At 49.9% G+C, this 57,671-nt stretch carries 51 protein-coding genes (1 of these 51 running past the window's edge); 24 read left to right on the top strand and 27 right to left on the bottom strand.

The features are described from left to right. The 4 genes from KFF03_RS00255 to KFF03_RS00240 form a co-directional block, all read right to left on the bottom strand. A protein-coding gene (locus KFF03_RS00255) for an HDOD domain-containing protein (RefSeq protein ID WP_255858288.1) crosses the window boundary here: on the bottom strand, positions 1–317 show its beginning. The gene continues 532 nt to the left of window position 1, outside the view; only the first 317 of its 849 coding nucleotides appear in the window; the start codon lies at positions 315–317; its stop codon lies beyond the left edge, outside the window. 124 nt (positions 318–441) lie between these two features. Further along, a complete protein-coding gene (gene egtD, locus KFF03_RS00250) occupies positions 442–1,437 on the bottom strand; it encodes an L-histidine N(alpha)-methyltransferase (RefSeq protein WP_255858287.1) in 996 nt (331 codons plus the stop codon). 43 nt (positions 1,438–1,480) lie between these two features. Then, entirely contained in the window at positions 1,481–2,755 is a 1,275-nt protein-coding gene (egtB, locus tag KFF03_RS00245) for an ergothioneine biosynthesis protein EgtB (RefSeq protein WP_255858286.1), read from the bottom strand. Between the two features lie 78 nt (positions 2,756–2,833). After that, positions 2,834–3,580: a zinc ABC transporter substrate-binding protein gene (locus tag KFF03_RS00240; RefSeq protein WP_255858285.1), complete on the bottom strand. Its 747-nt coding sequence runs from the start codon at positions 3,578–3,580 to the stop codon at positions 2,834–2,836. 203 nt (positions 3,581–3,783) lie between these two features. Here KFF03_RS00240 and KFF03_RS00235 point away from each other — a divergent pair, with 203 nt between their 5' ends. The 3 genes from KFF03_RS00235 to KFF03_RS00225 are packed head-to-tail and all read left to right on the top strand — an operon-like array spanning position 3,784 to position 5,867. After that, complete coding sequence (locus tag KFF03_RS00235; RefSeq protein WP_255858284.1) at positions 3,784–4,284, top strand: Fur family transcriptional regulator; 501 nt, start codon at positions 3,784–3,786, stop codon at positions 4,282–4,284. 4 nt (positions 4,285–4,288) lie between these two features. Further along, on the top strand, positions 4,289–5,068 hold the full coding sequence (gene znuC / locus KFF03_RS00230; RefSeq protein WP_255858283.1) for a zinc ABC transporter ATP-binding protein ZnuC: 780 nt from the start codon (positions 4,289–4,291) through the stop codon (positions 5,066–5,068). Beyond that, positions 5,061–5,867 carry an iron chelate uptake ABC transporter family permease subunit gene (locus KFF03_RS00225; protein WP_255858282.1) on the top strand — a complete coding sequence of 269 codons (807 nt, stop codon included), beginning with the start codon at positions 5,061–5,063 and terminating at the stop codon, positions 5,865–5,867. The genes znuC and KFF03_RS00225 overlap by 8 nt, the downstream gene beginning before the upstream one ends. Here KFF03_RS00225 and KFF03_RS00220 read toward each other — a convergent pair. After that, positions 5,864–6,481 carry an SCO family protein gene (locus tag KFF03_RS00220; RefSeq protein ID WP_255858281.1) on the bottom strand — a complete coding sequence of 206 codons (618 nt, stop codon included), beginning with the start codon at positions 6,479–6,481 and terminating at the stop codon, positions 5,864–5,866. The genes KFF03_RS00225 and KFF03_RS00220 overlap by 4 nt on opposite strands. Before the next feature lie 55 nt (positions 6,482–6,536). Between KFF03_RS00220 and KFF03_RS00215 the strand changes: the two genes are divergently transcribed. Both KFF03_RS00215 and KFF03_RS00210 read left to right on the top strand, forming a co-directional pair. Continuing rightward, positions 6,537–7,910: an MATE family efflux transporter gene (locus KFF03_RS00215; RefSeq protein WP_255858280.1), complete on the top strand. Its 1,374-nt coding sequence runs from the start codon at positions 6,537–6,539 to the stop codon at positions 7,908–7,910. Between the two features lie 271 nt (positions 7,911–8,181). Beyond that, entirely contained in the window at positions 8,182–8,808 is a 627-nt protein-coding gene (locus KFF03_RS00210) for a hypothetical protein (protein ID WP_255858279.1), read from the top strand. 41 nt (positions 8,809–8,849) lie between these two features. Here the strand turns inward: KFF03_RS00210 and KFF03_RS00205 are convergent, their stop codons facing one another. After that, positions 8,850–9,743, bottom strand: a complete 894-nt coding sequence (locus KFF03_RS00205) for a LysR family transcriptional regulator (RefSeq protein ID WP_255858278.1) — start codon at positions 9,741–9,743, stop codon at positions 8,850–8,852. 154 nt (positions 9,744–9,897) lie between these two features. On the opposite strand from KFF03_RS00205, the gene KFF03_RS00200 reads away from it, so the two are divergent. The 3 genes from KFF03_RS00200 (at position 9,898) to KFF03_RS00190 (ending at position 12,298) form a co-directional block, all read left to right on the top strand. Continuing rightward, positions 9,898–10,443: a cytochrome b gene (locus tag KFF03_RS00200; protein ID WP_255858277.1), complete on the top strand. Its 546-nt coding sequence runs from the start codon at positions 9,898–9,900 to the stop codon at positions 10,441–10,443. A 22-nt stretch (positions 10,444–10,465) separates the two neighbouring features. After that, complete coding sequence (locus KFF03_RS00195) at positions 10,466–11,041, top strand: YceI family protein (protein ID WP_255858276.1); 576 nt, start codon at positions 10,466–10,468, stop codon at positions 11,039–11,041. 90 nt (positions 11,042–11,131) lie between these two features. After that, positions 11,132–12,298 carry a dipeptidase gene (locus tag KFF03_RS00190; RefSeq protein ID WP_255858275.1) on the top strand — a complete coding sequence of 389 codons (1,167 nt, stop codon included), beginning with the start codon at positions 11,132–11,134 and terminating at the stop codon, positions 12,296–12,298. 21 nt (positions 12,299–12,319) lie between these two features. On the opposite strand, the gene KFF03_RS00185 is transcribed toward KFF03_RS00190, so the two are convergent. The 5 genes from KFF03_RS00185 to prlC form a co-directional block, all read right to left on the bottom strand. Further along, positions 12,320–13,369 carry an LPP20 family lipoprotein gene (locus KFF03_RS00185; protein ID WP_255858274.1) on the bottom strand — a complete coding sequence of 350 codons (1,050 nt, stop codon included), beginning with the start codon at positions 13,367–13,369 and terminating at the stop codon, positions 12,320–12,322. Between the two features lie 18 nt (positions 13,370–13,387). Next, positions 13,388–13,993 (bottom strand): penicillin-binding protein activator LpoB, encoded by a 606-nt coding sequence (locus tag KFF03_RS00180; RefSeq protein ID WP_255858273.1) that lies wholly within the window; start codon positions 13,991–13,993, stop codon positions 13,388–13,390. Between the two features lie 51 nt (positions 13,994–14,044). Then, positions 14,045–15,772 carry a hypothetical protein gene (locus KFF03_RS00175; protein WP_255858272.1) on the bottom strand — a complete coding sequence of 576 codons (1,728 nt, stop codon included), beginning with the start codon at positions 15,770–15,772 and terminating at the stop codon, positions 14,045–14,047. Positions 15,773–15,938: 166 nt separating this feature from the next. Further along, positions 15,939–16,232 carry a YheV family putative zinc ribbon protein gene (locus tag KFF03_RS00170; RefSeq protein WP_255858271.1) on the bottom strand — a complete coding sequence of 98 codons (294 nt, stop codon included), beginning with the start codon at positions 16,230–16,232 and terminating at the stop codon, positions 15,939–15,941. Next, positions 16,232–18,319, bottom strand: a complete 2,088-nt coding sequence (gene prlC / locus KFF03_RS00165; RefSeq protein ID WP_255858270.1) for an oligopeptidase A — start codon at positions 18,317–18,319, stop codon at positions 16,232–16,234. The genes KFF03_RS00170 and prlC overlap by 1 nt, the downstream gene beginning before the upstream one ends. A 108-nt stretch (positions 18,320–18,427) precedes the next feature. Between prlC and KFF03_RS00160 the strand changes: the two genes are divergently transcribed. The 6 genes from KFF03_RS00160 to KFF03_RS00135 all read left to right on the top strand — a co-directional run bounded on the left by KFF03_RS00160 (position 18,428) and on the right by KFF03_RS00135 (position 24,084). Further along, a complete protein-coding gene (locus KFF03_RS00160; RefSeq protein WP_255858269.1) occupies positions 18,428–18,991 on the top strand; it encodes a gamma carbonic anhydrase family protein in 564 nt (187 codons plus the stop codon). A gap of 49 nt (positions 18,992–19,040) precedes the next feature. After that, complete coding sequence (locus tag KFF03_RS00155) at positions 19,041–19,313, top strand: type II toxin-antitoxin system ParD family antitoxin (RefSeq protein ID WP_255858268.1); 273 nt, start codon at positions 19,041–19,043, stop codon at positions 19,311–19,313. After that, positions 19,288–19,596, top strand: coding sequence for a type II toxin-antitoxin system RelE/ParE family toxin (locus KFF03_RS00150; protein WP_255858267.1), 309 nt, complete (start codon positions 19,288–19,290; stop codon positions 19,594–19,596). Before KFF03_RS00155 ends, KFF03_RS00150 begins: the two co-directional genes overlap by 26 nt. A 93-nt stretch (positions 19,597–19,689) precedes the next feature. Beyond that, positions 19,690–20,412, top strand: a complete 723-nt coding sequence (locus KFF03_RS00145) for a YebC/PmpR family DNA-binding transcriptional regulator (protein ID WP_255858266.1) — start codon at positions 19,690–19,692, stop codon at positions 20,410–20,412. A gap of 239 nt (positions 20,413–20,651) precedes the next feature. Then, positions 20,652–22,433 (top strand): choice-of-anchor I family protein, encoded by a 1,782-nt coding sequence (locus tag KFF03_RS00140; protein WP_255858265.1) that lies wholly within the window; start codon positions 20,652–20,654, stop codon positions 22,431–22,433. Between the two features lie 286 nt (positions 22,434–22,719). Further along, entirely contained in the window at positions 22,720–24,084 is a 1,365-nt protein-coding gene (locus tag KFF03_RS00135) for a uracil-xanthine permease family protein (protein ID WP_255858264.1), read from the top strand. Between the two features lie 55 nt (positions 24,085–24,139). Here the strand turns inward: KFF03_RS00135 and KFF03_RS00130 are convergent, their stop codons facing one another. Next, a complete protein-coding gene (locus KFF03_RS00130) occupies positions 24,140–24,871 on the bottom strand; it encodes a LytTR family DNA-binding domain-containing protein (protein ID WP_255858263.1) in 732 nt (243 codons plus the stop codon). Beyond that, entirely contained in the window at positions 24,868–25,944 is a 1,077-nt protein-coding gene (locus tag KFF03_RS00125; protein WP_255858262.1) for a sensor histidine kinase, read from the bottom strand. Before KFF03_RS00125 ends, KFF03_RS00130 begins: the two co-directional genes overlap by 4 nt. Before the next feature lie 212 nt (positions 25,945–26,156). Here KFF03_RS00125 and argH point away from each other — a divergent pair, with 212 nt between their 5' ends. After that, positions 26,157–27,554: an argininosuccinate lyase gene (argH, locus tag KFF03_RS00120; RefSeq protein ID WP_255858261.1), complete on the top strand. Its 1,398-nt coding sequence runs from the start codon at positions 26,157–26,159 to the stop codon at positions 27,552–27,554. A 22-nt stretch (positions 27,555–27,576) separates the two neighbouring features. On the opposite strand, the gene KFF03_RS00115 is transcribed toward argH, so the two are convergent. The 3 genes from KFF03_RS00115 to KFF03_RS00105 form a co-directional block, all read right to left on the bottom strand. After that, the gene (locus KFF03_RS00115; RefSeq protein ID WP_255858260.1) at positions 27,577–29,847 is read right to left on the bottom strand and encodes a tetratricopeptide repeat protein; all 2,271 of its coding nucleotides are present in this window, start codon (positions 29,845–29,847) and stop codon (positions 27,577–27,579) included. A gap of 110 nt (positions 29,848–29,957) precedes the next feature. Then, a complete protein-coding gene (locus KFF03_RS00110; protein WP_255858259.1) occupies positions 29,958–32,369 on the bottom strand; it encodes a fibronectin type III domain-containing protein in 2,412 nt (803 codons plus the stop codon). Positions 32,370–32,545: 176 nt separating this feature from the next. Then, positions 32,546–32,839: a hypothetical protein gene (locus KFF03_RS00105; protein ID WP_255858258.1), complete on the bottom strand. Its 294-nt coding sequence runs from the start codon at positions 32,837–32,839 to the stop codon at positions 32,546–32,548. Positions 32,840–33,033: 194 nt separating this feature from the next. On the opposite strand from KFF03_RS00105, the gene KFF03_RS00100 reads away from it, so the two are divergent. Then, positions 33,034–33,963, top strand: coding sequence for a histone deacetylase (locus KFF03_RS00100; protein WP_255858257.1), 930 nt, complete (start codon positions 33,034–33,036; stop codon positions 33,961–33,963). 55 nt (positions 33,964–34,018) lie between these two features. Continuing rightward, the gene (locus tag KFF03_RS00095) at positions 34,019–35,149 is read left to right on the top strand and encodes a hypothetical protein (protein ID WP_255858256.1); all 1,131 of its coding nucleotides are present in this window, start codon (positions 34,019–34,021) and stop codon (positions 35,147–35,149) included. A gap of 35 nt (positions 35,150–35,184) precedes the next feature. Here KFF03_RS00095 and KFF03_RS00090 read toward each other — a convergent pair whose 3' ends face one another. Next, positions 35,185–36,105, bottom strand: a complete 921-nt coding sequence (locus KFF03_RS00090; protein ID WP_255858255.1) for a LysR family transcriptional regulator — start codon at positions 36,103–36,105, stop codon at positions 35,185–35,187. A gap of 126 nt (positions 36,106–36,231) precedes the next feature. Here KFF03_RS00090 and KFF03_RS00085 point away from each other — a divergent pair, with 126 nt between their 5' ends. The 3 genes from KFF03_RS00085 to KFF03_RS00075 all read left to right on the top strand — a co-directional run bounded on the left by KFF03_RS00085 (position 36,232) and on the right by KFF03_RS00075 (position 39,008). Next, positions 36,232–36,969, top strand: a complete 738-nt coding sequence (locus tag KFF03_RS00085) for a spondin domain-containing protein (protein ID WP_255858254.1) — start codon at positions 36,232–36,234, stop codon at positions 36,967–36,969. A 143-nt stretch (positions 36,970–37,112) separates the two neighbouring features. Continuing rightward, on the top strand, positions 37,113–37,967 hold the full coding sequence (locus KFF03_RS00080) for a crotonase/enoyl-CoA hydratase family protein (RefSeq protein WP_255858253.1): 855 nt from the start codon (positions 37,113–37,115) through the stop codon (positions 37,965–37,967). Between the two features lie 108 nt (positions 37,968–38,075). Next, positions 38,076–39,008, top strand: coding sequence for an exopolyphosphatase (locus KFF03_RS00075; protein WP_255858252.1), 933 nt, complete (start codon positions 38,076–38,078; stop codon positions 39,006–39,008). A gap of 76 nt (positions 39,009–39,084) precedes the next feature. On the opposite strand, the gene KFF03_RS00070 is transcribed toward KFF03_RS00075, so the two are convergent. Then, on the bottom strand, positions 39,085–41,427 hold the full coding sequence (locus KFF03_RS00070) for a choice-of-anchor Q domain-containing protein (protein ID WP_255858251.1): 2,343 nt from the start codon (positions 41,425–41,427) through the stop codon (positions 39,085–39,087). A 107-nt stretch (positions 41,428–41,534) separates the two neighbouring features. On the opposite strand from KFF03_RS00070, the gene KFF03_RS00065 reads away from it, so the two are divergent. The 4 genes from KFF03_RS00065 (at position 41,535) to KFF03_RS00050 (ending at position 45,062) form a co-directional block, all read left to right on the top strand. Continuing rightward, the gene (locus KFF03_RS00065) at positions 41,535–42,158 is read left to right on the top strand and encodes a TIGR02466 family protein (protein ID WP_255858250.1); all 624 of its coding nucleotides are present in this window, start codon (positions 41,535–41,537) and stop codon (positions 42,156–42,158) included. A gap of 40 nt (positions 42,159–42,198) precedes the next feature. Continuing rightward, on the top strand, positions 42,199–42,747 hold the full coding sequence (gene gmhB / locus KFF03_RS00060) for a D-glycero-beta-D-manno-heptose 1,7-bisphosphate 7-phosphatase (protein ID WP_255858249.1): 549 nt from the start codon (positions 42,199–42,201) through the stop codon (positions 42,745–42,747). Positions 42,748–42,875: 128 nt separating this feature from the next. Then, a complete protein-coding gene (locus KFF03_RS00055; protein ID WP_255858248.1) occupies positions 42,876–43,694 on the top strand; it encodes a 1-acyl-sn-glycerol-3-phosphate acyltransferase in 819 nt (272 codons plus the stop codon). A gap of 93 nt (positions 43,695–43,787) precedes the next feature. After that, positions 43,788–45,062, top strand: a complete 1,275-nt coding sequence (locus tag KFF03_RS00050) for a hypothetical protein (protein ID WP_255858247.1) — start codon at positions 43,788–43,790, stop codon at positions 45,060–45,062. Positions 45,063–45,065: 3 nt separating this feature from the next. On the opposite strand, the gene KFF03_RS00045 is transcribed toward KFF03_RS00050, so the two are convergent. From KFF03_RS00045 to dnaA, 9 genes are all read right to left on the bottom strand, one after another. Then, positions 45,066–46,115: a lipase secretion chaperone gene (locus tag KFF03_RS00045; protein ID WP_255858246.1), complete on the bottom strand. Its 1,050-nt coding sequence runs from the start codon at positions 46,113–46,115 to the stop codon at positions 45,066–45,068. Between the two features lie 7 nt (positions 46,116–46,122). Next, a complete protein-coding gene (locus KFF03_RS00040; RefSeq protein ID WP_255858245.1) occupies positions 46,123–47,094 on the bottom strand; it encodes a triacylglycerol lipase in 972 nt (323 codons plus the stop codon). A gap of 203 nt (positions 47,095–47,297) precedes the next feature. Continuing rightward, positions 47,298–48,617 carry a Na+/H+ antiporter family protein gene (locus KFF03_RS00035; RefSeq protein WP_255858244.1) on the bottom strand — a complete coding sequence of 440 codons (1,320 nt, stop codon included), beginning with the start codon at positions 48,615–48,617 and terminating at the stop codon, positions 47,298–47,300. Positions 48,618–48,753: 136 nt separating this feature from the next. Beyond that, positions 48,754–49,128, bottom strand: coding sequence for a DUF302 domain-containing protein (locus tag KFF03_RS00030; protein ID WP_255858243.1), 375 nt, complete (start codon positions 49,126–49,128; stop codon positions 48,754–48,756). Positions 49,129–49,372: 244 nt separating this feature from the next. Continuing rightward, a complete protein-coding gene (locus KFF03_RS00025; protein WP_255858242.1) occupies positions 49,373–50,950 on the bottom strand; it encodes a P-loop NTPase fold protein in 1,578 nt (525 codons plus the stop codon). 133 nt (positions 50,951–51,083) lie between these two features. After that, positions 51,084–53,510: a DNA topoisomerase (ATP-hydrolyzing) subunit B gene (gene gyrB / locus KFF03_RS00020; RefSeq protein WP_255858241.1), complete on the bottom strand. Its 2,427-nt coding sequence runs from the start codon at positions 53,508–53,510 to the stop codon at positions 51,084–51,086. Between the two features lie 299 nt (positions 53,511–53,809). Continuing rightward, complete coding sequence (gene recF / locus KFF03_RS00015) at positions 53,810–54,889, bottom strand: DNA replication/repair protein RecF (RefSeq protein WP_255858240.1); 1,080 nt, start codon at positions 54,887–54,889, stop codon at positions 53,810–53,812. A gap of 12 nt (positions 54,890–54,901) precedes the next feature. Continuing rightward, entirely contained in the window at positions 54,902–56,002 is a 1,101-nt protein-coding gene (gene dnaN, locus KFF03_RS00010; protein WP_255858239.1) for a DNA polymerase III subunit beta, read from the bottom strand. A 16-nt stretch (positions 56,003–56,018) separates the two neighbouring features. Beyond that, positions 56,019–57,653: a chromosomal replication initiator protein DnaA gene (gene dnaA, locus KFF03_RS00005; protein WP_255858238.1), complete on the bottom strand. Its 1,635-nt coding sequence runs from the start codon at positions 57,651–57,653 to the stop codon at positions 56,019–56,021. Positions 57,654–57,671 lie beyond the last annotated feature (18 nt).

Genomic DNA, 57,671 nt, shown 5'->3' with positions numbered 1-57,671 from the left:
CTGATGGCCGCTTCACCTTTGAAGCTTTGTTTAATCAAGATACCCGCCACCAAGGTTGATACGGCATTAAAGCCCAGCAACATCACGGCTTGCTGAATATCGCTGATCGCGCGATTCATGCCAAATGATGGCGAATTGATGGTTTTTAAAATCGCTGACGACAAGCCAATATCATGAGCAATAACATCGGAAAGCTCGCCCATATCCGGCTCATCCTGAGCACAGATTCGTTGTACGTCGGTCAGCAACTGAGGTTTGGAAGGCACATTAAAACCAGTTGATACGGCATCAATGACGTCCTGAGAGATCTGAATCATAAAACGGGTCACAAAAACAAAAAATGACTCCACTAGCCTAGCTCAAATCTGTTTTTGTGCTTTCCGATCAAGGTCTTAAATCTCTGCTTATTGACCCATCTCAGTCTTTATACTGACTCGCAATTTATTTTGCTTTCAACATCACCAAGGCAAAATATTTGTTCTCATCGGTCCAGTAGGTTTCCAGCTCAAAGCCCGCTTGTCGCGCCATCCATTGCAGCGACTCAAGCCGGTATTTGTAGGAGTTTTCGGTGTGCAGCGATTCTCCCTGGCGCAGCACAATGGTGGTTCCGGCAATATGTACCATCTGATCCACTGTACTCACCAGGTGCATCTCAACCCGAGACTGGCTTTTGTTTACCAGCGCCTGATGCTCAAACAGGGTTTCATCAAAGCTGGCACTCAGTACCCGGTTCAAATGACGTAATACGTTTTTGTTGAATTGTGCCGTCACGCCCTGAGCATCGTTATACGCTGCGTGCAGAATCGCCTCGTCTTTATCCAGATCCACACCCAGCAGAAAACGACCGTCATCACCAATCGTTGCGCGTACCCGGCGTAAAAATGACTGCGCTTCTTCCGGTGTAAAGTTCCCCATACTGGAACCCGGAAAAAACGCCAGTTTGTTACTCGCCTGCTCTAACGTCCGTGGCAATTCAACCGGTTGGGAATAATCCACACAACCGGCATAAATACTTAACCAGGGGTAGTCATCCAACAATCTCTGGGAAGACGCCAACAAAAAGTCCCGGCTAATATCCATCGGCACATAACAATCCGGGCGTAATGCTTCCAGCATCAGGCGAATTTTAGTGCTGGCACCGCTGCCATATTCCATCAGCACCGCACCCTGCCCCACACGATCAGCAATCTCTTCGCCGTATTGTTGTAGCAGCCCAATCTCGGTACGGGTGAGATAATATTCTGGCAGCCCGGTAATGGCTTCAAACAGCTGCGAGCCACGCTCATCGTAAAAATATTTGGCCGGCAGTGTTTTTTGTGGCTTTGCCAACCCCGCTAACACCTCGGTTTTAATATCAGCCGCAGGAGGGTGATCATCAAAAAACTGCAGGTTTTGTGAACCAGAAAAGTTCGGTTGTGGCAGTGGACTGTGCGTCATACGATTTCCTGTTTGTTATTTGTATCGCGAACACAACATGCGATCAGCGGGCTAAGCGAATGCCGGTAAATTGCCAGCGCTCATGGGGGTAAAAGAAATTGCGGTAAGTTGGCCTGACATGGCCTGCTGGTGTCACACACGAGCCACCGCGTAACACCATCTGATTACACATAAATTTGCCGTTATATTCACCCACGGCACCAGCCGCCGGAACATAACCGGGATATGGTTGATAAGGGCTGGCCGTCCATTCCCAACAATCACCAAATTGTTGCTGTAAACCATTATTTTGCGTCACCTCTGAACAACCAACCGGCCTTGGACTAAAACGTCCGGCATCGGCAAAGTGCCCTTGAGCCGCATCCGCTTGACGAGCGCTGATTTCCCATTCGGCTTCAGTTGCTAACCGGGCACCGGCCCAACGGGCATAAGCATCAGCTTCAAAGAAAGACACATGGGTGACCGGTGCATCAAGCTCAATAGCGCGTTGACCATTGAGGCTGAACTGCTGCCACTCTTGTTCAGGCTTTTGCTCCTCACTCCACCAATACAGCGGCGCAACAATGCCTTCACGCTGCACCCAGGCCCAGCCATCGGATAACCAAAACTCAGGCTGTTGATAACCACCGGCATTGATGAATTCCAGATATTCACGATTCGTTACCAGACGCTTGGCCAGCGAAAAGTCCTGCAATAACACATCGTGGCGCGGGCCTTCATTATCAAACGCAAAGCCGTTGCTGGCTTTATGGCCGATGCGATAAATACCGCCGTCAAACGACAGCCAGTCGTTAATAGGACTCTCAGTGTTAGCAACGGGAGATGGCAATGCCTGATAGACCGGCTGCATCGGGTTAACCGACCAGCAATACAATAGGTCAGTTAACAGCAGCTCCTGATGCTGCTGCTCATGATTCAGACCCAATTCAATTAACGGCTGTAATGATTCATCCGCCATCAGCAAAGACATCTGTTGATCAACGTGATGGCGATAATTTAAGACGTCATCCAATGACGGGCGAGAAAGCAGGCCTCGTTTTGCTCTGGGGTACGGCTGACCGATACCGTTGTAATAGCTGTTAAACAGGTGTCCGAATTGGGGGTGAAATTCCTGATAGCCCTTGAGGTTTGGCTTCAGCAGAAAGGTTTCAAAAAACCAGCTGGTGTGAGCTAAGTGCCATTTCGCCGGACTGGTAAATTCCGCCGCCTGTAACTCATAGTCTGCGGTTTGCAGAGGGCGACACAGATTCAGTGTTTGTTGACGTACACGATCGTATTGCTCGGATAACGGGACAACAGTAAGCGGACTTGGGTCCATATCGGCTCCGGGTCAGATAAGAGTCATCCTTACCCACTGTGCCGATGCCGAACCTGAATAACAAGACCGAGGAAAAGCTTAGTCTGAATCGGCCAGGCAATGGACAAAACGCTGGGTAAGGTCACGAATAAACTCAGCGTAGCCGTCTTTTGTCACAGAAATATGAACGCCCAATGGATCCAGTTCGCCCAGGCGTATATCCAGCCCACGGGTGACCGACGCCACCAGCGCCGGAGAAAACTGGGGCTCAGTGAACACACAGGTCACATCACCACGAGCCAGCTGACTACGCATTTGGTTCAGACTGCGTAACCCGGGCTTTTGTTCCGGAGATAATGTAAATGAACCCAGCTGATTCAGGTCGAAATATTCGACCCAGTGGTCATAAGCCTGATGAAACACAAAAAATCCACGCTCACTCAGTGGCGCCAGCTGTTGGTGACTGTGCCGGAGTTGCTCACGCACTTCATCCTCAAACGTACTGTTGGCACCCAGCGCCTGAGTCAGGCGTTGTTGTGCACGGATTGCCATCTCGGGGGAAAGCCACCAGTGACCATCGTGATTGTGATCCCCTCCCTCAGAGGCATGGCCTTCTGAAATATCAATCCAGACCTTATCCGGCCAGCGCTGTACAAAGCGCTCCAGATACGGCTCACTTTCAATCCCCGCCCAAAGAATAATATCGGCCGCTTGTAGCCGACGGATATCCGATGGCCGGAAAGCAAAGTCATGGGGCGTGATATTCAGCGGCACCAGAGTCTCCACATCGTCGGCCACAGACGCCGCAATCAGAGCCAAAGGATGCAAACTGGCCAGTACCGTCATGGGTTGGGCCTGAGCTTGGGATTGAAGTTGAGGTGGGGCCTGAAGTTGAGACTTGAGCTGAAGTGAAGGCTCAACCGCCTCTGCTTTTGAAACAGCCAAAAAAACAACAAGCAAAAAAGCAGACAGCCGGGAAGAATTGATCATTTGTTCGGGAGGTTTTGTGTCGTAGAATTGCAACATTATAACCTATTCCGGCGTAAACCATGACCACAAAATCCCCAGCTGAAACCGATCACCCGGCTAACGTTTATGCGCCACACGATCACCACGCCTGTGTTGATAGCGCGGTGCAAACGGCCAAACAGCTGTGTGCCAGTGAAGGGGCGCGACTCACTCCGATTCGCCAGCGGGTGTTGGAGCTGGTGTGGCAAAGCCACAAACCGGTAGGCGCCTACGATTTATTACCGACACTGGCGCAGGAAGGATTCAACTCAGCTCCACCGACGGTATACCGCGCGCTGGATTTTTTACTGGAGCTGGGGCTGGTGCATCGCATTAACTCACTCAATGCCTTTGTTGGCTGTTCTCACCCGGGCGAGTCACACCCAAGCTGCTTTTTTGTCTGTAATCAGTGTGGTGAAGCACAGGAATTACACGCCAGCCAGATTGATCAGGTCAGTGCTCAGGTGGAAGCCATGCTGGGCGTTAAAGTGCAGCAACAAACCACTGAGCTGATGGGCCTCTGCCCTCGCTGCCAGGCTTAGATTCATGCTGTTACACGCATCCGGTCTGACGCTGCAACGCAGCCATAAAACCGTACTCGACAACATCAATATCAAACTTGAGGCCGGACAGATCATCACGCTGATTGGCCCCAATGGCTGTGGCAAATCGACGCTCATCAAAGTGCTGCTGGGATTAGAAACAGCGGATTCAGGCAACATTCAGCGCCGACCTGGTTTGCGCGTTGGCTATATGCCACAAAAACTGAATCTGGATGAGCGGCTGCCGTTGACCGTGGATGGCTTTCTGAAGCTGGCTAAAGGCGCTGACAAACAGCAAATTAATCACTGGTTAAAGCGGCTGAATATCGAAGGCCTGCGGTCACTCTCCGTGCACGGTTTATCCGGTGGCGAATGGCAACGGGTGTTACTGGCCCGGGCGTTATTGTTGCAGCCACAGTTGTTGGTGCTGGATGAGCCAGTGCAAGGGGTCGACGTCCAGGGACAGATGGAACTGTATCAGCTGATTCCACAACTGCGCGATGAACTCGGTTGTGCGGTGCTCATGGTGTCGCACGATTTGCATCTGGTGATGGCCGCTACTGATGAAGTGATTTGCCTCAACGGCCACGTTTGTTGCTCCGGCCACCCGGATCAGGTGAGTGTCGACCCGGCGTATTTAAGCCTGTTTGGCGCCGCAACCGATCAGCAACCCACCATCGCTCATTACACCCACCATCACGACCATCATCATTGTCTGGATGGTCATTCGGAGCCTCTGACCGACACACCGGCGGCGGATAAGGAACACTCGACTCATGGCTGATATTTTGCTCGACCTGTGGTGGCTGACACCGCTGCTTACCGGTGTTTTGTTGGCCGCAATCACCGGTCCACTGGGCAGTTTTGTGGTCTGGCGGCGGATGGCTTTTTTTGGCGATACCCTGGCGCACGGCGCACTGCTGGGGATCACCTTTGGGGTACTCACCGACGTCAACCTGACACTAGCCTTGGCATTAAGCTGTGTGGTGCTGGCCTTATTGTTGTTGCCGCTGCAGAACCGCTCACAACTGTCTTCCGATACCCTGCTGGGCATTGTGTCACACAGCACACTGGCCATTGGTTTAGTGGCACTAAGCCTGGCTGACGGTATCCGGGTCGACCTGATGGGTTACTTATTTGGTGACTTATTAGCGGTAGAGATCAACGATCTGTTGTGGGTAGCGGCCAGCGTTGCCGTCTTATTCGGTTTTATGATCAGCAACTGGCAGGGCCTGCTGGCCAGCACTGTCAGCTCGGAGCTGGCTGAAATTGATGGCTACCCGGTAAAACGACTGAACATCTTGCTGGTGCTGATGCTGGCGTTAGTGGTGGCACTGGCAATGAAAATTGTCGGTATTTTGCTGGTCAGCGCCTTATTAGTCATTCCCGCGGCCACCGCCCGTAGTTACGCCCGCACGCCACAACAAATGGTAGTGATTGCGGCACTCAGCGGCAGCATTTCTGTGTTATTGGGCATGTGGGCATCGTTTCAATGGGATACCCCGGCAGGCCCAAGTGTGGTGGTCGCCGCTGCAGGGTTGTTTGTGTTGAGTTTGCTGAGCCCGAAAAAAGTCAGTGTTTAACGCTTAACCAAGCTTTCCAGTAGCGGAACCATTCGCTTCGCACCGTGCGGCGGAGCGATATAACCACGATACTGCCAATCCGGGCTGACCAGCGCGATATTGGCGGTATGATCCATCAGGTACGCCATGCCATTCTCACGCTCAACCTTGGCGTAAAACGCATGCAATTGTGGCGTGATGGCTTTGAGTGATGCTTCATTACCGGTGAAGGCTAAAAAGGCCGGATTAAAATATTCCATATAAGGTTTCATCGATTCAGGTGTGTCCCGTGCCGGGTCAACCGATACCAGAATCACTTGCAGTTTTTCCTGCACCTCAGGTGGCAGCCTTTTCCAGCTACGGCTCAGATCCGCTAAGGTCGTTGGGCAAATATCCGGGCAAAAGGTGTAACCAAAAAAGATCAGCTTCCAGCGATCGCGCAGTTCATTATGCGTGATGGTGTCGCCATGTTGAGTCAGAAACTTAAACTCACCAATCGGCAATGCCTGAGGAAATAACATCACACCCTCTTGCTGCCAGATCGCCGCATCAGCCATCTGCTGTTTCACGCTCAAACCCACACCCGAGAAAAGTGCGCCAAACAACAGCAGGAACAGTACAATTACGCCATTCATAACATCATCCCAACAAATAAAACCGTGTTAATCATGGTTGCGGAGTATAACAGCGATGGCATCTGCCGCCCCGGCTAATCAAACATCTGTTGCTGCGAACACAGTTTATATTAACCAAAGTCGCATCTGGGCGCTTGCCTGGCCGATTATGCTCAGCAATATCACCGTGCCTTTGTTGGGGCTGGTGGATACCGCCATTCTCGGCCATCTTGACGATGCCGTGCATTTAGGTGCCGTTGCCGTGGGCAGCCAGTTGTTTATTTTGCTGTTCTGGAGCTTCAGTTTTCTGCGCATGGGAACGACGGCATTAACAGCCAGAGCCAGCGGTGCCAAACAATTACAGCCAACCAACGATCAGCGTTTACGCCAGCTCCAGCTTGGCTTGTGGCTGCTATTGCCTTTGATTCCACTGGTGATGGCGCTCGGCTGGTTGCTCTGGCCCTTAGCGCTACCACTGATGACGGATAACCCAGCTATCCAGCACGGTGCACAACAATATTTATCCATTCGTTTATGGGCGACACCCGCGGTATTAGGGCAATACGTATTATTGGGTTGGTTTATTGGCTTAGGGAAAACCCGGATTCCACTGATTTTACTGACGGTCAGCAACGTTATTAATGCAGCCTTTAACTATCTGTTTGTGTTTCATTTTGATATGACCGCTGATGGCGTCGCCTTGGGTACCGTGATTGCCGAATACAGCGCGCTGATTCTGGGACTAAGCTTTGCCGCACAACAGGGGTTGCGCTCATTGGGCATGCGCCCGGATTGGCTGCAGTTAAAACCCATGCTCAGCATCAACCATCATCTGTTTGTACGCACTCTGGTGTTGTTATCCAGTTTTGCGTTTTTTACCGCTCAGGGAGCGCAGCAGGGAGAGCTGATTCTGGCAGCGAATGCCGTATTAATTACCTTACTGCTACTGATTGCCAATGCTCTGGACGGCTTCGCTCATGCTGCCGAGGTGTTGGTTGGCCAGAGCTTAGGGGCTCACCAGCCAACTGAAATACGCCGTGCCATACGCCTGACCGGCATCAACTCACTGCTGATGGCGCTGTTGCTGAGTGTGCTGTTCTGGCTCGCCGGCGAGCAGCTGTTCCGCTTATTAACCGATAACCCAAAACTCATCCCGGTACTGGAACAATATCGCTGGTTCTTATTCTTGTTGCCGTTAGCGGGTATGCCGAGTTATTGGCTGGACGGCATTTTTGTTGGCGCAGGCCAAAGCCAAACAATGCGTAACGCCATGATTGCCGCTGTGGTATTGGTGTTTTATCCACTGTGGTGGCTGTTCAACCACATCCTGACCTTAGCAGATCCGAATCTTGGCTTATGGCTGGCTTTCTACGGGCTGACTCTGGCCCGCGCAGCCTTTATGACAAACAAATTTTTGACGCTTTACAAAAAACCTGAAAATTTTATGTAACTTAGCTAGCGAGAGCGTCAATGTTTACTATACTTCCAACTGTCAGCACAAAATGACGATATAACTTACTGATTTTATTAGATATTTTTAAAAACAGTTTTTTAGATCAAAACCGTCTCAATGACGTCAACTTTGTCGCTTGTCAGGTCAAACTCAGCGTTTATGCTGTGACCGGAGCAACCACAAAGCAAAAACAGGCCGATTTTAAAGAAATTTTCACCCGTTTTTACGGCGGCCTTTTGACTCTCAGGCGGACAGCAAATAAGGCAGGATGATGGAAGCAATTCAACAACTGATCGACAACGCGATTACTGCAGAAGCCAGCCACCAGCATTTACATCAGGCTCTGTCTGGCAAATTAGAACACGTCGACCGTTTGGTACAGTTACCTGAAGACCAGGCAGCAGAAAAACTCCATGAGTTTGTGGTGCGTTACATTCAGAATGTCCCCACTCTGTTAGATAGCCTGCAATCCGCAGCCTTAGAAGTCGGCCTGGTGCAATACGTTCAGCCTGTGATTCGGGTTGCCAGCGAATTTTTCACCACGCCAGCACTGGCCAATCGTGCCGGTCTGGCGGCTCTGATGGGTCAAGCTTATCTGGCAATGCGTTTGTTTGAAGAAGTGAACGAAACCTACGTTTTTAAAGTTGGCCAGCCGTTGATCCCTGTCGATATGATGATGTCGAACCTGATTATCCATACGCTGATTGGTGAGCCATTTGCCAACGATCTGGATACTCTGGTGACAGAAGCGGTTGAGCAATTATTGTCCCCGGCGTATCAGAGTGACGACTTCAAAGCCTTTATGAGCCAAAAAGAAGCCGACAACCTGGTGCATATCTGCCGCCAGATTCCTTGCATGTCTGCCGAGATGGGGCTGGCCAGCCAGTTTGGTTGATACTCCTTAAACAGATACTCCGCCTTATGACGGAGTATCTTTCAGCTCCCGGCCAGCTCCGGAATCGCTCGCCCCATATACTCCTGAAACGCCTGAATCCGGGCACTGTTTTTCATATCCTTGTGGTACACCAGCCAGATAGGATCGGCTTCAAAGTTCAGTCCTAGCTCCACCCGGCGTACACCTTCTGATGTCAGCCGGGGCCGGTGCAGCGATTCAAACGGGCCAATACCCATGCCTTCCAACACGGCATAATACAGGTCATTAAAGCTGTTACTCTGAAACACAATCTGCTCATCATCCAGCCGCTCATAGAGGGTTTTAATCGCAGGAATCTGACGTTTATCACCGGAGGGCAACAACCATAAATGACGGCCGACATCCGCCAGTGATTGCGGTAAGCCATAACGCTCAACATAGCTGTCGGCGGCAAAAAAATTTAACCCGACACGAATCAATGGCCGGGCAATCAGATCGGGTTCGCTTGGTTGTGAACCAATCCGGATGGCCGCATGAATATCACCTCGACTGAGCGATAACACCTCGTCGGTGGCGATGGTTTCAATCCGGATTTGTGGATATTGCTGACGAAAGCCGGCGATTAAGGGGGCTAACGACTGAGAAAAATCCGACACCGTTGAGATACGCAAGGTGCCTGAAGGGGAATGCCCCAATACCGATAAATTATTTTGTAGCAGCTGCATATCGGCCATCAGCGACTTGCCTTTTTCCAGCAACACATGGCCAGATTCAGTCAGCCGGTAACCACGTTGATGACGAATAAATAACCGCTGTCCCAACTGCTGTTCCAGTTGATTCACGCGACGCAGTACCGTGGTGTGGTTCAGCCCTAATTGTTTACCTGCGGCACTCAGGCTACCCGTTTCCGCCACACTGTACGCGACGCGGATATCATCCCAATTTAATTGACTCATAAAACATCGGCCCTCCTCTCGCTGTGCATATTTGCACAATAGTTGTCACTAAACAGCTATTTTTTAAACACTTTGATCGGAGTAAGGTCATGTTATTGATGCAACCATTACAACAGCCATCAGTAACGAACAGCAGCAACAAAGAGGACAGCCAATGGCTCAGCTAAAAAATAGTGTGGATGGTTACGGCTGGATCAGCATTGTGTTGCACTGGCTGATGGCACTGACCATTTTTGGACTGTTTGGCCTGGGCCTGTATATGGTTGAACTGACTTACTACGACGCCTGGTACAAAGGCTCATTAGACTTGCACAAGTCGATAGGCATTATCCTGGCGCTGGTGTGGATTGCCCGGGTAATCTGGCGTTTCAGTAATACCACACCGCAGGATCTGGGAGATAAAAAGTGGGAGCATCAGGTTGCTCACTTAGTCCACCTGTTGCTTTATTTGTTGATGCTGGCGTTATTTGTCAGTGGTTATTTGATTTCAACCGCCGATGGTCGTGCCATTGAGGTCTTTGGCTGGTTTGAAATCCCGGCAAGTTTAATGATGGATAATCAGGAAGACATTGCTGGTGTTATTCATTGGGGTCTGGCCTGGAGCCTGATGGGTCTGGTGGCACTGCATGCACTGGCAGCGGTGAAGCACCATATTGTTGATAAAGACCGTACTCTGGTACGGATGCTGAAATCTCATTAATTGTTTTATTAAGGAAAGCACCATGAAAAAACTATTATTGGCTCTGGGCATGACTGCCGCGGCCACTCTGGCACCGCTGTCACAAGCAGCGACTTATGATATTGATACCAAGGGTGCTCATGCCTTTGTTCAGTTCAAGATCAAACACTTAGGTTACAGCTGGCTACTGGGCCGCTTTAACACCTTCGATGGTCAGTTTGAGTACGATGCCAGTGCGCCAGAAAAATCTTCCATTGCTGTAGAAATCGAAACGGCCAGTATCGACTCCAACCATGCAGAGCGTGATAAACACCTGAAAGGTTCGGATTTCCTGAATGTGTCCAAATTCCCAACCTCGTCTTTCAAGAGCACCGGCTTTAAATCCACCGGTGAAGGCGAAGGCATCATCAGCGGTGATTTCACTCTGCACGGTGTAACCAAAAATATCAGCTTCCCGGTAACGCTGGTGGGTGAAGGCAAAGACCCATGGGGCGGCTACCGCGCCGGTTTTGAAGGCAAAACCACGCTGAAGCTGTCTGACTATGGCATCACCTACAACCTGGGCCCGGCGTCTACCCATGTTGAAATCGAATTACACGTCGAAGGTATTCGTCAGTAATAGCGATTTGCAGGAGGGCTTAAGCCCTCCTGCTATTCATCCTCAGCTTTGTTCGCTACTCTCAGACAAACCGCCATCCGAGTCTGAGTTATGAAACACTTACTACTCTCTCTTGCCCTCGCCGCCAGCGTCCTGCTCAGCGGTTGTGATCGGATCAGCTCCGAAGTGGAGAAACAGCAAAACGGAGTTATTTCTCACCTGCCGTTTGTCATTGCACCGGAAGCACAACACCTTCACGATCGTTTGATCATTGGCGACTGGCATGCCGATACCACCTTATGGGAACGCGACATCAGCCAACGGGGTGAAACCGGCCATGGTGATCTGGTGCGCTACCTCGAAGGGAATGTCGCACTGCAGATGTTCACCACCGTCACCAAGTCTCCCTCGGGGCAAAACTATCAAAGCAACAGTAATGATAGTTTCGACAATATCACCGCCCTGGCGATTGCCCAGGGTTGGCCGGTTAACAGCTGGCAAAATCTGACGGAGCGTGCGTTATATCAGGCCTCGAAACTGCATCAACTGGCCGAAAAGCAGCCTGAACAATTTATGCTGGTGCGCAATCAGCAAGAACTGAAACGTCTACTCGATAAGCGTGAGCAAGGGCAAAAAATCCTTGGTGGGCTGATCGGCACCGAAGGCTCCCACGCGCTGGAGGGCGATCTGACCAATATCGAACGACTGTATCAGGCCGGTTTTCGCATGATGAGCCTGCAGCACTTTTTTGATAATCGGCTCGGCGGTTCGCTGCATGGAACATCTAACGCCGGGTTAAGTGAATTGGGCGCACAGGCCATCCGAGAGATGGAGCGCTTAGGCATTATGATCGACGTGTCCCATTCATCACCGCAGGTGGTTGAAGACGTATTGGCGCTGACTCAAAGCCCATTGATTATCAGTCACACCGGCTTGTATGGCCATTGCCAGACACACCGAAATATCAGCGATGAATTGATGCACCGGATTGCCGAGCGCGGCGGCATTATTGGCATTGGTTTCTGGGATGCTGCGGTCTGCGACGCCAGCCCCAAAGGCATTGTAAAGGCCATCAGTTATGGCATTGATTTGTTAGGTGTTGAACATATCGCTCTGGGCTCAGACTTTGACGGTGCGGTTGTGACCCCGTTCGATGCCTCAGAGCTGGCAGTGCTGACCCATGAGATGCTGAAAGCGGGTTTCAGCAGTGATGATATTCGGGCGGTGATGGGCGGTAATATGGTGCGCTTCTTACAGCAGCATTTGCCGGTGAATTAACACCGGCAAATATAAAAAACGCTAATTAATTTTATCCACCAGCGCCACAGCCAGCTCTTCACCCAGTAGTTTCGCCACATTACGGGCGGCTTTCTGGCGCGCTACATCGGCTAAGCCTGACACCCCTTTCGCCTGCTTGCTGAAAGAACTCAACGCCCGACCAGAACCATCGCGAATGGTCACACGGCTATCAGCAAACACGTAGTGACTACCGCCCTGCTCTTTACTCGACAGCGTGGCATTGACCTCAAAGATCAGATCGGCTCCGCCATTGGTGATACGCATGCCTTGCTCAGTGAGCGCTTCGATAATACCGCCACCAATTTCTTCCGCACCGCTATCCTGCAGTTCAATACTGACCTGCAACTGGTCGATCAATACATTGATACGCTCCTGCAATGCCAATAAGTCCGCATCCGGGCGAGATCCTTTACGATCCAGACTCACCAGCGCCAATCGTTCTCCCAGGCGCTCACGCTGAGCAAACATATTCATCGCCGGTAACAGCGGTTGCAGCTGCTGCAGGCGATTACCCTGGGGCTGTTTGGCAGCAACCTCTCGTAATTGCTCATCAACTTCGGCAATATCACGACGCAGCCGCGCAGCGGCTTTGGCACGATCCAGTTCGGCTAATGCATAAGCATAACGATCATCCAGATGGGTCTTGATGACTTGCGCTTCATCCAGCTCAACCGGTGGCACCTGGCTACGCACATGATTACGAATCACACGCTGTACTTCACTTTCGCGGTGGCTGCCACTGCGTTCCGTGACATCCGAGCTGAAGTCTCCGGAGACGGTCACTTTCAGCTGGCTGACCAGATCAACACGGGCCAGTTCTCCGGCACGCTTCAGCGCTTCGGTTTTATTGCCATAGACTTCAATTGAACCCACACCATAAGCCATGCCTGGCATCTCCGGTGTATTGGTTAACCAAGAAGGAGAGCCGGATTGTGTTTGAGAACTTCCGTTACCCTGGGGTTTAGCATTCTGAGGCACACAAGCCACACAGGCGCTGGCGATAACCGCCAGTGCCAGAGCTTTGCGTGCTCGCAACAGAGTGTTGATCATCAGTGGTTTTCCTTATGCTCAGAAACCAAACGAGTTCTTTTCCTGCAGCTTCTGAATCTTCTTCTGACCATTCCAGACTTCACGGTTGGATTCCATATCGATCAGCTTCATATCCACCTGGTAGAAAGTCACGCGGTCGTCACCGACCTGATCCACAATCGAATTCACTGAGCCGGATAAAGCAAAATCAGCGGCATTTTCCTGGCCCTGAGCCTTGGCATTTTTTGAGTTTAATTCCTGATCGCGACGCTCTTCACGAATGGCATCACGTTCGTCACCACCGGCGACAAAGTCGGCACGACCAGAACGGATGATGGCGCGCTTGATATCGTTGGTGAAGGTATCAATGGCAATGTGTTCGTGGGACTTATTGCGGATACGGGAAATGATAATGGTCGGGCGGCGATTGTTATTCAGCTCAAAGTCACGTGCCCATGGGAAAGACAACATATCTTCGATCATTTCATTCGCCACCAGTTCAGAATCTTTGGCGTTCCAGCGATCGGACAAGGCAACTTCTTCAGAAGCAGAAATACGCGACACCTTGGTGCTGCAACCAGCAGAAATCAGAATCGAGGCCCCGAGTAACGTGGCTCCGGCCAGTTTGGTCATTTGCTTCAGCATGATGTTATTCCTTTATTGAGTTTAGAAAATACATTAACAGAGTCCGGCGGATTATTGTGCAATCCGTTTATTCACCGCATTTGGGTCTGGTACGGCTGTTGGTTTTAACGATCTTACCCGCCATAGATGAATGTCACCTGACTCAACCGTTACCGTTGTTTGTTGACGCTTGTGATAACCGCCCCGCAGTTGTGAGTCCAGCGTCAGCTGGTGGGTTCCCGCATCGAGTGCCACACGGCGAATGCGAACGTCGCTGGGTAACAGCAACCAGTTACGGGTTTCCGCCGCATCGGTCAGTTGTGCGGTGATTTTGCCAACGGCTGATAACAAGCCGCCAAATTCGCCACCCACCTGGGCCACCTGAGCAGCGGTGAGTGCTTTCAGGGATGCCCGGGCCAGTGCCATCTGAATATCAACGCTGGAATTCAGAATCTGCTCCTGCACCGCCATCTGAGCCGGGTTAGAAGATTTATACAGATCATAGGAGCGATCGCCGACCAATAACGCGGAAGGGCCCTCGGCCGGAACCGGGTCGTAATACGGCACAGTGATGCGCATCGACGAACCAATGGCCTGATCTAATCCTAAATCCATTACCTGATCCCACAAAGGCCCCAGATAAATGGTTTTTGTCAGGCCAACCAAAGGCAGGTCTAACAGACCAGCGTCGGCATCCAGATAAAACGTCAGGGCATCAAAAATCAGCTTGTCAGCATACAAGACATAAAACCAGGCCAGCTGGTTGCGATCAGTGGCAAATAGATACGGGCGCAGTTCAAACGATTGCAACGTAGCGTTGGCCGACATTTCGAGGTTCATCTCTTTGCGGTGTGGTGCCATGCCTTTATGCTCCACCACAATCACCTGAGCCGTATCGTCCCAGCGTTTCAGCTCGGCACGCTGTTGTTTGCTGAGTTTACGTTTTGCTAATTGGTTGGCATCTTCTTTATCACCGCTCTTGCGCATCATACGCACTACATCAAACCAGGCCTGGCTGATCATCTCAGGATCTAAGCGGAACTGAGTGGCAAAACCATCTTCATAGGATTGAGCAGCTTTTTGATAACTAATGCGGGCATCGTCGTACTCGCCGTTCATTTCAAAACTGATGCCGGTCAGATAATGCGCCATGGCATCATCGCGGTACACCAGCTGATCCATATCTACCATATTGCCGCTCAGAGCATCAAAGATATCCAGCAGCTGGGAGAAGGTTTGTTCATCTTTGCTTTTCTGCTCGGCATAAGTGCCTTTGCGGCTGTTGAGGTCATTCAGGCGAATAATTAACCGACGGGATTCAATCCGGGCGCCGTCCAGTGCATCCAAGCGATCATTACGACTGGTCGCGGTTTGTGCCAAGCCAAAATAATTGAGAGCTTTATAGTAGTTGATGAACATTTTTTCGAATTCAGCGCCGCCATAAGCGCCCTGACGCGGATTCGACATCAGTACCGCCAGCGAGTCGGTGATGCTGACCGTCTCCAGACGTTCGGCGATCTGCTCGGCCTGATTGAGCAACTGATTACTGGCGGCAAAATCACCCTGCAGATGTTTCACCACGCCCAGTTCAAGGTGATACAACAAGGCATCATTGCCGGTGGGCTGCAGGGTTTGTTTAAACGATGCCTCAGCAACCGTCAGATCCCCTTGTTGTACCTGCTCCAATGCCTGTTGCACACCACTACCATAGGTGGCGCAGCCCGATATAACGACAACACCAGCAACGGTCAGCAACCGGTTCAGAGAGTTACGTAACGAAAAGGACGGCGGCTGTTTCATGCTTTAAAAAATCCTTGCTGAAAACAATGGCGACACGAGCTGTTCATCAATTGATGGGGTAGCCAGACAATCTAACCAGTGTAGCCAGTCCACACTACTTTGACTACGCACTTTAGGCGCAGTCAAAGCGATGAAAAACAGCCGGAGGTTTGATATGGCAAGTGATTTAATTATCGGGACCGTCGTTTAATCCCAATATTTTCAGTGGCTGCTCATCGTCATCCAACACCGATTTGCCCACAGGTGTCACACGCGTTGCCAGTTGATCCGTTTCTAACTGGCGCGCCTGATCTTCGGCCTGTTGTTCGGACGAGGTCTGGCTAAAGCCGCAGGCGATACATTCGCGTACTTCATCACCATCGTCGTTGTTATAAATCACAGTACGATCCATTTCGGAGCACTTAGGACAAACCGCTCCGGCAATAAAGCGTTTTGGTTTTTTCTTCGCTTGGTATTCCACTACGCTGCGTCCTCCACATCAATGCCAGAATGGCGCAGCAAAGGCGCTACCGATGGCTTACGACCACGGAAGTTTTCAAACAATTCAGCGGCTTCACGGCTACCGCCCTGGCTCAAAATTTCACTCAGGAAACTTTGTCCGGTAATAGTATTAAAGATGCCGTCTTCTTCGAACTTAGAGAAGGCATCAGCACTGAGGACTTCAGCCCATTTGTAGGAGTAATAACCTGCCGCATAACCACCGGCAAAGATATGACTAAAGCTATGCTGGAAACGGTTAAAGTCGGATACCGGCACCACCGTTACTTGCTGGCGTACTTCGGCCAGAATCTGCTCTGGCGTTACCGGGTTGTCGGAGCGGTGTTCACGATGTAAGCGGAAATCGAACAGCGCAAATTCCAGTTGGCGCATCATCATCATGGCGCTTTGGAAGTTTTTCGCGGCTAATAACTTATCCAATAATTCCTGCGGTAATGGCTCACCTTGTTTATAGCCATCCGCTCCGTCTTCAAAACGACCGGAAATAAACGCCAGCGCTTCCGGCTCGTAACACCAGTTTTCCAGGAATTGGCTTGGCAGCTCCACCGCATCCCAGGCCACACCGTTAATACCGCTCACAGCACCCACATCAATTTGTGTCAGCATATGGTGTAAGCCATGACCAAACTCGTGGAACAGCGTTGTCAGCTCATCATGAGTTAACAGCGCTGGCGCATCGCCCACCGCCGGGGTGAAGTTACACACCAAATAAGCAACGGGCAGTTGTACGCCGTCGTTGGTTTGGCGACGAATACGGCAATCGTCCATCCAGGCACCGCCACGTTTTTTTTCACGGGCATACAGGTCGAGGTAGAAGGCTGCGATTTGTTCGCCGTCTTTTAATACGTGGAAGAAGCGCACATCCGGGTGGTAGGTGTCGAACGCCTGTTTTTCAGAGCCCCGAGGCTGCTCTTCAAACTGGATACCGTACAAACGGGATACCGTTTCGAACATGCCGTTCACCACGGTATCAATCGGCAAATACGGGCGGATGTCTTCCTGAGAAATGGCGTAACGACTCTGGCGTAACTTCTCGGCGTAGTAGGTGACGTCCCACGGCTGTAAGTTATCCACACCGTGTTCGGTTTTAGCAAACTCACTCAGCTCGGCAAATTCGCGTTCAGCCTGCGGTTTGGCTTTGGCCGCCAGGTCGGTTAAGAAGTCGATCACTTCCTGGCCGCTGCCCGCCATTTTGGTGGCCACGGAATATTCGGCGTAGTTATCAAAGCCCAGCAATTGCGCTAATTCATAACGCAGCGCCAGAATCTCTTTCATCACTTCGGAATTATCGAACTCGCCTGCGTTGGGGCCTGCATCAGAGGCACGGGTAACAAACGCGGTATACACCTCTTCACGCAGTTCGCGGTTATCGGCGTAACTCATGATCGGCATATAAGACGGGAAATCGAGTGTGACTTTAAATTTTCCGCCTTCCCCGGCTAACTGAGCCAGCAGGCCTTTGGCGCTTTCCGGCAAACCCGCTAACTGCGCTTCGTCGTCGATGACTTTGCTCCATGCTTGCGTGGCATCCAGCACGTTCTCACCAAACTTGCTGGTTAACTCAGATAAGCGCTGTTTGATTTCGCCGTAACGGGCTTTCTTTTCGCCTTCGAGATCCACACCACTTAAACGGAAGTCGCGCAGGGCGTGTTCAATAGCGGTTTGTTGTGCGGTGGATAAACCATCAAATTCATCGCTGTTGCGTAATGCCTGGTACGCATCAAACAGATCACGATTCTGACCCATCTCGGTGCTGTATTGGCTTAACAATGGCAAGCATGCGTTATAAGCATCGCGCAGTTCATCACTGTTTAACACGCCGTTTAAATGACCCACCGGCGACCAGGCTTTGGAAAGCTCGTCATCCCACTGCTCAATTGGAGCCACCAGCGAATCCCAACTCGGCGTTTGACCTTTCAGATCAGCCAACAGCTGAGTGATACGCTCGCGGTTGGTGTTTAACCGTTGCTCAATCGCAGGCAACACCTGCTCTGGCGTGATGGCAGAAAACGGTGGCAGCAGGTGTTCTTGTAACAGCGGGTTAGTCATAGGAGCATAAATCCAGACGGTTAAATAAAAAGGTGAATAGCATTTGTTATTCAGATTGGGTCAAATAAGCGGTAATTCAAGCACACACAAACGATAAGAGAGAGTGTTATGGCTGAGATTAACGACAAGGCCGTCCGCAAATACCAGGGCACAGAACCCAAATTGGGAGAGCGCGTGTTTGTTGACCGCAGCGCCGTGGTGATTGGCGATGTCGAACTGGGCGACGATGCCTCAGTATGGCCACTTACCGTGATTCGTGGCGACATGCATCAGATTCGTATTGGTGCGCGCACCAGCGTACAAGACGGTTCGGTACTGCATATTACCCACGCCAGTGACTTTAATCCGGGCGGTTACCCGCTGATCATTGGCGAAGACGTCACCATTGGCCACCAGGCCATGTTACATGGCTGCACCATTGGCAACCGTGTGTTGGTTGGCATGAAAGCCATGATTATGGATGGTGCTGTGGTTGAAGATGAAGTGATTATTGCCGCGGGCGCCGTGGTGACACCGGGAAAGGTGTTGGAAAGTGGTTACGTCTACAAGGGCAATCCCGCTAAAGAAGCGCGGCCAATTTCGGAAAAAGAGCGCAATTTCTTCACCTACAGTGCTGGTAATTATGTGCGTCTAAAGGATAAACATCTGGCAGAAGGGTTTGATAAAGGTTAATAACTTTCTCATACTGCACCAATAGTATGATTATTGATGCAGGTGATTTATGAGCACCATCCGTAAAACGATTACGTTGACCAATCAGCAAAGCGATTGGATAAAGTCCCGAATTCATGCCGGAGACTTTACCAACGACAGTGAATATATCCGTGACCTGATTCGCCGCGACCAACAGCGTGCATCACAGGTTGCTGCAATACAAGCCGCAATCGACGAGGGCCAGAACAGCGGATCAGCGACACCGTTAGACATGGAAGAAATTAAGCGAAAAGCACGGCAGGAGGCCGGGCGACATGAGCACATCACTGATAATCAATAAACTTCCACAAGCCGAGCGAGACTTGCTCGACATTTGGAGCTACACGGCCCGCCATTGGGGTGAACAGAAAGCTGATGAATACCTTGATGAGCTGCTGGATACTCTTAATCGGGTTGCCCTACGCCCTTTGGCATTTCCATTAAAAACAGACTTCAAACCAGCCGTACGAATGGCATTGTGCAACCGTCATGTGCTGATCTGCCAAACCGATGATCTCGGCGTCACTCTTATCCGGGTTATGCACCAGAGTGCCAACTTAGCGGCCTACTTGAGTGAAGAATAGAACTGAACTCGCCCCCAGCCGCGTCTCGCGCTACAATCGGCGCTGATTTTTTGAACCCTTTCTATAAAGAACACAACGGATAAGCGAATACCCATGGGCAGAGCGTATCAGAACCGTAAAGAATCCATGGCCAAAACGGCCGCAGCAAAAACCAAGGTCTACTCCAAATACGGCCGTGAAATCTACATGACAGCAAAAGCCGGTGGTACTGATCCATCCGGTAACCTGTCACTGCGCTCACTGATTGACCGTGCTAAGAAAGATCAGGTTCCAACGCACGTGATTGATAAAGCCATCGCCAAAGCTGAAGGTGGAACGGGTGAAGACTTCCAGCCGGCGCTGTACGAAGGTTTGGCTCCGGGTGGTGCAATGGTGCTGATCAGTGCCTTAACCGATAACCCGAACCGTACCTTTGGTGAAATCCGCGGTATCTTTTCTAAGTGCAAAGCCAAGCTGGGTACCCAGGGTTCTGTCAGCCACAGCTTTGAACACTGCGCGATGTTTGTATTCCCGGGCGAAGACGAAGAAGCGGCATTGGAAGCGCTGATGATGGCCGACGTTGATGTGGGCGAGATCGAGTGTGAAGATGGCATGATCACGGTTCAGGTTCCACCAACGGAATTCTTCAAAACCAAAACCGCATTAACCGAAATGGATGAAAACATCGATTTCGAAATGCAGGAAATCACTTACCTGCCACATGCCGAGCATGAAATCGGCGCCGATGATGTCGAAGCCTTTGAACGCTTTGTTGGCCTGATGAACGAGCTGGAAGACGTGCAAGAGATTTACCACAACGGTGCTTACGCCAGTTAATGACGTAACCACCCGTTAGCACAACGCTTCTGATTAAAGCCGCCTTTGCATCGCATTGGCGGCTTTTTTTGTTTTTGTGGCTTTTGTTACTTTTGCGCCCTTTATTGCTTATTCAGCTTTTGTGCCCTTTATTACAAAGCGCAATATAACGGTCACGAATCTGTCATTTTCCCCTGCGACCCTCTTTCTCCAATTTTAATAAATCTTAAAGACTCACTATTCGCATTGGGGAAGCTTCGATGAATAGCAAACTGAATAAGAAACTACTGGCACTGGCTATCAGTGGCGCGTTGTTAACCGCATGTGGCAGCGATGATAACGATGATGATGACGTGCCACCGAAAAATAATCCGGTCACAACACCGGAATCACCAGCTCCTGGCACAACACCTCCCGCAACACCGCTTCCGGAACAAGCCAGTGGCGAAATCACAGAAATCGGCCGCTACAGCTCTGGTATTTACGACGACGGTGGCGCTGAGATTGTGGCCTTTGATGCCAGCAGCGATAAATTATTCGTGGTGAACTCCGGTGATTCCACCATCGACGTGTTAGATCTGACCGATCCGGCCAACCCACAAAAATTAACCACCATTGATGTGACTGCAGCCAGTGTCTCTGGCTTCACGGCCGGTGGCGCCAACAGCATTGCTATCAACAACGGCAAACTGGCGGTTGCCGTCGAGAATGACGATAAACAAGCCAATGGTCAGGTGTATTTTTACAACACTGACAGCCTGGCATTTGAAGGCGCTGCCGCTGCCGGTGCTCTGCCGGATATGGTGACGTTCACGCCTAATGGCGAATACGTATTAAGCGCCAACGAAGGTGAGCCAAATGATGAGTACGACAACGATCCGGAAGGTTCGGTGACCATCATCAAGGTGTCAGACATGAGTGTTCGTACGGCCGGTTTTTCCGCGTTTAATCAAAATATTCAAAGCCTGAAAGAGGCCGGAGTACGTATCACTGGTCCAGCGGGAACAACCGTTGCTCAGGACGTTGAGCCGGAATACATCACCATCGACCGCGATAACAGCACCGCTTATGTGGCTCTGCAGGAGAACAACGCTTTGGCGGTGGTTAACATTGCGGATGCAACCGTGACTGACATCCTGCCGCTGGGCTACAAAGACCACAGCCTTGCAGGCAATGGCTTAGATGCCAACAAAAACGATAAAGCTGCGAATATTGAAACCCTGCCAATTTTTGGCATGTATCAGCCAGATGCCATCGCCAGCTTTATGGCTGACGACGGAAAAACCTATATCGTCACCGCGAATGAAGGTGATGGCCGTGAATACATCTCCGAAGACTTCGCCGATGAAGCCGCATGTACCGCTGCAGGTGGGTTAGATTTCGATGACGGCGAATGCCTGATGTATATCGATGAAACCGACCTGGAAGACCTGCCATTGGATGCAGCCGCTTTCACACCTGCGCAAATCACTAAACTCACCGACGGTGATGGTATCGGTGGCCTGACGGTCACTAATACCAATGGTGATACCGATAACGATGGCAAGTTTGAAGCAATTTATGCCTACGGCAGCCGCTCTTTCTCCATCTGGGATGAGAATGCCAAGCTGGTGTTTGATTCCGGCGATCAGTTTGAACAAAAGGTAAAAGAAGTTGCGCCGGATAACTTCAACGCCAGCAACGACAAAAACAAGATCGATAACCGCAGTGACAATAAAGGCCCGGAACCTGAAGGTGTGGCGCTGATCAAGCTGGGCAGCAAGGTTTTTGCTTATATTGGCCTGGAACGTCAGGGTGGCATTATGGTGTATGACATCACCGACCCGGCACAAGCGAGCTTTGTACAGTACACCAGCAACCGCGATTTCACGGTTGATCCGGAAGAAATTGAAGATAACGATGCACTGGATTCCGGTGCGGCCGGTGACTTAGGACCAGAAGGTATGTTAACCATCAGCGCAGCGGATAGCCCAAATGGTAAACCTCTGCTGGTTGTGGGCAATGAAGTGAGTGGTACCACCACCATTTACGAAATCCAGTAGCGACACCTAAACGTCGCATCAACACCCAAACGTCACAAACAGCCAGCGTTTGCCTGAAACAAACGCTGGCTTTTTTGTGCACCAAAAAGTAACTCTTTTCTCACTTAGTCACCCAATTCAATCCACGCGTTTCCAAACAGAGCAAAACCTTAATAAATCCCTGACGTTAGTAATGTTTTTTTCTTTATGTATTTCAATGGCTTAACGTATTTTCAGTCATTATTCATAACCACTTGGTCAGCTTATTGCTTAAACAGACGGATAACTGATAAATGGAGAATGAACAATGTCAGATTCTGCGCCTTCTGAACTGCTGTATGGCCTTAATGATAAACCGCCAGTACCCACCGCCTTTCTGGCGGCTCTGCAACATATGCTGGCCAGCTTTGTTGGCATTATCACCCCCACCCTGATTATTGGTGGGGTGCTGGGGTTGGGCAGTGAAATTCCGTACCTGATCAGCATGGCGCTGATTGTTTCGGGTGTGGGTACTTTTATTCAGGCACGTCGTTTTGGCCCGGTTGGTTCTGGGTTAGTGGCGGTACAGGGCACCAGTTTTGCGTTTTTGGGTGCGGTATTAGCCGCCGGATTTATCGCCAAAGGCAAAGGCGGAGGCCCGGAAGAGATTCTGTCGCTGATTTTTGGCGTGTGTTTTTTTGGCGCTTTTATCGAAATTTTCCTCAGCCAGTTTTTGCACAAGCTCAAGAGTGTGATTAACCCACTGGTCACCGGCATTGTGATTACCACCATTGGTTTTTACCTGATCAAGGTGGGTATGACCGACCTTGCCGGTGGCTTTAAAGCACCCGACTTTGGCAGCCCTGAAAACCTGATGCTGGGTGGTGGCGTGTTATTACTGATCATCATCATGAACCAGAGCAGCAACCCAATTCTGCGCTCCGGTGCGATCTTCTTTGGTTTGATCGCTGGTTTTATTGCCGCGTATTTTATGGGCAAGGTGGACTTCAGTAAGTTATCCGGCATGGAGTGGATCGCTCTGCCGCTGCCATTTAAATACGGCTTTTCCTTCGATTTTGAAGCTTTTATTCCGGTTGCACTGATCTACCTGATTACTGCTATTGAATCTTCTGGTGACTTAACCGCCACCTCAATGATTTCACGCCAATCGATTAATGACGATGCGTATCGTCAACGCATCCGTGGCGGCGTACTGGCAGACGGCATTAACTCCATGATTGCGGCGGTCTTTAATACCTTCCCGAACACCACCTTCAGCCAGAACAACGGTGTGATTCAGTTAACTGGTATCGCCAGCCGATATGTCGCCTTCTGGGTTGCCGGCATTCTGGTGGTGCTGGGCTTATTCCCAATCATTGGTGGTATCTTCCAGCAATTACCCAAACCGGTATTGGGTGGTGCCACGCTGGTGATGTTTGGCACCATTGCCGCAGCGGGTATCCGTATTCTGGCAACGCTGGAATTGGACCGTCGTACCATGCTGATCATGGCAGTATCATTTGGTTTGGGACTGGGCGTTGCCATGGTGCCGGATGTACTAAAAGAAATGCCAAAACTGGTTCAGAACCTGTTTGGTTCGGCGGTCACCGTGAGTGGTTTAAGCGCGATGATCCTGAATATTCTGCTGCCGAAAATGGTAAGTTTCCCAGAGCAACAAGCAACAGAGAAATAGCTACTCGCTCTGACTCCCACGCTCTGCGTGGGAGTCAGACGTCTAGTGTTGTGATCTACAACGCTTTCATCGCTTTACGTACCGCAGGCAAGTGTCGTCGACTAACGGCAATGCCTTCATCCAAACCTTTCAGATACACCTCATGACCACTTTCTTCCAATGCTTCGAGGCGTTCAATCCGTGCCAAAGACACCAGCGCACTGCGATGTACGCGCAGGAAATGGTCACTGAATTCATCTTCAAGATGCTTCAACGATTCATCAATCAGAGTTTCACCACCCGTATGGTGAACACTGACGTATTTCTGGTCGGCCAAGAAATACACAATGTCTGCCAGAGGAATCAGCTGCATGCCGTTATGTGTTCGCGCACTGATATGGGTGCGGGTTCCGGAAATTGTCTCGGTTTCATCGGCGTTTTGATCCAGCCATTCAACAGCGCGCTGTAACGCCCGGCTCAGGTCATCTTTAGCGATGGGCTTCATCAGATAATCTATCGCTTTTACCCGAAAGGCCTGCAACGCATGTTCGTCATACGCCGTACAAAACACCACTAACGGCACATGCTCCAGCTGCTGTATTTCCTCTGCGACCTGCAGCCCGGTTTTTCCTGGCATCTGAATATCCAGTAACACCAGATCACAGCGATACTGGCGTAACCAGGACATCGCTGCCTCACCATCACCGGCTTCGGCCACCACCTCAAAATCGCCGTGCTCCTGCAGCAAACGCTTTAGCCGCTCACGCGCAAGGGGTTCGTCATCTACTAATAAAATGCGATAACTCACGGCTGATTCTCCATGGACAACACCTCAGGTAAACGCAATCGGGCCAGATATTGCCCGCCCTGATCTTCTATTAATAATTCTGCCGGATGCTGCTCGGTGGCGATCATCGCCAACCGCGCCCGGATATTGGCCTGGGCAATCTGATTGCCCGGGTTCGTTTCACTATCCGGATCTTTGGAGTTGGCGATTTCTAACATCCAGTCACGGCCATGCTGACGCAGGCTCAAACGAATCAAGCCGCCTTCAACAACGGGCTGAATACCATGATAGACGGCATTTTCCAGCAAAGGTTGCAACAATAGCTGTGGCACCCGCAGCTCAGGAATGGTTTCAGGCAGATCCAGCTGTACCGTCATGCGTTCACCCAATCGAACCTGCTCGATATCGAGATAACGACGACTCAGTTCCAGCTCCTGTGACAATGGCACCAGCTTGTCATCGGCTTTGAGCACCGCGCGAAACAACTGCGCCAGATCCACCAGCATGTGCTCGGCTTTATCCGGATCAATCACAATCAGCGACGCAACGGTATTGAGGGTATTAAAGAAGAAGTGCGGCCGGATATTGGCCTGCAACGCCGCCAGACGGGATTTCAGCTCGGCCTGAGTTTTGAGTCGCCACTGACTTTGCACATAAAAATAACGCAGCGCCATCATGGCAAAAATTGCGGCAATCACCTGATTGCGTAACACCCAGGCCCAATCGATGGCCGGGTCTTTCATCGGCCACAGGTATTCGCCCAACAGACTCACCGCCAATGTCACCAGCTGGGTAATCGACAGTGCCACCAGCGACGCACTGAGTACGTGCAGGCGTGACATCAAGCTCCGCAGCTGACACAACACCGCCACCGATAACAAGGCCACCCATTGCACAAACAAAGACACAATGGCAAAGCGCTGCCAGGAAAAGCCGGGTAATCCGGTTTCTACCAGCGTCAGTGCCAATACCAGCGCTTCACTAAGAATCAGCAAAAACATCACCGCCCGGCTGTTGCACAGATCCGGCAGGAAAAACGCTTCTAATAATTCGTGTTTACTGGGGTGTTGTGACATGGAGTCCGGGGTCGTCACGTTCTTTCCTGAATAATTGATACAGATAATGTCAGTAGCGTCGCTACACAAGAACTAATAAGTTTCTCTATACAGGGAGGCGGGTGCAAGGTATCTGTTGGCAAAAGGTGCTGAAACAGCGACAGAATGCACCTTGAGTGGTTATAATCCGCCGCCATAACGCTGTCTGCCTGCGCAACCAGCAGGTGTCCGTCAACAAATTGAGGTGTGATATGACTGATCAGAACCAAACCAACTCATCTTGGGGTGGCCGTTTTTCCGAACCAACCGACGCGTTTGTGGCGCGTTATACCGCTTCGGTAAACTTCGATCAGCGTATGTACGCGCAGGACATTCAAGGCTCGGTGGCACACGCCAAAATGCTGTGCAAAGTCGGCGTGCTGAGCGAGCAGGAGCGTGACGATATTCTGCGTGGCCTGGAAGAAGTCCGTCAGGAAATCGAAAGCGGTAACTTCAACTGGTCGGTTGAGCTGGAAGACGTTCATATGAACATCGAAGCCGCGCTGACCGCCAAGATCGGCATTACCGGTAAAAAGCTGCACACCGGTCGTTCCCGTAACGACCAGGTAGCCACCGATATTCGTTTGTACATGCGCGACGAAATTGACGTGATTGCCGCCGAGCTGACCCGCCTGCAACAAGGTCTGGTTGAGCTGGCAGAACAAGAAGCCGACACCATTATGCCGGGCTTCACCCACCTGCAAACTGCCCAGCCGGTTACCTTTGGTCATCACCTGCTGGCCTGGAACGAAATGCTGGAACGTGACTTCGCACGCCTGATGGACTGCCGCAAACGTATCAACATCCTGCCATTAGGTGCCGCAGCACTGGCCGGTACCACCTACCCGATTGATCGTTTCTATACTGCTGAGCTGCTGGGCTTTGATCGCCCGACTGAAAACAGCCTGGATTCCGTATCCGACCGTGACTTCGCGATTGAATTCACCAGCGTGGCGTCACTGATCATGATGCATATGTCGCGCTTCTCCGAAGAGCTGGTGCTGTGGGCTTCTGCTCAGTTCCAGTTTATCGACCTGCCGGATCGCTTCTGCACCGGTTCTTCCATCATGCCGCAGAAGAAAAACCCGGACGTACCAGAGCTGGTGCGTGGTAAAACCGGTCGTGTGTATGGTCATATGATTTCACTGCTGACGCTGATGAAGTCACAACCACTGGCATACAACAAAGACAACCAGGAAGACAAAGAGCCGCTGTTCGACACCGTCGATACCCTGCGTGACTCGCTGCGTGCTTTCGCTGATATGGCGCCACACCTGCAAGCTAAAAAAGAATTTATGTACGAAGCGGCCAAGCGTGGTTTCTCCACCGCGACCGATTTAGCCGACTATGTTGTGCGTAAGGGGATTCCATTCCGTGACGCGCACGAGATTGTGGGTAAAGCCGTGGCCTATGGCATCGAAAGCGGTAAAGACCTGAGTGAAATGACGCTGGAAGAACTGCAACAGTTCTCAGATGAAATCACCGCCGATGTCTTCGACGTATTAACGCTGGAAGGCTCAGTTGCCGCCCGTGATCATATTGGTGGCACTGCACCGAATCAGGTTCGTGCGGCTTCGGCTCGTGCGAAGGAAGCGCTGGCTAAGCGTTAATCAAACTCGTTAAAGGCGATAATTATTTATCGCCTTTAATCTCATCTAATTCTTCTTTTAATTTTTCTACGTTGTGGTGTTCTTCAAAGAAACGAACAACCGCTTGGGCTTGCTCGCCTTTTACACCTGAGAACTGATTTAAGTAGTCTCGAATTTCATTAAAGCCCCAAGTAAATTTGGTATCTTCGGGCAGTTGTTCAATATTCTGAAGCATCTGGCTGATATCGGCTTTATCCAGTAGGAAGAGTAAGAATTTCATCACGGATGATGTAAATGAGTTTGAAGAAGATCGATCTAAAACTTTGTGAATTCTTTGCTCTGAGGAATCTGGCGATTCCAAAAGGAGAGATAACTCAGCAATGTTTGATAGAGCAAAGGTGATTGAGTTTTTCAGCCCATCCTCCTCACTTTCTTCATAGCGAGTGATTAATTCCTCAAATATGACAAAAGCTTCATCTAAGCGATTCTGCTGACTCAACATCGCGCCTGTATTATTCAGGGCTTGGGCAACAAGCTCTTTTAGCTCTAGACTATCATGTTCACCATAACGGCTGATTAAATTGTCATAGCTAGAAATTGCTTCATCTAGTTGATTCTGCTTGCCTAACGCAATCCCCTTATTAAACAAAGCACTTGCAATCTGCTTTTGTATCTCTAATTGTTCACTATCATTAAAACGGTTGATTAACTCATTATAGGCGACAAGCTCTTCATCTGGTTGATTCTGCCTGCCTAACGCAATTCCCTTATTCAACAAAGCACTTGCAATATGCTTTTGTATCTCTAACTGTTCACTTTCATCAAAACTACTGATTAGCTCATCGTAGGCAGCAATTTCTTTGTTTAAATCATTTTGCTGACCCAACCTGACGCCTTTATTAAACAATGACGCGGCAACTTTCTCTTGCAAATCAGGCAGCTCACTTTTTCCGTAGCGAGTAATTACATCATCGTAAGCGGCAAGCTCTTCATATGGGCGATTCTGTAGGCCCAATGCAAAGCCTTTGCCAAGCAAAGCCTTTGCAATTAAATCCTGCATCCTTGGCCGCTCACTTTTGCCATAGCGAGAGATTACATCATCGTAGGCGGCAAGCTCTTCATCTGGACGATTTTGTAGGCCCAATACAAAGCCTTTGTTAAGCAAAGACATAGCAACCTGATTCTGCAACTCTGGCTTGTCACTTTTACCATAACGGAGGATCAGATCATTGTAGACAGCAAGAGCTTCATTTGATCGGTTCTGCTTACCTAATCTGGCGCCTTTATTAAGCAAAGACTTTGCAACCAGTTCCAGTAACTCTGATTGCTCACTTTCACTGTAGCGAGCAATCAAATCATCGTAGATAGTAATCTCTTCATCAGGCCGATTATCCTGATTCAAACAAAACGCCTTTGCAAATAAAGACATCGCTACATCTATATCTTTAGCATCTATATGTAGTTCTGATAGTTCAAAATATTCAATCGCTTTTGGGTAATTATTGCGTGTGTATTCATCAACACCCAGTTGATACCAATCGTCGGGAGTAAATTCAGATTCTGGTTTTTGACGAAGTTTAAAGGTGCTGATTTGGTATTCTTCTTTCTCTTCTTCTGTTAGCTCTTTCTCGATAGCTTTCTGAGCAAGCTTTTTAATTCGTTCTAGATAATCATGTGATTCATTCAGAATTTTTTTAATTTTTTGTTCCAGATCTTCGATTCGTTTTTCCGAGTCCATAAGAAGATTAGTTATATGTTCCTCCCACTTCTCTCGATGCAGATTTATTTCGTTTTTTAGTTGCTCTGATAAATCACTTTTGATCTCTTCCGAATGGATTTCTAATTGCTCTTTCGCAGCTTCGACCGCTAATTTCTTGGATTGAGAGCTAAAAAGTAAAGCAATAAGTGTAATAACTACTGCAAAGAGGCCGGCGACAATTCCAAACCAACCCAATACAGATGTATATCTGTCCACCCCAGCACCAATATCAGAAATCCGCCCTTCATATTGATCAACCTGATTAGACAATTTGCCATGTTGCAAATTGACCGATTGCGTTAGCTGGTTTAACTGCTGCTTTAGCAGCTCAATCTCTTTGTTCTGCTCTACCGAATCGGTAGCAGACTGGCTGTACTCAAGCCGGTTTACCCGGTCTTGCAGATCAAAAAGCTGATGTAGAACAATCGAGTTAATTTCAACTGATGGATGTTGTTTAGAATCTTGAGTTTGAGTCTCGACCTGAGCTTGTGCTGTTACACTGCCGCAAACCGAAAACACTAAAACGAAAAGAAGGGATTGGAGAATTGCTTTCATCAACGGGCCAATAGGTAAGTCCTTTGTCAGCAATTGAGCCACTGAATGTGGTGAAATGCAATTCTCATTAATTTCTGACATTAAGCAGAAATAAAAAGTCGTACTGGTTTTTACTCCGCAGGAGCAGCCTTAGTCGCGCCACTCACCACCACAACCCCGGCTTCGCCTTGCTCATCCAGCGTCGTGATGCGATAGCTGTAAGAGGTACTCGCCGTTAGTCCACTATCTACATATTTCTGGGTGGTGGCATGGGAGCCATCTGTCACATTCTGATCGTAGTCTGAATGACGGGCGGCAATCACGCTGTAGGCACCGCCGTTTTCGGAGCGTTCTATTTTGTAGCCGCGCTGTCCTAACGGTTCTCCCCAATCAAGAATCAGTGTGGTGTCAGAATAAGAAATCACACGCGCGTCTTGTGCAGGTTCTGCACGTAATTGAACGTTCACCACATCCGAAGGTGTTCCCGCCGCACTGCCTTTCAACGCTTTAACCCGATAACTATAAGCGCTGCCCGCCAATAAACCCGTGTCGGTATATTGGGTGGTTGCGGCATTCAGTATTGCCAAAGAATAAAACGATAAGCCATCTTCGGAGCGCTCCAGCATATATTGCTCTGCGCCGCTAACAGTACTCCAATTCAGAGCAACCTGTTGATGGTCAACACTGGTCTGGCTAAGACTCGCTGGAGCGGCCAGCTCAGAGTTAACACCACGCTCGGCCTGACCTGTGATTGCTACTGAAGAAAACTGCGCCTGCGCCATGGCGCGTGCATTCAATGCCGACTGTGCTAAGCCAACATAAATTTCATCTGATGTGTCGATGGTTTGTTCGCTAATCAGCGTCCAGTCATTGCCATTTGCCGAGAGATAACTGCGGAAGCGGTTAAAGCCATTACCCGATTCACTGGCTAATCGTTCCAGTCTTAGCCAGCGTGCGTCAGCAGGCCCGGTACCATTGTGCTGAGAGGTGCCATCTGTTTGTGTTCGTGCGGTCTGACTCGGGCCGTTACTGCCCGACACAAACTGGCCGATATGAGCACTGCCAGCGCTTAACTCCGCGCGCATCATCACGCCAAATTTAGCCCATGGAGCAGACGCATTATTACTCTCTACTTTTGCCACAATGCTGCCCGCGCCCTGCAGTTTCTGATACACAAACACCATGTTGTCGGCGTTATTCCAGATATCACCGCCGGTCGCTTTTAACGTCCATTGGCGGGTATTGGCGTTGTAAGAGGCTTCACCAATTAAGCGTTTAGGGCCAAAGTTCGCCACTCGCCAATCTCCGGGAACAGCATTCACACGCAGCCGATATTCGCCCAAATCGCTGTAACGTTTAGCGCTTTCTAACTGCAGGTAATAACGTCCGGCCGCCAAGTCAGCGGCTAACCATTGATGGTTAATGCCGTTATGCACTAAGCCAATCGGCTGTTTGTTCGCGTTCAATAATCGCAGCGTGATATTGACTGGAGACAAACCAAAAGCGTTACTGCTGATCAACGCATGGCCGCCGTCCCAGTCAAAAAAGAAACTGTCGACATCATTCATGGTTTCGATCACGCCACTGGCGACAAATCCTTTATGCTCCAGCCGCCCCAGCTGGGTGGCTGAATCCAGATCCGCAGCGTGATCATCCGGCCGATAGCCGCTACTGCTGTCATCAAATGCCTTCACCCGACTGGCGAGATGCTCAACGCCGCCAAAAAAGCTGTCTTTGGCATTACCGCGGAATTTATTCGACCACTTGTTCACAATGCGATCACCGGTGCCCAGATGCCAGCCGCGTAACGGATAAGGGCTGGCGTAATAACCAGAGTTCACCGCACCCTGATCATCCAAACCAATCACATGGCCGAGACCAAAGGTATGCCCACCTTCGTGCCCAACCACGGAGGAATACGGCCCATGCTCTGCCCGCATCTGCGCAATATCCCGTTTACTATGACCATAGCCACCATAGGCCACGCCCAACTTGGCACCGGGGAAAATCACATTCCAGCTATGTGGCCGCTCAAGATCAATTTCGGTCGTCACATCTAAGTCAAACATAGCGAACTGAGCCGCAGTGGTTGCCCACCAGTTATAGATAAACTCCTGCTCCTGGGCGTTATAGGTGCTGGGGTCTCCGTCGAAGTCCACGCCATCATGAAATTCGCCAAGATCAAAATCGCCATCAAAATCGAGATACACCTGTCCTTTAGCGTTGGGCAGGCTGTGTAATAACGGCAAACCACGTTCATCGGTTTTCATATCTTGTGGCAAGCCGTAGTTATAAAACGCAGGTTCATGAGCGGGAGTAATCACCGGCGCCAAAGGCCTGTCTGGCTGCGGGTTAGGGTTAGGGTTAGGGTTAGGGTCAGACGTATCCGCCGTTGAATCTTCTTGTCCAGGCGTGGATATACCACCATCAGCTTCATCAGAGTCAAAAACACTCGAACCAGATCCCCCAGAGCCTCCACCACAAGCGATCAGCAAAAGGGAGGTCATCAGAGTGATGCTAGAGAAATAGGGGGTTTTGTTCATGGCCGATGCTCTTTTATTACTTCGTGACTGCACACTAACTACACAGTGACGACACACTAGCATGTAGCACTCAAGGGCCATTTATATGAAAGGGAAAATTGTGAACAGAGAAACAAAAATATCAGTAAAACAGGCAAAACCGGGCCAATGTTTCGCACAATTGACCCGTATTTAGCTCAAGCTGCTTTTTTACCAAACAGCCGGCTCATCAGTTGGTGTAGGTTCACCACAGTAACAAAACGGAACACCAGGATGGCATGGATAAAACCAATAATGGCTCCCATCCCATAGTCACCGGCGACCATCATATCCCACACCATAGCGGGTAATACCAGGATCGGAAACCAGGCAAAAAATCGATAAAACACACTTTCAAAGCGAGAGATAGCCGGGTTTTTATCATCCACGACCTCTGCCTCGGCCACCTGTGAATCCACTTTTTTAACCGTCTTCTTCTGCTTTTTCGCCATCAATCTGTACCCAAGTTTCTGTCAGCAAGCACCTGCGCTTGTACTGTATTATTTTTGTTCAACCTATAGAGAAACATAGCGCAGAGAGGCATCACACTCGCCTTTAGTCTTAGTGCTTTTTTACGAGAGCGAAAGGTGCATTCATACTGCTAAAAACGCACAATACGGTTCTGTCATTGAGTCTGGATTTCACAGTGCTGCCACTGGTTTATCACCCCAACTACTCCTGCCCATTCCCGGAAGATCACCGCTTTGTGATGTCGAAGTTTGTACGTCTGCACGACTACTGCTTACAGCATGGGTTGATTGGTCAGCACAATTTATTTAGGCCAGATCCCATCAGCCAGCAAGTGATGAGCATCGCTCATGACATGCCTTACCTGCGGATGATCAGTGAGCAGAACGACGATACTGACCCAGACAACAAAAAAGCCTGGCGGCGTATTGGTTTGCCCTGGAGCCAGGGGCTGATTGACCGAACCTTCACCGCCCCCAATGGCACCTTGTTAACCGCTAAACTGGCGCTGCAATATGGCATGGCGAGCCATCTGGCGGGTGGCACTCACCATGCTCATCGCGATTTTGGTTCCGGTTTTTGTTTGTTGAATGATTTAGCGTTTACCGCGTTGTCGTTATTACACAGCGGTGAAGTGCAAAAGATTCTGATCTTTGATCTGGATGTACATCAGGGCGACGGCACAGCCGCGATCTTAAAAGACGAGCCTCGTGCGTTTACCTGTTCGATTCATTGTGAAAAGAATTTCCCATTCCGTAAAAGCGCCAGCGATCTGGATATTGGTCTGGATAAATTTCTCGAAGATAACGCCTACCTGGAAGTGGTTGAGCGCACGCTGAATCAACTGCTTGACCAACAACAGCCCGACATTGTGCTCTACGATGCCGGAGCAGATGTCTGGCAAGGGGATGAGCTAGGGCATTTAAACATCAGTTGGAATGGCGTTCAGCAGCGTGATGAATTGGTGTTAAAAACCTGCTTACAACGTCATATTCCGGTGGCAACCGTGATTGGTGGAGGTTACGACAAAGACCACGCTCGCCTGGCCCAACGTCATGCTGTGGTTGCAGAAACGGCCGCCCATTTGTTTGCTCAGTATTTGGATTAACGGCTGTTTCCAGTACACTGGTACTGTTTTATACAACAATAATATAGGCTCGCCTGTGTCTGACTTTCGCTTCTCTTCGTGGGCTATGTATATCGCCCTGCTTTCTACTATCAGCCTGACCGGCTGTGGTGCATCGACCTCAAACTCTGGCGAGCCATCCAGTGGTAACCCGGATACTCCGTCACAAGATAATTCTGATAACGGAAGCGATACACCTGACACTGGCACTCCAGATAACAACACCCCAGATGACAATAATTCTGACAACCCAGATACAAGTAATCCGGGGGATAACTCTGACAATGATGGTGATTCCAATCCTCCGGTGGCTCCGCCAATTGGGTCTGACTGCCAGTACTCTGTGCCAACACCACCGTCATTAACGGAACACTTTTCTATTTCACTGGACGACAATACCTACCAGCATCTGGACGGCGAAGAGTTAGTGAGTAATAACTCCAATATTTATGGCACCTGGGCAGTTGTTCATCAACAAACGTTTACCAATACTTCAAACAGCCGTCAGTTGCGTCGCAGCCACCAGCAACGCGCCTTGTTTGTTATCCGTGAAGCTGCAGGCAGCACGACTGAAAATCCAGTCGCCGAAATTGCCAGTTGCGCATCAGTGGGTTTCCGAACATTAAACAACCCGACAATCGGTGATGAGTTTTTGCAACCGCTATCACAAAGCAACTATCTGGTATTGACGCTAACGTCGACAACACAAATGAACGGTATCGCTCCCCACACCAATACCCGGGCGATAAAACTGTCTGATAGCCAGCAACCGCTGGCAAGTGTATCCGGTACGATTGATGGCGAATCGGTTGCAGCAGAAGATGTCTGGTGCCTGCAGGTATTTCGCAATACACAATCGCAACAGCAATGTGCTGGCGAAGTAACCCAAAACCTGACAGGCTCAGGCATCAGCCTCCAGGGCGAAAACCTTATGACCACCTTGCAGTCCATTCGTTCTAACGGCAAAGAAACTCTGTTGTTAGACAGCAACCGGCCATCACCGGGTGTGACCTTATTTGATAGCGAATTAACCACTGCCGAGGCCAATACTATAAATGCGACGGTGGCCCGGACGTCGGTGCAGTTAAACAGTAACCTGAACCTGCAAAAGCTGGCTGATGGCAACCCGGTTAATACCTCAGCCTCTCTGGTACTTACGACTCCCTGAGTTGGTAGCTATGTTTATATAACCAGCTCATTAACTTAATTCATCACACCAGTCAGCGACTCCAACATCTGTTGTTTCAGCCAGACCAACGCCGGGTCGCGACTTGCCTTGCGATGCCAATACAGATGAATATCAACCGGCGGTAACTCCAGCGGTAACGGAGCAATACTGATCCCGCCATTGGCTTTCATCTGGCGGGCGTAACTTTGCGGCAGCGTCAGCAATAAATCCGTGTCTTTCACCACCTGCAAGGCGGCGTAATAGTTCTGGCAGCGCAGTGCCACTTTACGGCTTTTGCCACAGCGATTCAGGGCAAAATCTTCTACCCCGGGGCCATCATGACGGCTGGAAACCAGTACATGCGTGGCTGAAATATACGCCTCAAGATCCAGAATCGTGCTCGCCAACGAGTGATCATGACGCATCGCCACGGCTAATAATTCACGCCCTAACGGCTGATGCTCAACCTCTTCCGGCACGGGCAATAACACGTCCGCGGCAAAATCAATTTGCCCACTGCTGAGTTGCTGCATGATGTCACGGCGCGGAACACGCAAACTGCGCAGCTGAATATTCGGCGCTTGTCGTTGCAGGTGCACCATCAGCGGAGGCAGAGCGGTGAATTCCATCACATCCCTTGCTGCCAACGTAAACACACGGTTTGCCTCAGCAGGGTCAAATGCCAGACCTTCTCCCAAGGTGGATTCCAGCTCCTGCAGAGCAATCCTTACCCGCTCAATAATCGCCTTCGCCAGTGGCGTCGGCGACATACCTTTGCCGGCACGTTCGAACAAGGGGTCATCAAAACGTTCGCGTAATCTCGCCAGAGCATGACTGACGGCGGGCTGAGACAAATACAAACGTTCCGCCGCACGCGTCAGGTTGCCTTCACGATAGATGGCATCAAACACAACAAATAAATTCAGATCGACCCGGGATAAATTAATTTCCTGCATTTTGTTTTCATCTCAGTATTCTTTATGCGAATAGGTTAACAAGAATCAGTCGCAATGTCTGAACTATCCCGAACTCCGCCGCTCAAACAAATCCCAACACAGAATAAACAGGCAGAGGTAATCGACATGGAACACCCCATTTTTAAAGTGATGGCAGCTTCAACACTGACACTGGTATTGGCCGCTTGTGGCGGTGGCGGAAGCAGCAGTAATAACAACCTGCAGCCTGGCGACAATACCGAGGGTAACGATGCAGCCAGTGGTGGTGTGCAGTATTCCATGACCTTTGATCAAACCTGGAGCGGCGCGACGTTCCCAACCAACTACCCCAGCAGTGCACATTTTTCACCGCTGGTCGGCGCCACTCATAACAGCCAGGTGGTGATTTGGCGACCACAGGATCAGCCATCCACCGCAGGGCTTGAGATTGTTGCCGAAAGCGGCAGCACTTCAACCTTCACCATGGAACTGGAAGAACACCGCAGCAGCGGTTATGTCGACGAAATTTTCCGCCACGGTGGCCCAGAGGACTCTCCAGGCAGCCAACAAGTGATGTTCACGGCAACCGAACAGTTTCCGCTGGTGTCGGCAGTCAGCATGATTGCCCCCAGCCCGGACTGGTTTGTTGGCGTACGTGATGTGAATCTCTATCCGAATGGTGAGTGGGTTGATCGCCTGGAGTTTGACTTACGCCTGTATGATTCCGGCACCGACCTGGCCGAACAGTTTACGGCCAGCAATAACGATGGCGGTGATCGCATCATCACATTGGTCAGCACCGATGCCATCGATACCGACTTTGCTAATGGTGTCCACCGCAGCAGTGGTGCGTTTGTTGGCCGCATCATTATCGAGCGCCAATAAATCTCGCCACTCAGCCTGATCCGTGGCGATCAGGCTTTGACTCTCCCGGCTTGGCCGGGCAAAGCTTTGACCCCGGGTACTGATCGCACTATATTGACAGCGTCAACATAGTGATTTGCACCATAACAAAAAGGAAGACGATCATGACCCAACTGTCTGAGTTTCAGTGCTTTGATGTTTCTATCGAGCAACGAGTTGCCCATATCCAGTTCAGCCGACCAGATGCACTGAACAGCATGAACCAGGATTTCTGGCTGGAGCTGCCACGCTGTATTGAAAGCATTGAAAGCCAGACGGATGCCCGGGTGATTGTTATTTCATCCAGCGGCAAACACTTCTCCGCGGGCATGGATCTGGCCGTATTTACCAACAGCAAAGCCGTACCCATGTCTGGTGATCCTGGTCGTATGGCTGAAAATCTGCGTCGTGTGGTGCTGCAACTTCAGGATAGCCTCAGCTCATTAGAGAAAGTCCGTCTGCCGGTATTAACCGCCATTCAGGGTGGCTGCATTGGTGGCGCACTTGACCTGGTGTGCGCCTCCGACATGCGTTATTGCACCCAGGATGCCTATTTCACCATTAAGGAAACCGAGATTGGTATGACGGCGGATGTTGGTACCCTGCAACGTATGCCGAAATTAATTCCGGCAGGCATTGTTCGTGAGCTGGCGTATACCGGGCGCAAGTTCCACGCCGACGAAGCTCAGCAACTGGGCTTTGTTAACCGGGTGTTTGATTCGCAACAAGCCATGCTGGACAGCGTCATGACCATTGCTCAGCAGATTGCTGCGAACTCACCGCTGGCTGTCACCGGCTGTAAAGAGATGCTGAATTACAGCCGTGACCATAGCGTCGAAGATAGTCTGAAATACATGGCCACCTGGCAGTCTGGCATGTTCCGCCCCACCGACCTGATGAAAAGTTTCCAGGCCAAAGCAACCAAACAAAGTGCCGAATACGACGACCTGTTTGCGGTAAAAGGCCTGTTTGAAGAATAAATTCTGCGCCACAGCGGCTTGCTGAATTTTCTCGTCTAAGCTGAAAAGAATCCGTTCAGTACGATTCTTTTCAGTACGACTTTTTCAGCAGCAATCGAGGAGCAGCCCGTGGCAGCACAATTCCGACTGGTAACCCGCAGTGATTTTGACGGCCTGGTGTGCGCCGTTTTATTCAAAGAACTGGGCCTGATTGACGATATTCTGTTTGTTCATCCCAAAGACATGCAGGATGGCAAGATCGATATCAACGCCAACGACATTACCACCAACCTGCCTTATGTCGAAGGCTGCCACCTGAGCTTTGACCATCATGCATCGGAGTTGAAGCGCCGCGGTGATAAAGCTCCCGATAATCATATTATTGATGACAAAGCGCCTTCCGCTGCCCGAGTGGTGTACGACTACTATGGCGGTAAAGAGAAATTTCCATCCATCTCCGATGACATGATGGCGGCGGTGGATAAAGCCGATTCAGCGCAGTTCTCGCGCGATGAAATCCTTAATCCAAGCGGCTGGGTATTGCTCAATTTCTTAATGGATTCACGTACTGGATTGGGTCGCTTCCGTGAATTCCGCATCAGTAATTATCAGTTAATGATGCAGCTAATCGACTATTGTCGCGATCACAATATCGATGAAATTCTTGAGCTGCCAGACGTGAAAGAACGGGTGGAGTTATTCTTTGATCATAAAGATAAATTCGAAGACCAACTACGCCGCTGCACCACCGTTCATAACAATCTGGTGGTGCTCGACCTGCGTGATGAAGATCCGATTTACGCCGGTAATCGCTTTATGATTTATGCACTGTTCCCGGAGACCAATATCTCCATCCATGTGTTATGGGGACTGAAACAACAAAACACCGTGTTTGCCATTGGCGGTTCCATTATTAATCGCAGCCATCAGACCCATATTGGTGAGTTATGTCTGGAACACGGCGGTGGTGGCCACCGCAATGCCGGTACCTGTCAGGTTGATAATGATCAGGCCAGTGACGTTTTAGCTCAACTGGTTCAGCGCATTAACAACGACGGCTAAAACACATCCGTTTCGCTTATCAAACTACCAATAAAAAACCGCTTCAAATGAAGCGGTTTTTTATTGCTCACTCAGGTTATCTGCGGCGCAACGCCAGTGACAATAACCCCAGAAGCCAGAAAAGTGCGCCACCACCAGATGACGAGCTACTGCCGCTGGAGGAGCTGTCTCCGGTACCGGAATCTGCATCCTGGCTGTCACTGCCATCATCATTTGGCTGCTCAGCCGAATCATCACTCGGTTGTTCATCTGGACTATCGTCCGAATCATCATTACCAGTATTGTCCGGCTGTTCTTCATCCGGCTCATCCACTGGTTTCGGTTGAACCGCTAAAGCAACGGAGACCGATGCCTGACCTCCAAATTCATCTGTCACAGTGATGGTAATCGTGTAATCACCCACATCCTGGACGGTTCCTGTGATCAAACCGCTGTTGCTGTCCAGATTTACCTGATCCGGTGCACCCTGAATGCCATAAGTCAGGTCATCGCCATTGCCATCACTAAACCAAACACTGACATCCAAATTAATGGCATCCCCATCCGTCAAACTGATATCGGTAGGCGTTAGCACCACCTGCGGTACCTGATTGCCATATTCCACCGCGCCGATATCAATCACGCCGCGATCAATGCGCAGGCTGCCGCGCTGATCGGTATCCGGTTCATTTTCGATATTGGCATCACCGGCGTTGATCAAGGATGAACCAGTTTGTGGCATTCGGGTTGGTGTTTCTCCGCCATTGTCCTGCAATGCAGCTAAACCCGGATCGTCAGAGCTGACGATATTGCCACCATTATCGGATGCATTCTGAGTACCGCTGTAGCTGCCATCCCAGTAGGTAAATTCCACCTGCGCCGAATATTCTGACTCCGCAACCACAATCTTAGCTTTGCCATCCGGGACGGTATTGTTATGAAACACACTATGGCTGATCTCCAGATCCGCCGCGGGAGTATTCATAAAAACAGTATTGCCCTCCTCGCCTCCAACAGCAGTATTATCGGTAATGGTCGAATGACGGATACTCAACTTACCATTTGAACCTTGAAAGCTGGCGACCGAAGAACCGTCATCGGATTCATTTGCCACCAGCGTTGAGTTAATAATGTTGGTGTCTACAGCCCGGTCAACAAATAATACGCCAGCTGAACCATCCGAATGATTATCCATAAAAGTGGAACCGCTGATGTTAAGCGATGAGGATGTTTCTTCGGTGACTACGGCTAATGCGCCGCCCTTAGGTACAGTAGCTTCCGAGGCACTGAACAACGCCTGATTACTGTCAAACGTACTATCTGCAATGTCGATCTGACCTGAAGTCGCATCACCAAAGAAGTACAATGCGCCGCCCAGGCTTTTGGCCTGATTACTCTTAAACGTCGTACGCAGAATTTTCAGTTCTGAAGTTTCATTGGTGCTGATGGCACCACCATGGGCCTCCGCGGCTAAACCGGTGCCATATTCATTTGGTAAAGCAAGCACCTGATTACTGTCAAACAACGAATCACTGATTTCCAGCACAGTCGTACCATCCTTAGCGATAGCACCGCCGTAACTATAGGTTTGGTTATTTTTGAATGTCGTGCCACGGATGCTGGACTTTGTATTGCCATATTCACTGAAAATCCGAATGGCACCACCACGACTGTACTGGTTATCAACCAGCGTTTCGTTACCATCAAAAACCGAGTCAGCAATATCCAGCTCCACATCTGACGTTTCCAATGCACCACCACGAGCAAAGGAACCATTGGCTTGGTTACCCTGAAATTGTGTGTCCTGAACCGTTAACCGGTATTTACCATCAGCCGGCAAAGGGGTAGTGCTGTCACTGTTCTGAACATGGATGGGAGCACGTCGGCTTTTATTACCACTGATGGTGGATTCTTTAATCACGACGTCGCTGTTTCTGGCCTCGATAAGTGCGCGATCGGAAGTGCTATCCAGATCACGAACCGTTACCGACTCGAGCGTCAGATCAGAGTTATTCACAGACATCAGCTCGGCGCTTCTTTGGATGCCGTCGCGACCGGCAAATACCAGACGCCGAACCGTGAGGGATGATGACTCATCAACCTGCAACAGGCTCGCTTCCGTATTATCCGCTTGGACCGTAAAGCTACCAGCTGTTGGCCCCTCAAGTGTGACCGTTTTGCCGCCATCCAGCTGCATGCGGTTATTAACCAGCTCCGTTTTACCCGCCAGTTGTTCACTGACTTTGATCAGATACTCGTTGTCCGGGCAGTGATTCAAACCCACAATAGCTTCTGAAAAAGTCGTCGTCAGAGCCGTATCGTCAGCCTCTAACGCATCAATGTCTATCTGGCACAAGCCAAAGGCCAGCTGTGTGTTCACCAAACCAATACAAAGTGCCAACGGCTTTTTCAACAGACCAGTATGAGGTTGACTGCTCATGAATTCCCCTACCCAAAAGATGGTTATACTTTTTATTCGATGTTCATTACTTTGTCGTAGCCAATGGTATATTGCCAGTGAAAACAGCAATTAAATGAGGAAACAATATGAAAGCGGATAATCGCTTACATTTTGGCGTATCGATTTTAGAGACTTCGCTTCCCTGGTTGCTGGAGAACCACTCACCGCTGCGTGATTGTCTGCTAACGCTGCGCCATCAGAGTGAACAGGGCCTACAACGCTCGAATCAGAGAGGCTGGCACTCGCAAGATGACTTATTTAATTCTGACGACCCGCTGATACAACAATTGAGTCAGCAGGTGTTTGAGGTTGGTACTCAGCTGATTCGCCATGCAGAGAAATTCCCCGCCGACGAAAAAGTTCTGTTGTCATCTATGTGGGCCAACATCAATGACTTTGGTGCCTGGAATGCACCACACGCTCACCTGCCGTGTGAATGGAGCGGTGTGGTTTATATTGATGTGAATGAAAACCCTCAGTCAGCCGGCGGCGGCATTCATGACGGCGACATTTTGTTCTTTGATCCCATCACGGTTGGTGCTCCCTATCGGCCAGCAACCACTGTGAGTTATACTCCGAAGATCGGCTCGATGTATGTTTTTCCCAGTTATCTGATGCACATGGTAGCTCCACATTTTGAAGAAAAACCGCGTATTTCTGTGGCCTTTAATTTCCGGATCGCACGCAATATCGAAGCCATTGCTCGTTAACTGACAGCATCCATTTCACTGCATTTTTAAAAGACCCAACATGACCTCTCTTATTATCCTCGACCGTGACGGTGTGATTAATCAGGACTCCGATGAATACGTGAAGTCCGTTGATGAGTGGATTCCGATTCCTGGCAGTGCCAGCGCCATTGCCCGTTTGTGTCAGGCGGGTTTTCAGGTGGCCGTCGCCACCAATCAGAGTGGTTTGGCACGCGGCTATTTTTCTCAGGCTGACCTGGATGCCATGCATCAGAAAATGACTCAGCTGGTAGAAGCCGAGGGTGGCTCGTTTGCCCATATCGCCTGGTGCCCACACGGCCCAGACGACCAATGTAACTGCCGCAAACCCCTACCCGGGTTAATTCATCAGATAGAACAGGCACTGGACGTTTCAGCCAAAGGCGCCTGGATGGTGGGTGATTCACTGCGGGACCTACAAGCCGGAGCAGCAGCTGGTTGTCAGGTTGCACTGGTCAAAACCGGCAAAGGCGAAAAAACCCAGCCCAAGCTTGAAGCCGATAATCAACTGAACAACAGTCCGGTGCTTGCCGACCTGAGTGCCTTTGTTGATTTTGTTTTGGCATCATAGCCGTTGTTTGATAAGTCCTGCGCGACAAAGGAAATACTGCTAAGAATTTAAGTAAACGAACTGGCTCCACCAAAGTGGTATAAACGAGGTGTTTATCGTTAACCATCACGTCCCGGGCCAGGAGTTTTATGAAAGCTGCCAGCATCGCATCCTCAGAATCGACATCTGCCTCGTTTATCAACGGTATTCGTACCCTGATTTTTTATGGCTGGCTGGCAAGCTTCACCATCATCTGGTGCTTGATCTCTTTTGTCGTTGGTATCTTTCTGCCACTGAAAAAGCGTAACTATTTTGTGCTGGTGTTTTATTGCACGGTTGCTCTGTGGTCTGCTCGTTTTATTTGTGGCGTTAAGTGGCAGGTAAAAGGCCTTGAAAATGTCCCTCGTGATGGCCGAGGTTACGTGTTACTGAGCAAACATCAAAGTACCTGGGAAACGTTTTTTTTACCCACCGCCATTGCCCCTCATGTCCAGGTCGTGAAAAAGGAATTGTTGTATTTACCGTTTTTTGGTTGGGCACTGAACCTGATTCACCCAATATTTATTGATCGTAACCAGAAGACCAATGCGCTGAAGCAAGTTATTCAGCAAGGTGCTGAGCGCCTGAATGACGGTATTCATGTGTTGGTCTTTCCGGAAGGCACACGCATTCCACCCGGTAAACGCAAAGAGTTTTCTAAAGGTGGCGCGATGCTGGCGGGCAAAAACAAAGCGCCAGTGTTAGCCATCGCCCACAACTCCGGCGAGTTCTGGCCCAACGATCATTGGATTAAAAAACCCGGGACCATTCAGGTGGTGATCAGCCCGGCGATTGAGACCGCCGAACTGAGCACTGCCGAAGTGAATCAATGGTCAGAAGAGTGGATCAACGACACAGTCGATCGTATTTCTCAGCACAAGTTTGATGGTGAAGTGGTCAATAACGATAAAAGCGGGAAGCGTTTTTAAATACAACCGTTTTCAACGAATGCTTGGCTTTTGTCAGCTCATATTCAGATAATTGCTGTTAGTATTGCTCAGTATTTTTTATGAGCAATCATCATGTTTTATTCTAATTTATTTCTAACGACGGGCCTGATCGCTCTTTCCCTAGGGATTACCGCTTGTGGTGGCTCGTCATCATCTTCCAATAAAACGCCAGCTCCTGAGATAAAACCGACGCCTGAAGTAACGCCGACACCAGAGGTCACTCCACCCTCGCCTCCTGAACCGGAACCAGCGGAAAAACTAGCGCTGACGCTCAACCATAACACTTATGCAGCCATTCAGTTTGATGGCGCAGACTGGCAGCAGATCACGACAAATAACCCGGTCGAATACCGTGGCACTCCGGCTAAAGCGACGGTATTAAGTATTTGTGGCAATACCATTCTACTGCAGCAACGTTCGCTTGAACGTTGGAAGAACTCGACCTCAATCAACCCCGGATGCCCGGCGCCGGTTGACCCGGCTATTAATCCGGCAGCGCCTCGTCTGGTTACTTTTGAGTCACCGGCTGGCAGTGTAATTATCGATGTTGCCTCCTCACCTTCCGGGCGCTACAACAACCCGAGTGATCATCAGACAACGTTCTACACCAACAGCAATGCGGTGTCTTACAGCGCCGTATTTGAAGCCTCCGGACGTTACTATTATCACCACCAGAAAGACGTCGACATCAGCGACAATAGTACCGTATCTATAACCATCAGCGATGCAACCGAAATTCCATTATTACGCGATGGACTGGACAATGATGAAGCTCCGGGGCATGGCTACTTACCTTATTACATCGAAGATGATGTGAAATTATTACTGACGCCGTTTACCGACGAAGATCGCTATGGCCTGACACCTGCGCTGACTGAGAAGGGTTATTTTGAACACCACTGGAACAAAGAAGGTAACGACCAGGTCCGCACGATTCAGGCCGATCGCTATGACGTTTCCTACCCTGGATTTGTGACTACCAATGACCTCAGCAATAGCGTCACCGTTTCTCAGGATGGTAAAAATCTACAATTAGCGATTCCGCAACAAACTGACGACAACCCGCTGCCAGTGACCCAGCTGGTTGCTCAGGCCAGTTTTGCCGATCATGGCAAAATCCGTTTTGAAATAGATGCGGATAGCTGTGAGCAGGCAAGTTGTTCTATCGCTTTGGAAAGCCCAATGCAATTACCGGGATTCTCAGACAGTGAAGCGTCAGAAGCTGCTAAGTTTTCTGATTTATCAGGCAGCACTTCATTGCGCTGGTATGCCCGTTTAGTCCGCAGCAGCGACACTCAAACGGATACCGTACTTGTCTCGGATAAGTCGCTTTACCCGCGTTTCTGACACTCAGGACTGCCCGGAGCGAAGCAGTGCTTGAGCACGCAGTTGCTCGTGGGCAGCAAAATGTTGCTCAAGCAAACTCTGATAGGCGGCCTGATAATCATCAGCCGCGAGGTTACTCTGCTGCAGTTGCTCAACCGCCAGACGGAATGTGTCTAATCGTTGTTGCCACTGCGCACGCTGTTGATCGAGATGCGCCAAACGCTGAGCAGCGGCTTCTCCAACAACGTCTGCACGTTGCTGAAATTTTTCGTTATCCGATACCGTCGTCTGATCAATCTGTAGCAGTTGTGTTTGCTGCTGATCACGACGTTGCTGCAATTGCATTTCAACCGGCAGTTCCGCCTGCAAGTTAACCAGCGCCTGCTGTTTTCCAGCCTCACTTAATTCGGAATTGAGAATACGTGCTTTTGCCAGGGTGTTGTCATCCAACGTACGATCAAATGCAAAAAATACATCCGCCACTTGTGCACCTAACAAACGATTCTGCAACGCAATTAACGCTTGCTGACGCTCGCTCATAAACTGAATTTGTCGCGTCTTATTCCAGCCAGCTTGTTGCTGGTATTGGTGTTCAAAATCCGACAGAGCGGATTTGTAATCCAGATAGTTATGCAGGATTTCCTGCGCCTGTTGCAACGCTACCCCAGATAACTGCTGTTGCAGGTTGTGTTCAATGTTCTGGCGAATAACCGGCAAAGGCAGCTCACCCAATGCACTCAGGTGATAATCAAACAGATCCTTCAGGGCCGAGGTGACCAGGAGCTCATCACCACGACTCACCAGTCGCACGCCGTGAGACGTACCACTCAGAGAATCCGCAAGGTTAACGTTTGGTGAAATCGCATTGACTGACGCAGGCTTAATGCTGCCCAAACCGGCTGGGCGATCATGTTCCATGGCTACAGGAGTGACAGTAACAGCGGAATTTTCTCCACCGTTACTGCCCAGCCACTCGCCATTCAACAAACCAATCAGTAATAGGCTAGTCAGTAACAAACCTCCGACGATAATCGTCGGGGTTGTTACTGGCAGGGAGTGCTTGTTTGTCTCCATATTGGCGTTACAGACCCGCTTCTTTCAGGCGGTTCGCGTGTGTCCGGTACAAGGTCAGCGGATCCGTGCTGAACAAAGAGTGCAAACCCAGCACCTGGTTGATCAGGTCGCCATGGTTCATTTTGTAATCATCACGAATCACAGTACCAAAGTGGCTGGCACAACTACCGGTAATACCATCACTGCTTTCACCGCCAAAGAGCAGGCCAGCCGTACCAAACAGGTAATCCAGCGGATCTGCGGCATTGGTAAAGGTATCACCGCCACCCCAGGAATACAGACGAATATCATGACCGTTCACCGTTACCGATGCCGGACCTTCGCCACAAGCTTCTGTTGGCAGACCCAACGGGAATTGCGCATTAAAAGCAGCCGCACCAGCCGTTGTGAATTCCGTTGTTAATGAACGGGTGTCACCCGGTGCAACGTCATCTCCGGAGAGCTTATCGATCAAAGTGCCGGCCGCATCACCAATCGTTTCAAACGCCGCGCCCTGCAATGTGTCTTCCGGGAAAACACCATCCAGTACATCGGCAATTGGCGCACCAGTATGTGGCGACCCCATAGTGGTTACTGAAGCAACCAGATCCGGACGAACGCTCATCACGTAACGAGAAGTCAGGCCACCCTGGCTGTGAGCAACCAGATTAAATTTTTCGATCGAAGGATCTGTTGCACGAATATTTTCCAGCTGTTTGATTAGCTGTTCGCCACGATCCACGGAATTGTTAAAAGCATTAATCGCTGCGGTGTAAACCGTCGCACCTTCGGATTCAAGCTTTTCGCTGATCTTGTACCAGTAATCAACACCCGCTATCGAGTCAAAGGCTAAGATGCCCTGCACCAGCATCACTGGGTGTTTCGTTTGGGTATAACCACTGGGTTCCGGTTGGGTCGACATGGCCTGAGCGTTAATAGCCAATAACGAGCCCGCTGTCAGCAGACCAGCCGCCAACAGATTGGAAGAGAGTTTTTTCATTGTGTTTTCCGCTGTTATTTTTATTCGGAAATTGAGTATAGAAAGAGCCGAAAACCTGACAATAGCGCCAAACAAGCCAGTGTGAGTGTTTGGTACTTTGGTACATCGAATAGGTTCATTATGTGCTATCGAAGTACTCCAATCATCAGGCTGGATACGCCAAAAGACTTGCTTCTGGCGTAAAGAAAGACTCCTGCAATCCGTTACAACACCATCGCTGCAACCCAACCAGCCGCTAGCAACGGCAAATTGAAGTGCAGGAAGGTTGGAATCACGGTGTCACGCATGTGATTGTGCTGGCCGTCAGCATTCAAACCTGCGGTTGGCCCCAATGTGGAATCCGACGCCGGAGAACCCGCATCACCCAGCGCACCCGCAGTACCCACTAACGCCACAATCGCCAGCGGGCTGAAGCCCATCTGCAGACACAGAGGCACATAAATCGCGGCAATAATCGGAATAGTTGAGAACGACGAGCCAATGCCCATGGTCAGCAACAAGCCAACGACCAACAGCATCATCGCAGCCAGTGCTTTGTTACCTGCCAGCCAGTCAGAAGCACCGTTCACCAGCTGGTCGATATGGCCAGTAGTTTTTAACACCTCGGAGAAACCCGACGCAGCAATCATGATAAAACCAATCGATGCCATCATTTTCATGCCGTCGACCAGCACGCCGTCGGATTCATTCCAACGAATCACGCCCGTCGCGGAGAATAATAAGAAGCCCGCCATCGCACCCAGCACCATTGAGCCAGTGTACAGCTGCATCACAAACGCCAGCACGATCGCTGCGCCCGCAACCCACAGGGATTTAGCGTTGTAGCCTTGCTCGGTGTGTTCGGTTTTTTCAACCTGACTCATGTCATACACGCGCTTGCCACGGTAGCTGAACAGCGCCGCAATCAGCAGACCCGCCACCATACCCAGTGCTGGAATCGCCATCGCTTTTACGACTGAAATGCCTTCCACATCCAAACCTGCCGTAGCCACTTTGCCCAGCAGAATGTCATTCAGATAAATGCTGCCGAAGCCTACCGGCAGGAACATATACGGCGTTACCAAACCAAACGTCAGTACACAGGCAACCAGGCGGCGATCTAACTGTAAGCGAGTCATCACTAACAACAGCGGTGGAATCAGAATCGGAATAAAGGCGATATGAATTGGAATCAGGTTCTGAGACGAAATCGCCACTAACATCAGCAGGAATAACAAGCCATGACCCAGCCACTGGCTGCTGGCTTCATCACTCTTACCGATTTTCGTCAGGATTTTATCGGCCAATAAATGCGGTAAACCAGACAGCGAAATCGCCACCGCAAAACCACCCAACAAGGCATAACTTAAGGCGATACCCGCTCCACCGCCGATGCCTTTATTAAAGGCCTCTAACGTTGCAGCCGTATCCAAACCACCGATCCAGCCACCGACAAAAGCGGCAACAATCATCGACAACATCACATGCATGCGTGCCAGGCTGAGCACCAGCATCAGCACCACGGCAATAATTACTGCGTTCATTTTTTAACTCCGCAAGGAACAAGGAGTCTGATGTCGAAAGCGTCTCCCTTTGCTAAAACTGACCAACCAGACAAGACGCCCGCACGGTATCACAATGCTGCAGAGAATGCCTGACAGATGTCAGACAGGGCATGGATTAATCGCTGAGTTCTGCGGTTAACGCCGCAAACAAGCCCGCCACCTTCTCCAGCACTGGGTGACCTTCAACCTGGTAGGCTGCGGTGTAATCTTCACTGGTTTGATGCACCAGCTGCGTTTGCCCGGCGTTGTTCACAATGGCTAAACGCAGCGGCAGATCGAGGCTCATGGTGATGTCTTTCTGCATCAGCTTGGTACCTGCCATTGGGTTACCAAAAATCAGTGTCCGGGCTTCTGCCAGTTCCAGCTCCACCTTTTCAGCATTCGCCTGATGGTCGATATCGGCAAAAATGGTAAAGCCTTTTTCGGTGAGAGACTGGCGAACCTGAGAAACGGCTTCAGCAACCGACGGTGAAATATTAACAACCTGCATGGGGCATTCTCCAAAATACATGGGCGTAAAAATAGATGAGGAGTCTGACAACAAAGTGGTTGAGAGATTCAATCTCGGGATGGATCAGAGTGTTGTGAGTCGAATAAAGCTGTTTATCGGCTCACGGACTGAGCCGATTGTGGGGTTTATTCGGCTCATCAGAAAGAATGTAGCCGTTAATGCGGGCGAGTATTACCAGGCTTAGCTTCCAACCATCCAGAAATTCCGGATGGTTGTGAGTTGATCAAGTTAAGTCTGAGGCCATTTCAACCATATTTATGTAGTCTTTTTTCTCTACCCCATACTTCTCTTTACAGCTATGAAATAACATATACACCAACTTTTGGGGATCAGGGTAATCTGAATGTTCATTTACAACCCACTTGCCAGCAACACTAGAGGGATTATCAATGTTTAGTAGCCTCGATAATTCACATAGTGCATCTATTGATATTCCAGAGAAGCAAGGAAACTTAGACTCAGTAGAAATTTGTCTTGGATATTTAGTATCAGCGTACTCTCTAGCAAGCTCGTTCTTTATACTTCCACTTAATCTATTTTTATTCTTGCCCATATTTATGAATAAAGCTTCATAAGCTTTAATCATAACTTTCTTTTGATCTACCCCGAATTGACCGCTTGAGTTGTTATCCATAAATAGTTCATTAAACAACAGTGGCTCGGATATCTTTAAAGCCGAGAGTATTCCCATATAGAACCAGATATATTTTTTTCTTTTACCCTCTGTATTCATCGTTGACCAGAGTCGGTCAAGCCATTGTTTTGTTGTGCGTAAATCAAAACCAAATGCATAACAAATAGTAGAGCAGTTATTTAACAGCTCTACTTCGGTAAATATAAAATTTCCGTCACATGTGAACTGAAATTCTTTTGATATCTTTTCTCCAAATATTTTCTGAGAGTGAATAAATTGTTCCAAAGCAGGTTTTTGAAGTGAAAAGCTTCTATTAAAAAATCTATAAAGATATTTAGATGAATCAAAGTCTTGTCCATAAACTGCTTTAATTGAATGCTGTAACTGACCAGTATCTGTTGCAATGACGAATACGAAACCTTTGATATCAAACACGTGCTTAACGGTTTCTAACAATTCAATTGCATAGGTTGGACGGCAGCGATCTAGCTCGTCAATAAAGACAAACATTGGAAGATCAAGATCATCATTTGAATCAACAACTTCCTTTAGCCAGCCTTGAATAGCGCTTTTAAAAAACTCTAATTCATTCACCTTCTCGGAGTGATCAGCCAGAGCGACTTCAAATACTTTTCCTGCAAAGAGCGAAAAGTCTTCTGCGCCATTGGTATCATTTTCGTCGTACTTTAAATCAGAAATTGTTTGAACTTCGTCATCTCCAAATTTGGTGATATCAATACCAGAAACTTTTTTAGTTATCCCACGCATTAATTCTGGCGCGACTTTTTTACTAAAGCGCCAGCCTTTCTCTGCAAGGTTTTTAGCCTTTTCTGCTCCAGTTTTGGGAGTCTTTGATTTTAGGTAATTAGAGATAGCAGATATTACTGCCAGCAAAGGTTCGTCTGAAAAATCATGCTTCCAGGCATCAATATAAACAGCTGGATGATCCTCTTTGATGGTGTGGTACCAACGCTGCAGGAAATAGGTTTTTCCAGCTCCCCACTCTGCATTGAGATTCATCACATAGTTTTGGTTATCTAACGAAGATAAAAAGTCGGTGAGAAATTCAGCGTATTTACCGCGATCTAGTTTGTCAGAGCCGATGTGAATGTCAGGCAACTCACCTTCAACTGCTTCAGAGAAAGGTTTGCTCCAGTCAAAATCCATTTTCTATTACCTACAGAACTATTAATTAACTAGCCGTAGATTACGGTAAATCTGCCTATGCCGACAAATAAAAAAGGGAGCCATCGGCTCCCTTTTTAAGGCTCAGCTTTCGCTGAAAAATAATCGTTCTGAATTAAAAATCCAAATTCGATACATTCAGCGCGTTGGCTTCAATAAACGCACGACGTGGTTCAACGTCATCCCCCATCAGGGTGGTAAACATTTTATCCGCGCCAATGGCGTCTTCGATGCTCACTTGCAGCATACGGCGCGCTTCCGGATCCATGGTGGTTTCCCACAGCTGTTCCGGGTTCATCTCGCCCAGTCCTTTATAGCGCTGGATGTTGAAGCCTTTTTTCGCTTCATTCAGCAGCCATTGAACCGCATCCCAGAAATCTTCGATTTCGTGGTGATTACGATCGCCTTCACCACGCTGGATGTATGCGCCGTCTTCCAGCAGTTCAGACAGTTCTTCGCTCATGCCAGCCAGTTTCTGGTAGCCAGAGCCAGAGAAGAAGTCCTGATCCAGGATGTATTCTTTCGGAATACCGTGGGTAATCACGTTGATGATGACTTTGTTGTTGCCACGCTCTGCGTCTGCACCGGAAGTCACTTCGAAATGAGAGCCGCTACGGCCAGCGTCCGGCAGGTTGGTAGCCAGCTTGTTCGCCCACTCTTCTACTTTGGCAGCACTGCTCAGATCTTCCACGGTTAAACGTGGCAGCGTCAGCATCTCGTGTAATGCTTCACGTGGAACAAGGTTGCTCATACGAGTCACTGTGTCTTGTGCGTCGCGGTAGTCATCAACCAGCTTGGCAAACGCTTCATCAGAGATCGCAGGTGCGTCTGCATTCGGGTACAGAGCCGCTTTCTCCAGAGCAACGTGGGTCAGGTAACTTTCCAGTGCTGCTTCGTCTTTGATGTACTGTTCCTGCTTACCACGCTTAATTTTGTACAGCGGTGGCTGAGCAATATACACGTGACCACGTTCGATGATTTCTGGCATTTGACGGAAGAAGAAGGTCAACAGCAGCGTACGAATGTGCGCACCGTCGACGTCGGCATCGGTCATGATAATAATGGAGTGGTAACGCAGCTTGTCCGGGTTAAATTCTTCGCGGCCAATGCCACAACCCAGTGCGGTAATCAGAGTGCCGACTTCGGCAGACGATAACATCTTGTCGAAGCGTGCTTTTTCGACGTTCAGGATCTTACCTTTAAGCGGCAGAATCGCCTGGGTACGACGGTCTCGGCCCTGTTTGGCGGAACCGCCGGCCGAGTCACCCTCCACTAGGTACACTTCGGAAAGTGCCGGGTCTTTTTCCTGACAGTCCGCCAGTTTGCCTGGCAGACCTGCGATATCCAGAGCGCCCTTACGACGGGTCATCTCACGCGCTTTACGGGCCGCTTCACGGGCACGGGCAGCGTCGATCATTTTGCCAACCAGCTCTTTGGCTGCTTGTGGATTCTCTTCCAGATATTCCTTAAACAGGCGCCCCATTTCTTGCTCAACCGCTGGCTTCACTTCGGAAGATACCAGCTTGTCTTTGGTCTGGGAGCTGAACTTAGGATCCGGAACTTTCACCGAGATGATCGCGGTTAAGCCTTCACGAGCGTCATCACCTGTGGTGGCAACCTTGTTCTTCTTGTCCAGGCCTTCTGAGGTGATATAACCGTTCAGAGAGCGTGTCAGCGCCGCACGGAAGCCCGCTAAGTGGGTACCGCCATCGCGCTGCGGAATGTTGTTGGTGTAGCAGTGGATGCTTTCCTGGAAGCTGTCGTTCCATTGCATGGCCACCTCTACCGCCATGCCATCTTCGCGTTCTGCGTTGAAGTGGAACACGTCGTTCAGGGCGTTTTTGCCTTCGTTCAGGAATTCCACGAACGACTTCAGGCCACCTTCAAATTCGAAGATATCTTCTTTATCAGCAACACGTTCGTCTTTCAGGTGAATTTTCACACCCGAGTTCAGGAAGGATAACTCGCGCAGACGCTTGGCCAGGTAGTCGTAAGAGAATTCGGTTTTGGTGAAGGTTTCCTTCGATGGCAGGAAAGTCACCATAGTGCCGTTCGTTTCAGACACACCCACTTCTTTCAGCGGGTAATCTGGGTCACCGTGGGTGTATTCCTGCTCGTAGATTTTGCCACCACGACGAATGGTCAGCTTCAGCTTTTCAGACAGAGCGTTCACTACCGACACACCCACACCGTGCAGACCGCCGGAGACTTTGTAGGAGTTATCGTCGAACTTACCGCCCGCGTGTAATACCGTCAGAATCACTTCCGCCGCTGAGCGCCCTTCTTCCGGGTGCATCTCGGTAGGAATACCACGACCGTTATCGGAAACCGATACCGAGTTATCCGGGTGAATCACCACGGTGACTGTGTCGCAGTGTCCGGCTAACGCTTCGTCGATGGAGTTATCCACCACCTCAAACACCATGTGGTGCAGACCTGTACCGTCGTCGGTGTCACCGATATACATACCGGGGCGTTTCCGTACGGCATCCAGTCCTTTCAGGACCTTAATACTCGACGAGTCGTAACTCTGCTCTGACATTGGTGTTCCTCTGTTCTTTTTAGCCTTTCAGAGCCGTGTAAATCTGGCCTGAAATCCGACATAACAAAGCGAATAAGTGTAACAAATTCAGGGGGAATGTGCTTGTTTTAAGAACGCGCGGAGTAATTTGGCGAGGTATTGAAGCATTAAGGTATTAGCTGACGGGGCGCTACAAGTTCATCCCTGAAGGCTAATAAATCACATCCCTGTGATTTACCCCTCTCGCTAACACCTCAATGCTTCTAATATTAAAAACCGCGTAGCTAGAGGGGCCGTAGTTGGAGGGGTGGTATCGACAACTATTTTTCCTCAACCACACCCTGTTCCACGTGGAACATTTTGCTGGCAGAGGGTTGCCAAACGTCGGTGAGCTTGTCTTTGTCGATGCTGGTGATAAAAACCTGGCAGTTCAGATCTTCCAGTAACTTACACAATGCATGACGGTGTTTTTCGTCCAACTCAGACGCCAGATCATCCACAAGATAAATAGTGCGACGCTGACTCTCTTGCTGGAATAAAGCCCCCTGAGCAATCTTCAGAGCGGAAACCACCGTCTTTTGCTGTCCACGGGATAAAATCTCTGCAGCCGGGAGCTTGCCCACCTTAATGCGTAACTCGGCTCTGTGCGGCCCTGATTGGGTGTAACCGATAACCAAATCACGCTCTTGCTGTTTCTCCAGCACGTCTGCCAACGGCGTGTCTTTATCCCAACCTCGGTAATAGGCCAGTTGCACATCAATGGTGTTATCAAGCTGATTGAGAATGCGCTCGAACTCCGGCTTAAAACGTTTGAGGTAGGTTTGACGATGCTGATCAATCACTTCGGCACTTTCGATAAAGCCTGTAGTCCAGGTGGACAGCCATTCCAGCTCTTTTTGCTTCAGTACCGAATTACGCTGTTTCAGCTGCTTACGGAAGGTTTTCCACTGTTCCATAAACTTATGTTCCACGTGGAACACACCCCAATCAATAAACTGGCGGCGTTCTTCGGGAGAGCCGGATAACAGTTTAAAGGTATTCGGGTCGATAATCTGAACCGGCAGCCAGTGCGCGGCTTCTGCCTGAGACGTAAGCACCGAGCCGTTCAACTTTAACAAGGTATCGCCACTTTTTAACCGCAAACTGTCCATGGTGCACAAACCACGTTCTTCATCATCCACTTCGAGAAACATCTCGATGCGATCAGACTCGTGATTCAATACATGCTGGATTTTGGAAGTACGGAAGGATTTCCCAGAGGCCATCAGAGCAATGGCTTCTAATACGCTGGTTTTACCGCAACCGTTGTTGCCGTAGATAAAATTAACGCCCTCGTGGGGCGTTATTTCCAGCGGCTGCAGGTTACGCACACCGCTGATTTTTAATTGCCGAATAGGCATAGAGCTCGAACCCTACAGACGCATTGGCATAACAACGTACATCGCATCGCCACCTTCCGGCTCTTCCAGCAATGCAGAAGAGTTAGCGTCAGACAGCGTCATTTTCACTTGCTGAGTATCCAGCACGCTCATCACGTCTTGCAGGTATGAAACGTTGAAACCCATTTCCAGTGAATCACCGTTGTAATCCACACCAACGGATTCTTCCGCTTCTTCCTGTTCTGGGTTGTTGGCGAACACTTTCAGCAGTTCCGGTTCCAATACCAGACGCACACCACGGTACTTCTCGTTCGACAAAATGGCGGTACGAGCGAATACTGAGCGCAGTTCCTGACGATCCGCCAGCATCACATTGCTGCCGTTCTTCGGAATCACACGGCCATAATCCGGGAACTTACCGTCCACCAGTTTGGAGGTGAAGGTGAAGTTTTCGGTGGTGGCACGCAGGTGGTTGGTGCTCAGCGCTAGAGAAACGCTGGCTTCCGGGTCGGTCAGCAGCTTGGCCATTTCCAGCACGCCTTTACGCGGCAGAATGATTTGCTGCGCTGTATCTGGGCCAGCCATTTCAACGTGGGCCGTCGCTAAGCGGTGACCATCGGTAGAAACTGTACGTAAACCATTGGCGGTTACTTCAAACAACATACCGTTGAGGTAATAACGCACGTCCTGCTGAGCCATGGCAAAGCTGGTGCGGTCGATCACACGACGTAGCTTGTTCTGCTCCAGCACAAAGTGCTGTTCACCGGCGATGTTTTCCACATTCGGGAATTCAGTCGCAGGCAGCGTTGATAAGGTAAAGCGCGAGCGACCGGAGCGTACATTAACACGCTGGTCGTCCTGCTCGATGGTGATTTCTGCACCGTCCGGTAAGGAACGGCAGATATCCATCAGCTTTTTCGCGGGTACAGTAATCTCACCTTCCTGGCCAACCTCGTCAAGCGTGACGCGACCAACCAGTTCAACTTCCAGATCTGTACCCGTTAAAGACAGCTGCTGGCCCTGAACTTCCAACAGCACGTTGGACAGTACCGGCAGCGTCTGGCGTTTTTCCACTACGCCGGCTACCAGTTGCAATGGGCGCAGAAGGGCTTCCCTAGAGATAACGAATTTCATGGTTCTCCACTCAGATCTAGGTTGTCAGTGAACGCAGTAAGTTCTTGTAATCTTCCCGAACGTCTGCAGTCGTTTCCTGTAACTCTTTGATTTTACGGCATGCGTGCAAAACTGTCGTGTGGTCACGACCACCAAACGCAGCGCCGATTTCCGGTAGGCTGTGATTGGTTAATTCTTTGCTCAACGCCATCGCCACCTGTCGTGGACGGGCAATGGAACGCGTGCGGCGCTTAGATAATAAATCAGACAACTTCAGTTTGTAATACTCAGCCACAATTCGCTGAATATTGTCGATACTGACTTGTTTATCCTGCAGAGCCAACAGGTCTTTTAGTGATTCTTTAATAAAAGGAAGAGTAATGTCACTGCCGGTAAAATGCGAGTTCGCAATCACCCGCTTCAGTGCCCCTTCCAGTTCCCGTACGTTAGAACGGATTTTCTGGGCGATAAAGAAAGCAGCATCGTCTGGCAGGTGCACATTACTCTGCTCAGCCTTCTTCATTAAGATAGCAACCCGGGTTTCCAGTTCCGGTGGTTCTACCGCTACGGTTAAACCCCAGCCGAAACGGCTTTTCAGGCGCTCTTCCAGGCCATTAATTTCTTTTGGATAGCGGTCACACGTCAGAATCATCTGCTGACCGCCTTCTAATAAGGCATTAAAGGTGTGGAAAAATTCTTCCTGGGAGCGTTCTTTACCGGCGAAAAACTGGATGTCGTCAATTAACAATGCATCCAGACCGCGGTAGAAACGTTTGAATTCGTTGATAGCGTTCAGCTGTAGCGCTTTCACCATATCCTGCACAAAACGTTCAGAATGCACGTACAACACTTTGGCATTCGGATCTTTGCTTTGCAGATAGTTACCCACTGCGTGCATTAAGTGAGTTTTACCTAAACCCACACCACCGTATATAAACAGTGGGTTGTACGAGCCACCGGCGTTTTCGGCCACCTGGCGCGCAGCGGCATGAGCCAGCTGGTTCGATTTACCTTCAACAAAACTCTGGAAGGTAAAATTGGTATTCAGGAAGCTCTGATGCTGTAAGCCCCCTTCTACCTGCACTTCACGTTTGGGTTTTACTGGCTGACGGGGCGCAGGTGACGGATTGCCACTATTAAAAGGGGCAAAAGTAGGAGCCTGACTCACAACTGCTGGCGGTTCATTAAAGCCACTGTTATCCGCAGCTAATAAATCGCCCTGCTGCGGCGCGTTATCCGCCATTGAAGGTGTTTGAGCCACCTGAGAATAATCGGTTGCTTCAAAACCGGTGTTATTGGTTGGCTGAGCAAACGCAAACTCTTCTTTAGCAGCAACAGGAGCGGGTGCTGGCTTTGGTCGCGGTGGCGGTGGCGGTGGCGGAGCCGTCGGACGAGTGGACTGCACTGCAGGACGTTGAAAAACCGGACGAGCTTCGCCGACAACCACTTCAGCATGAGTAATACGTCCGCCGTTTAATTCAGACAGGATTTCCTGGATGCGCTGCAGGTATTTGTCTTTAACCCAGTCTTTTACAAAGCGGTTCGGCGCACTGAGGCTTAACTGACCATTATCATCAGTACTGGCCACCAAAGGGCGTATCCACGTGTTGTATTGCTGAGCAGGCAGTTCATGTTGTAACTGACCCAGGCAGTCTTGCCATAAACCTGTCACGGCGACCTCAATATTCAA

Source organism: Bacterioplanoides sp. SCSIO 12839 (assembly GCF_024397975.1).
In the GTDB taxonomy this organism is placed as follows: domain Bacteria; phylum Pseudomonadota; class Gammaproteobacteria; order Pseudomonadales; family Oceanobacteraceae; genus Bacterioplanoides.
The sequence above is the reverse complement of the archived record's forward strand: the minus strand, read 5'-3'. Positions and strand labels throughout refer to the sequence as shown.

Coding starts and splice junctions, on each gene's coding strand:
- KFF03_RS00140 (WP_255858265.1), top strand. CDS start 20,652: ATGAATAGCAAACTGAATAAGAAACTACTGGCACTGGCTATCAGTGGC.
- KFF03_RS00105 (WP_255858258.1), bottom strand. CDS start 32,839: ATGGCGAAAAAGCAGAAGAAGACGGTTAAAAAAGTGGATTCACAGGTG.
- KFF03_RS00040 (WP_255858245.1), bottom strand. CDS start 47,094: ATGAAAAAACTCTCTTCCAATCTGTTGGCGGCTGGTCTGCTGACAGCG.
- egtB (WP_255858286.1), bottom strand. CDS start 2,755: ATGGACCCAAGTCCGCTTACTGTTGTCCCGTTATCCGAGCAATACGAT.
- KFF03_RS00090 (WP_255858255.1), bottom strand. CDS start 36,105: ATGCAGGAAATTAATTTATCCCGGGTCGATCTGAATTTATTTGTTGTG.
- KFF03_RS00195 (WP_255858276.1), top strand. CDS start 10,466: ATGAAAAAACTATTATTGGCTCTGGGCATGACTGCCGCGGCCACTCTG.
- KFF03_RS00180 (WP_255858273.1), bottom strand. CDS start 13,993: ATGCTGAAGCAAATGACCAAACTGGCCGGAGCCACGTTACTCGGGGCC.
- KFF03_RS00065 (WP_255858250.1), top strand. CDS start 41,535: ATGAAAGCGGATAATCGCTTACATTTTGGCGTATCGATTTTAGAGACT.
- dnaN (WP_255858239.1), bottom strand. CDS start 56,002: ATGAAATTCGTTATCTCTAGGGAAGCCCTTCTGCGCCCATTGCAACTG.
- KFF03_RS00175 (WP_255858272.1), bottom strand. CDS start 15,772: ATGAAACAGCCGCCGTCCTTTTCGTTACGTAACTCTCTGAACCGGTTG.
- egtD (WP_255858287.1), bottom strand. CDS start 1,437: ATGACGCACAGTCCACTGCCACAACCGAACTTTTCTGGTTCACAAAAC.
- KFF03_RS00160 (WP_255858269.1), top strand. CDS start 18,428: ATGGCTGAGATTAACGACAAGGCCGTCCGCAAATACCAGGGCACAGAA.
- KFF03_RS00220 (WP_255858281.1), bottom strand. CDS start 6,481: ATGAATGGCGTAATTGTACTGTTCCTGCTGTTGTTTGGCGCACTTTTC.
- KFF03_RS00190 (WP_255858275.1), top strand. CDS start 11,132: ATGAAACACTTACTACTCTCTCTTGCCCTCGCCGCCAGCGTCCTGCTC.
- KFF03_RS00070 (WP_255858251.1), bottom strand. CDS start 41,427: ATGAGCAGTCAACCTCATACTGGTCTGTTGAAAAAGCCGTTGGCACTT.
- KFF03_RS00050 (WP_255858247.1), top strand. CDS start 43,788: ATGTTTTATTCTAATTTATTTCTAACGACGGGCCTGATCGCTCTTTCC.
- KFF03_RS00185 (WP_255858274.1), bottom strand. CDS start 13,369: ATGATCAACACTCTGTTGCGAGCACGCAAAGCTCTGGCACTGGCGGTT.
- KFF03_RS00205 (WP_255858278.1), bottom strand. CDS start 9,743: ATGAGTCAATTAAATTGGGATGATATCCGCGTCGCGTACAGTGTGGCG.
- KFF03_RS00045 (WP_255858246.1), bottom strand. CDS start 46,115: ATGGAGACAAACAAGCACTCCCTGCCAGTAACAACCCCGACGATTATC.
- KFF03_RS00200 (WP_255858277.1), top strand. CDS start 9,898: ATGGCTCAGCTAAAAAATAGTGTGGATGGTTACGGCTGGATCAGCATT.
- KFF03_RS00030 (WP_255858243.1), bottom strand. CDS start 49,128: ATGCAGGTTGTTAATATTTCACCGTCGGTTGCTGAAGCCGTTTCTCAG.
- znuC (WP_255858283.1), top strand. CDS start 4,289: ATGCTGTTACACGCATCCGGTCTGACGCTGCAACGCAGCCATAAAACC.
- KFF03_RS00135 (WP_255858264.1), top strand. CDS start 22,720: ATGTCAGATTCTGCGCCTTCTGAACTGCTGTATGGCCTTAATGATAAA.
- KFF03_RS00240 (WP_255858285.1), bottom strand. CDS start 3,580: ATGACGGTACTGGCCAGTTTGCATCCTTTGGCTCTGATTGCGGCGTCT.
- KFF03_RS00085 (WP_255858254.1), top strand. CDS start 36,232: ATGGAACACCCCATTTTTAAAGTGATGGCAGCTTCAACACTGACACTG.
- KFF03_RS00155 (WP_255858268.1), top strand. CDS start 19,041: ATGAGCACCATCCGTAAAACGATTACGTTGACCAATCAGCAAAGCGAT.
- KFF03_RS00115 (WP_255858260.1), bottom strand. CDS start 29,847: ATGAAAGCAATTCTCCAATCCCTTCTTTTCGTTTTAGTGTTTTCGGTT.
- KFF03_RS00035 (WP_255858244.1), bottom strand. CDS start 48,617: ATGAACGCAGTAATTATTGCCGTGGTGCTGATGCTGGTGCTCAGCCTG.
- KFF03_RS00110 (WP_255858259.1), bottom strand. CDS start 32,369: ATGAACAAAACCCCCTATTTCTCTAGCATCACTCTGATGACCTCCCTT.
- argH (WP_255858261.1), top strand. CDS start 26,157: ATGACTGATCAGAACCAAACCAACTCATCTTGGGGTGGCCGTTTTTCC.
- KFF03_RS00150 (WP_255858267.1), top strand. CDS start 19,288: ATGAGCACATCACTGATAATCAATAAACTTCCACAAGCCGAGCGAGAC.
- KFF03_RS00215 (WP_255858280.1), top strand. CDS start 6,537: ATGGCATCTGCCGCCCCGGCTAATCAAACATCTGTTGCTGCGAACACA.
- recF (WP_255858240.1), bottom strand. CDS start 54,889: ATGCCTATTCGGCAATTAAAAATCAGCGGTGTGCGTAACCTGCAGCCG.
- KFF03_RS00025 (WP_255858242.1), bottom strand. CDS start 50,950: ATGGATTTTGACTGGAGCAAACCTTTCTCTGAAGCAGTTGAAGGTGAG.
- KFF03_RS00055 (WP_255858248.1), top strand. CDS start 42,876: ATGAAAGCTGCCAGCATCGCATCCTCAGAATCGACATCTGCCTCGTTT.
- KFF03_RS00145 (WP_255858266.1), top strand. CDS start 19,690: ATGGGCAGAGCGTATCAGAACCGTAAAGAATCCATGGCCAAAACGGCC.
- KFF03_RS00225 (WP_255858282.1), top strand. CDS start 5,061: ATGGCTGATATTTTGCTCGACCTGTGGTGGCTGACACCGCTGCTTACC.
- KFF03_RS00210 (WP_255858279.1), top strand. CDS start 8,182: ATGATGGAAGCAATTCAACAACTGATCGACAACGCGATTACTGCAGAA.
- gyrB (WP_255858241.1), bottom strand. CDS start 53,510: ATGTCAGAGCAGAGTTACGACTCGTCGAGTATTAAGGTCCTGAAAGGA.
- KFF03_RS00080 (WP_255858253.1), top strand. CDS start 37,113: ATGACCCAACTGTCTGAGTTTCAGTGCTTTGATGTTTCTATCGAGCAA.
- prlC (WP_255858270.1), bottom strand. CDS start 18,319: ATGACTAACCCGCTGTTACAAGAACACCTGCTGCCACCGTTTTCTGCC.
- KFF03_RS00235 (WP_255858284.1), top strand. CDS start 3,784: ATGACCACAAAATCCCCAGCTGAAACCGATCACCCGGCTAACGTTTAT.
- gmhB (WP_255858249.1), top strand. CDS start 42,199: ATGACCTCTCTTATTATCCTCGACCGTGACGGTGTGATTAATCAGGAC.